Source organism: Thauera sp. (genome assembly GCF_035444905.1).
GTDB lineage: Bacteria > Pseudomonadota > Gammaproteobacteria > Burkholderiales > Rhodocyclaceae > Thauera.
In genome coordinates this window covers 1-56,379 of sequence record NZ_DAOMPS010000019.1, presented here as the reverse complement: position 1 = coordinate 56,379, position 56,379 = coordinate 1, and the positions used below count along the sequence as shown (strand labels likewise).

52 protein-coding genes (1 of these 52 only partly in view) are annotated in these 56,379 nt (G+C 68.5%); 38 read left to right on the top strand and 14 right to left on the bottom strand.

The genetic code is table 11. The features are described 5' to 3' along the window. Positions 1-414: the 5' end (the start) of a tetratricopeptide repeat protein gene (locus tag PLC66_RS10690; RefSeq protein ID WP_324540170.1), read on the bottom strand. The gene continues 915 nt to the left of window position 1, outside the view; only the first 414 of its 1,329 coding nucleotides appear in the window; it begins with the start codon at positions 412-414; its stop codon lies off the left edge, out of view. 185 nt (positions 415-599) lie between these two features. Here PLC66_RS10690 and PLC66_RS10685 point away from each other — a divergent pair, with 185 nt between their 5' ends. Together PLC66_RS10685 and PLC66_RS10680 are read left to right on the top strand one after the other, a co-directional pair. Continuing rightward, entirely contained in the window at positions 600-1,556 is a 957-nt protein-coding gene (locus PLC66_RS10685) for an AraC family transcriptional regulator (RefSeq protein ID WP_324540168.1), read from the top strand. 181 nt (positions 1,557-1,737) lie between these two features. After that, complete coding sequence (locus PLC66_RS10680; RefSeq protein WP_324540166.1) at positions 1,738-2,532, top strand: caspase family protein; 795 nt, start codon at positions 1,738-1,740, stop codon at positions 2,530-2,532. Positions 2,533-2,610: 78 nt separating this feature from the next. Here PLC66_RS10680 and PLC66_RS10675 read toward each other — a convergent pair whose 3' ends face one another. Both PLC66_RS10675 and PLC66_RS10670 read right to left on the bottom strand, forming a co-directional pair. Continuing rightward, positions 2,611-3,510 carry an LOG family protein gene (locus PLC66_RS10675; RefSeq protein WP_324540164.1) on the bottom strand — a complete coding sequence of 300 codons (900 nt, stop codon included), beginning with the start codon at positions 3,508-3,510 and terminating at the stop codon, positions 2,611-2,613. A 93-nt stretch (positions 3,511-3,603) separates the two neighbouring features. Further along, a complete protein-coding gene (locus tag PLC66_RS10670; protein ID WP_324540162.1) occupies positions 3,604-4,614 on the bottom strand; it encodes an extracellular catalytic domain type 1 short-chain-length polyhydroxyalkanoate depolymerase in 1,011 nt (336 codons plus the stop codon). A 361-nt stretch (positions 4,615-4,975) separates the two neighbouring features. On the opposite strand from PLC66_RS10670, the gene modA reads away from it, so the two are divergent. From modA to modC, 3 genes are all read left to right on the top strand, one after another. Further along, the gene (modA, locus tag PLC66_RS10665; RefSeq protein ID WP_324540160.1) at positions 4,976-5,776 is read left to right on the top strand and encodes a molybdate ABC transporter substrate-binding protein; all 801 of its coding nucleotides are present in this window, start codon (positions 4,976-4,978) and stop codon (positions 5,774-5,776) included. Between the two features lie 69 nt (positions 5,777-5,845). Continuing rightward, complete coding sequence (gene modB, locus PLC66_RS10660) at positions 5,846-6,535, top strand: molybdate ABC transporter permease subunit (protein WP_324540158.1); 690 nt, start codon at positions 5,846-5,848, stop codon at positions 6,533-6,535. Between the two features lies 1 nt (position 6,536). Then, positions 6,537-7,760, top strand: coding sequence for a molybdenum ABC transporter ATP-binding protein (gene modC / locus PLC66_RS10655; RefSeq protein WP_324540156.1), 1,224 nt, complete (start codon positions 6,537-6,539; stop codon positions 7,758-7,760). A gap of 7 nt (positions 7,761-7,767) precedes the next feature. Here the strand turns inward: modC and recD are convergent, their stop codons facing one another. Beyond that, positions 7,768-9,795, bottom strand: coding sequence for an exodeoxyribonuclease V subunit alpha (gene recD, locus PLC66_RS10650; RefSeq protein ID WP_324540154.1), 2,028 nt, complete (start codon positions 9,793-9,795; stop codon positions 7,768-7,770). Next, positions 9,792-13,781, bottom strand: a complete 3,990-nt coding sequence (locus PLC66_RS10645) for a UvrD-helicase domain-containing protein (protein ID WP_324540152.1) — start codon at positions 13,779-13,781, stop codon at positions 9,792-9,794. Before PLC66_RS10645 ends, recD begins: the two co-directional genes overlap by 4 nt. A 169-nt stretch (positions 13,782-13,950) precedes the next feature. Here PLC66_RS10645 and PLC66_RS10640 point away from each other — a divergent pair, with 169 nt between their 5' ends. From PLC66_RS10640 to PLC66_RS10605, 8 genes are all read left to right on the top strand, one after another. Next, complete coding sequence (locus PLC66_RS10640; protein WP_324540150.1) at positions 13,951-14,967, top strand: sulfate ABC transporter substrate-binding protein; 1,017 nt, start codon at positions 13,951-13,953, stop codon at positions 14,965-14,967. 16 nt (positions 14,968-14,983) lie between these two features. Then, a complete protein-coding gene (locus tag PLC66_RS10635) occupies positions 14,984-15,199 on the top strand; it encodes a TOBE domain-containing protein (protein ID WP_048709096.1) in 216 nt (71 codons plus the stop codon). A gap of 7 nt (positions 15,200-15,206) precedes the next feature. Then, positions 15,207-15,896: an RBBP9/YdeN family alpha/beta hydrolase gene (locus PLC66_RS10630; protein ID WP_324540146.1), complete on the top strand. Its 690-nt coding sequence runs from the start codon at positions 15,207-15,209 to the stop codon at positions 15,894-15,896. A 52-nt stretch (positions 15,897-15,948) separates the two neighbouring features. Further along, a complete protein-coding gene (locus PLC66_RS10625) occupies positions 15,949-16,458 on the top strand; it encodes a rhodanese-like domain-containing protein (protein ID WP_324540144.1) in 510 nt (169 codons plus the stop codon). A 23-nt stretch (positions 16,459-16,481) separates the two neighbouring features. Continuing rightward, positions 16,482-17,459, top strand: a complete 978-nt coding sequence (gene cysK / locus PLC66_RS10620; RefSeq protein ID WP_324540142.1) for a cysteine synthase A — start codon at positions 16,482-16,484, stop codon at positions 17,457-17,459. Then, positions 17,456-18,433 (top strand): serine O-acetyltransferase EpsC, encoded by a 978-nt coding sequence (gene epsC / locus PLC66_RS10615; RefSeq protein ID WP_324540140.1) that lies wholly within the window; start codon positions 17,456-17,458, stop codon positions 18,431-18,433. The genes cysK and epsC overlap by 4 nt, the downstream gene beginning before the upstream one ends. Positions 18,434-18,533: 100 nt before the next feature. Continuing rightward, positions 18,534-19,472, top strand: a complete 939-nt coding sequence (locus PLC66_RS10610; RefSeq protein WP_324540138.1) for a family 2A encapsulin nanocompartment shell protein — start codon at positions 18,534-18,536, stop codon at positions 19,470-19,472. Beyond that, positions 19,441-21,312: a family 2A encapsulin nanocompartment cargo protein cysteine desulfurase gene (locus PLC66_RS10605; RefSeq protein ID WP_324540136.1), complete on the top strand. Its 1,872-nt coding sequence runs from the start codon at positions 19,441-19,443 to the stop codon at positions 21,310-21,312. The genes PLC66_RS10610 and PLC66_RS10605 overlap by 32 nt, the downstream gene beginning before the upstream one ends. A 171-nt stretch (positions 21,313-21,483) precedes the next feature. On the opposite strand, the gene ydfG is transcribed toward PLC66_RS10605, so the two are convergent. Beyond that, positions 21,484-22,230, bottom strand: coding sequence for a bifunctional NADP-dependent 3-hydroxy acid dehydrogenase/3-hydroxypropionate dehydrogenase YdfG (gene ydfG / locus PLC66_RS10600; RefSeq protein ID WP_324540134.1), 747 nt, complete (start codon positions 22,228-22,230; stop codon positions 21,484-21,486). A gap of 220 nt (positions 22,231-22,450) precedes the next feature. On the opposite strand from ydfG, the gene PLC66_RS10595 reads away from it, so the two are divergent. From PLC66_RS10595 to PLC66_RS10510, 18 genes are all read left to right on the top strand, one after another. Continuing rightward, positions 22,451-22,909, top strand: coding sequence for a CoA-binding protein (locus PLC66_RS10595; RefSeq protein WP_002941308.1), 459 nt, complete (start codon positions 22,451-22,453; stop codon positions 22,907-22,909). A 23-nt stretch (positions 22,910-22,932) separates the two neighbouring features. Further along, positions 22,933-24,213 (top strand): O-acetylhomoserine aminocarboxypropyltransferase/cysteine synthase family protein, encoded by a 1,281-nt coding sequence (locus tag PLC66_RS10590; RefSeq protein WP_324540130.1) that lies wholly within the window; start codon positions 22,933-22,935, stop codon positions 24,211-24,213. Positions 24,214-24,396: 183 nt separating this feature from the next. Beyond that, positions 24,397-25,497: a sigma-54 interaction domain-containing protein gene (locus PLC66_RS10585; RefSeq protein ID WP_324540127.1), complete on the top strand. Its 1,101-nt coding sequence runs from the start codon at positions 24,397-24,399 to the stop codon at positions 25,495-25,497. Between the two features lie 60 nt (positions 25,498-25,557). Then, positions 25,558-26,766 carry an acyl-CoA dehydrogenase family protein gene (locus PLC66_RS10580; RefSeq protein WP_324540125.1) on the top strand — a complete coding sequence of 403 codons (1,209 nt, stop codon included), beginning with the start codon at positions 25,558-25,560 and terminating at the stop codon, positions 26,764-26,766. Between the two features lie 20 nt (positions 26,767-26,786). Beyond that, positions 26,787-28,064, top strand: a complete 1,278-nt coding sequence (locus PLC66_RS10575) for an acyl-CoA dehydrogenase family protein (RefSeq protein WP_324540123.1) — start codon at positions 26,787-26,789, stop codon at positions 28,062-28,064. A gap of 56 nt (positions 28,065-28,120) precedes the next feature. Further along, positions 28,121-29,506 carry an LLM class flavin-dependent oxidoreductase gene (locus tag PLC66_RS10570; RefSeq protein WP_324540121.1) on the top strand — a complete coding sequence of 462 codons (1,386 nt, stop codon included), beginning with the start codon at positions 28,121-28,123 and terminating at the stop codon, positions 29,504-29,506. Then, positions 29,503-30,798 carry an acyl-CoA dehydrogenase family protein gene (locus PLC66_RS10565; RefSeq protein ID WP_324540119.1) on the top strand — a complete coding sequence of 432 codons (1,296 nt, stop codon included), beginning with the start codon at positions 29,503-29,505 and terminating at the stop codon, positions 30,796-30,798. The genes PLC66_RS10570 and PLC66_RS10565 overlap by 4 nt, the downstream gene beginning before the upstream one ends. Before the next feature lie 87 nt (positions 30,799-30,885). Then, positions 30,886-31,338 (top strand): Xre family toxin-antitoxin system antitoxin, encoded by a 453-nt coding sequence (locus PLC66_RS10560; RefSeq protein WP_324540117.1) that lies wholly within the window; start codon positions 30,886-30,888, stop codon positions 31,336-31,338. After that, positions 31,338-31,814 carry an RES family NAD+ phosphorylase gene (locus PLC66_RS10555; protein WP_324540116.1) on the top strand — a complete coding sequence of 159 codons (477 nt, stop codon included), beginning with the start codon at positions 31,338-31,340 and terminating at the stop codon, positions 31,812-31,814. Before PLC66_RS10560 ends, PLC66_RS10555 begins: the two co-directional genes overlap by 1 nt. A 278-nt stretch (positions 31,815-32,092) precedes the next feature. Continuing rightward, positions 32,093-32,926 (top strand): MetQ/NlpA family ABC transporter substrate-binding protein, encoded by an 834-nt coding sequence (locus PLC66_RS10550; protein WP_324540115.1) that lies wholly within the window; start codon positions 32,093-32,095, stop codon positions 32,924-32,926. Positions 32,927-32,930: 4 nt separating this feature from the next. Then, entirely contained in the window at positions 32,931-34,010 is a 1,080-nt protein-coding gene (locus tag PLC66_RS10545; protein ID WP_324540114.1) for a methionine ABC transporter ATP-binding protein, read from the top strand. Next, complete coding sequence (locus tag PLC66_RS10540; RefSeq protein WP_324540112.1) at positions 33,991-34,647, top strand: methionine ABC transporter permease; 657 nt, start codon at positions 33,991-33,993, stop codon at positions 34,645-34,647. Before PLC66_RS10545 ends, PLC66_RS10540 begins: the two co-directional genes overlap by 20 nt. Before the next feature lie 352 nt (positions 34,648-34,999). Next, positions 35,000-35,584 (top strand): FMN reductase, encoded by a 585-nt coding sequence (msuE, locus tag PLC66_RS10535; RefSeq protein ID WP_324540110.1) that lies wholly within the window; start codon positions 35,000-35,002, stop codon positions 35,582-35,584. A 31-nt stretch (positions 35,585-35,615) separates the two neighbouring features. Beyond that, entirely contained in the window at positions 35,616-36,728 is a 1,113-nt protein-coding gene (gene sfnG / locus PLC66_RS10530; RefSeq protein ID WP_324540108.1) for a dimethylsulfone monooxygenase SfnG, read from the top strand. Between the two features lie 15 nt (positions 36,729-36,743). Then, positions 36,744-37,892 (top strand): FMNH2-dependent alkanesulfonate monooxygenase, encoded by a 1,149-nt coding sequence (gene ssuD / locus PLC66_RS10525; RefSeq protein ID WP_324540106.1) that lies wholly within the window; start codon positions 36,744-36,746, stop codon positions 37,890-37,892. Beyond that, the gene (locus PLC66_RS10520; RefSeq protein WP_324540104.1) at positions 37,889-38,746 is read left to right on the top strand and encodes an amidohydrolase family protein; all 858 of its coding nucleotides are present in this window, start codon (positions 37,889-37,891) and stop codon (positions 38,744-38,746) included. The genes ssuD and PLC66_RS10520 overlap by 4 nt, the downstream gene beginning before the upstream one ends. 121 nt (positions 38,747-38,867) lie before the next feature. After that, on the top strand, positions 38,868-40,211 hold the full coding sequence (gene chrA / locus PLC66_RS10515) for a chromate efflux transporter (RefSeq protein WP_324540102.1): 1,344 nt from the start codon (positions 38,868-38,870) through the stop codon (positions 40,209-40,211). A gap of 109 nt (positions 40,212-40,320) precedes the next feature. Beyond that, a complete protein-coding gene (locus tag PLC66_RS10510) occupies positions 40,321-41,169 on the top strand; it encodes an EAL domain-containing protein (protein ID WP_324540100.1) in 849 nt (282 codons plus the stop codon). A gap of 185 nt (positions 41,170-41,354) precedes the next feature. Here PLC66_RS10510 and PLC66_RS10505 read toward each other — a convergent pair whose 3' ends face one another. The 5 genes from PLC66_RS10505 to PLC66_RS10485 form a co-directional block, all read right to left on the bottom strand. Beyond that, on the bottom strand, positions 41,355-42,725 hold the full coding sequence (locus tag PLC66_RS10505; RefSeq protein WP_324540098.1) for an FAD/NAD(P)-binding protein: 1,371 nt from the start codon (positions 42,723-42,725) through the stop codon (positions 41,355-41,357). A gap of 45 nt (positions 42,726-42,770) precedes the next feature. Beyond that, positions 42,771-43,619: an EAL domain-containing protein gene (locus PLC66_RS10500; RefSeq protein ID WP_324540096.1), complete on the bottom strand. Its 849-nt coding sequence runs from the start codon at positions 43,617-43,619 to the stop codon at positions 42,771-42,773. Positions 43,620-43,660: 41 nt separating this feature from the next. Then, the gene (locus tag PLC66_RS10495) at positions 43,661-44,944 is read right to left on the bottom strand and encodes an NAD(P)/FAD-dependent oxidoreductase (RefSeq protein WP_324540094.1); all 1,284 of its coding nucleotides are present in this window, start codon (positions 44,942-44,944) and stop codon (positions 43,661-43,663) included. Between the two features lie 10 nt (positions 44,945-44,954). After that, the gene (locus tag PLC66_RS10490; protein WP_324540092.1) at positions 44,955-45,275 is read right to left on the bottom strand and encodes a c-type cytochrome; all 321 of its coding nucleotides are present in this window, start codon (positions 45,273-45,275) and stop codon (positions 44,955-44,957) included. A 120-nt stretch (positions 45,276-45,395) separates the two neighbouring features. Continuing rightward, entirely contained in the window at positions 45,396-45,656 is a 261-nt protein-coding gene (locus tag PLC66_RS10485) for a hypothetical protein (RefSeq protein ID WP_324540090.1), read from the bottom strand. A 181-nt stretch (positions 45,657-45,837) separates the two neighbouring features. Here PLC66_RS10485 and PLC66_RS10480 point away from each other — a divergent pair, with 181 nt between their 5' ends. The 6 genes from PLC66_RS10480 (at position 45,838) to PLC66_RS10455 (ending at position 51,526) form a co-directional block, all read left to right on the top strand. After that, positions 45,838-46,161: a type 2 periplasmic-binding domain-containing protein gene (locus PLC66_RS10480; RefSeq protein ID WP_324540088.1), complete on the top strand. Its 324-nt coding sequence runs from the start codon at positions 45,838-45,840 to the stop codon at positions 46,159-46,161. 194 nt (positions 46,162-46,355) lie between these two features. Beyond that, positions 46,356-47,543: an aliphatic sulfonate ABC transporter permease SsuC gene (gene ssuC / locus PLC66_RS10475; protein WP_324540086.1), complete on the top strand. Its 1,188-nt coding sequence runs from the start codon at positions 46,356-46,358 to the stop codon at positions 47,541-47,543. 219 nt (positions 47,544-47,762) lie between these two features. Next, on the top strand, positions 47,763-48,599 hold the full coding sequence (cysT, locus tag PLC66_RS10470; protein WP_324540084.1) for a sulfate ABC transporter permease subunit CysT: 837 nt from the start codon (positions 47,763-47,765) through the stop codon (positions 48,597-48,599). A gap of 1 nt (position 48,600) precedes the next feature. Further along, positions 48,601-49,509, top strand: coding sequence for a sulfate ABC transporter permease subunit CysW (cysW, locus tag PLC66_RS10465; RefSeq protein WP_324540082.1), 909 nt, complete (start codon positions 48,601-48,603; stop codon positions 49,507-49,509). Then, positions 49,506-50,600 (top strand): sulfate/molybdate ABC transporter ATP-binding protein, encoded by a 1,095-nt coding sequence (locus PLC66_RS10460; RefSeq protein WP_324540080.1) that lies wholly within the window; start codon positions 49,506-49,508, stop codon positions 50,598-50,600. Before cysW ends, PLC66_RS10460 begins: the two co-directional genes overlap by 4 nt. Beyond that, positions 50,597-51,526 (top strand): CysB family HTH-type transcriptional regulator, encoded by a 930-nt coding sequence (locus tag PLC66_RS10455; RefSeq protein WP_324540078.1) that lies wholly within the window; start codon positions 50,597-50,599, stop codon positions 51,524-51,526. The genes PLC66_RS10460 and PLC66_RS10455 overlap by 4 nt, the downstream gene beginning before the upstream one ends. A 94-nt stretch (positions 51,527-51,620) precedes the next feature. On the opposite strand, the gene PLC66_RS10450 is transcribed toward PLC66_RS10455, so the two are convergent. After that, positions 51,621-52,055, bottom strand: coding sequence for a hypothetical protein (locus tag PLC66_RS10450; RefSeq protein ID WP_324540076.1), 435 nt, complete (start codon positions 52,053-52,055; stop codon positions 51,621-51,623). Then, complete coding sequence (locus tag PLC66_RS10445) at positions 52,036-52,644, bottom strand: nucleotidyltransferase domain-containing protein (protein WP_324540074.1); 609 nt, start codon at positions 52,642-52,644, stop codon at positions 52,036-52,038. Before PLC66_RS10445 ends, PLC66_RS10450 begins: the two co-directional genes overlap by 20 nt. Positions 52,645-52,855: 211 nt before the next feature. Here PLC66_RS10445 and PLC66_RS10440 point away from each other — a divergent pair, with 211 nt between their 5' ends. Next, the gene (locus PLC66_RS10440) at positions 52,856-54,391 is read left to right on the top strand and encodes a cryptochrome/photolyase family protein (protein WP_324540072.1); all 1,536 of its coding nucleotides are present in this window, start codon (positions 52,856-52,858) and stop codon (positions 54,389-54,391) included. Positions 54,392-54,636: 245 nt separating this feature from the next. On the opposite strand, the gene PLC66_RS10435 is transcribed toward PLC66_RS10440, so the two are convergent. Next, positions 54,637-55,470 carry an alpha/beta hydrolase gene (locus tag PLC66_RS10435; protein WP_324540070.1) on the bottom strand — a complete coding sequence of 278 codons (834 nt, stop codon included), beginning with the start codon at positions 55,468-55,470 and terminating at the stop codon, positions 54,637-54,639. Between the last annotated feature and the right edge of the window lie 909 nt (positions 55,471-56,379).

Sequence of the window (56,379 nt, the reverse complement as noted above, 5' to 3'; positions counted from 1 at the left end):
GGCGTTGCCGACGTAGAAGTCGATCAGATGCCCGGCCTGCAGGGCGAGCAGGTCGAGCGGATCGGCCACGCTGACATCCTCGAGGAGGCGTCCGGCGCGCCGCCAGTGGCCGTCCAGCACCGCCGCCAGTGCCGCGACATGGCCGCGCTCGCGCGCGTTCGACGGCAGCGCCGCCGCGCTGGCATGACAGGCGCGGGCCACGGGGATGGCCTCGGGCTCGGTGCCGAGCAGGTGCAGCCAAGCCTTCAGCACGTGAGCCATGACGAAGTCCGGCCGTTCGCTCAGTGCCGCATCGACGCTGGCGACCGGATCCTCGATGTAGCAGTGGAACTGGCGCAGCGCGCGTGCATAGTGGGCCGCGCTGCGGGCGTCGGCGCCGGTGAGGGAAAGGCCGCGTTCATCGTGGATGTTCATGTGTCGTCTCCTTGGGGTCGGGGTGCGTCTGCGCGGCCCGCCGGCAACGAGGCTGGCGGTGCGTACGCGCAGTGCTAAGGTAAGTTCATGCCGAGGCGCGCACCATGTCCGCAACGCCGGAAGTCTTGACCGTGACGCCGGGCGGACACCAGAGCGCCATGAGGAGGACAAAGGGGGTAAGGACCTTGGATGCGCTGTCCCATGTGTTCGCAGCCGTCCGCCTGTCGGGCGGAGTGTTTCTCGATGCCGAGTTCACCGCGCCGTGGTGCGTGTCCTCGCAGGTCGGGCCCGAGGAGTTCCCGCAGGGCGTGATGCCGGCCCATCTCATCGCCTATCACTACGTGGTGGCCGGGCGCATGCATGTGCAGGTGGGCGATGCGGCGCCACTGAGCGTCGAGGCCGGTGAGATCGTGCTGCTGCCGCGCAACGACGCCCACCTGCTTTCGAGCGCGCCCGGCCTGCGACCGAGCACGATCGACGAGCACCTCGAACCGCCGATCGACGGTAGCCCGGCGATGCTGCGCATGGGCGGCGGCGGCGAGGCGACACGCATCGTGTGCGGGCTGCTCGGCTGCGACGCGCCCCATAACCCGCTTGTCGCCACCCTGCCCGCCATCCTCAAGCTGGCGATGCGGGACGGCACCGGTGGGGCCTGGATCGAGACCTCCTTCCGCCATGCGGCGGCCGAGTTCGCCGCCGGCGGCGTCGGCTCGGCGGCCGTGCTCGGCAAGCTCGCCGAGCTGCTGTTCGTCGAAGCGGTGCGCCGCTACCTCGACAAGCTGCCCGCCGACCAGGCCGGATGGCTCGCCGGCCTGCAGGACCGGGTGGTCGGTCGCGCGCTCGCGCTGCTGCACGCGCGCGTCGCCCACCCCTGGACCACCGAGGCGCTGGCGCAGGAGGTCGGCCTGTCACGCTCGGCCTTCGCCGAACGCTTCAGCGCCCTGGTGGGCACGCCGCCGATGCATTACCTGGCGAACTGGCGCCTGCAGCTGGCCGCGCTGCGCCTGCGCGACAGCCCGGCGTCGACGGCGCAGATCGCCTACGAGGTCGGCTATGAGTCCGAGGCGGCCTTCTGTCGCGCCTTCAAGCGCCATTTCGACACCACCCCGGCGGCGTGGCGCAGACGGCAGGGCGCTGGATAGGCTCGGCGCTGGATAGGCCGAGTGGTGCCCCGCGGCGCGAGGCGCGTGCGCCTTCTGTCGCGCGCTTGATGCATCTCCAGCTGGCAGCGGGTCGGGGCGACCACTATGCTCAAAGGGTCCGCCGGCGCGCTGCCCAAGCGGTGCTTTGCCCACCCATCCACGTTGCCTCGAGGAGAAAACCATGGCCAAACGCGCGCTCTGCATCGGCATCAACGACTACCCCGGCACCGACAGCGACCTGTCCGGCTGCGTGAATGACGCCCGCGACTGGAGCGCCATGCTGCAGGGGCGCGGCTTCGTGGTGCAGACCCTGTTCGACGCCCAGGCCACCCGCGCCGCCATGCATGCTGCCATCGAGTCCCTGGTCGGCGGAGCCAAGAATGGCGACACCATCGTGTTCACCTATTCCGGCCACGGCACCTGGGTCGAGGACGAGGACGGCGACGAGCCCGACGGCCGCGACGAAGGGCTGTGCCCCTACGACATCGGCACCGCCGGCCCGCTGCTCGATGACGACCTGCGCGCGCTGTTCGACCGCCGCGCCACCGGCGCGCGCCTGATCCTGATCGCCGACAGCTGCCACTCGGGCTCGGTGCATCGCGGCGACGACAGCGAGCTCGACGCCGGCGGCCCGCGGCCGCGCTTCATGCCGCCCGAGGTGTGGATGAAGGCCGCCGACCTGCCCCAGGCCCCGCGCGCCTCCTCGCTCACCCTGATCGGCGGCATGCGCCGCGCCGGCGGCGACCTGCTGCTGGCCGGTTGCCGCGACGAGGAGTTCAGCTGGGACACCAGCTTCGGCGGCCGCCCCAACGGCGCCTTCAGCTTCTATGCGCTGAAGACGCTGCGCGAGCAAAAGCCGAAGAACTACGAGCAGTGGCACGCGGCCATCCGCAAGTACCTGCCGTCGACCCGGCTGCCGCAGGAACCGCAGATCGCCGGCATGCGCACGGCGCGCAAGATGCCGATCTTCGACTGAGCGAGGCGCCAGCGCCGCCGCTCAGTGGCCCGGGCCGCGACGCCCTGGGCCAACGACGCCGCGCGGCGCGGCCGCGCCTCAGTTCCCCTTCACCTGGCGCGCGGTGAGCGTGGGGTTGTCGCCGCTGTAGGCCGCCTTGATGGCGTCCCAGGCCTCCTCGGCGGTCTCGGCGTAGTGGAACAGGTTCTTGTCCTCCGGGCTGATCACGCCGTGCTCGACCAGCACGTCGAAGTCGATCAGGCGCTGCCAGAAGTCGCGCCCGATGAGCACGATCGGGCGACGGCGGATCTTCCGCGTCTGCGTCAGCGTCAGCACCTCGAACAGCTCGTCGAGCGTGCCCAAGCCGCCGGGAAAGCTCACCAGCGCCACCGCCCGCATCAGGAAGTGCATCTTGCGGATCGCGAAGTAGTGGAACTGGAAGCACAGCTCGGGCGAGATGTAGGGATTGGGCGCCTCCTCGAAGGGCAGGAAGATGCTCATCCCCATGCTGCGCCCGCCGGCCTCGAAGGCACCGCGGTTGCCCGCCTCCATGATCCCCGGGCCGCCACCGGTGGCGACGATCACCGGCTCGCCCAGCGCCTCGGCCTCGCGCGTGACCAGTTCGCCGAAGCGGCGCGCTTCTTCGTACCAGCGCGCGTTCTTCACCATCTGCCGCGCGCGTCCGATGGCCGCCTCGTCGCCGCTCGCGACCGCATCCTCGAGCATGCGGGCGGCGACATCCGGCGCCTTGAAGCGCGCACTGCCGAACACCACCACGGTGGATTCCACCCCCTGTTCCTGCTGCACCAGCTCGGCCTTCAGCAGCTCGAGCTGCAGCCGCACCGGGCGCAGCTCGTCGCGCAGCAGGAACTCGGTGTCGGTGAAGGCCATGCGGAAGGAGCTGCCCGGCCCGTCGTAGGGCGAATGCGGCTGGGCAATGCGGGCCTCGTCCTCGGCAGAGGGGAAGTTGCGGGCACGGATGGGGGGTTTGTCGCTCATGGGGAATCCTTTTGTGCGGGTGCAACATGATGGCAGCCATTCGAGACGGTGGCGAGACCGCCGCGTCGGCCACAGGTGAATCCGCAAGCGCGATCAGGGCGAAACCGGCCCGCCCTCGCGCAAGCGTTCGGCAACGAAGCGCCAGATCAGGCGCGCGGCGTCCGGCCCGCGTGGGTCGCTGAAAACCTGGCCGCCATCGCCGCCACTCCACGCATGCCCCAGGCCCTCGACTTCGCACAGGCGCGCACGCAGCCGGCGCCCGCAGCGGTAGTCGCTGACCATCATCGCCAAACGCTGCCCGCGCTGCACGCGGCGCGGCGCGGCGGCACGCGCGCCGGCGGCCTTGGCCCAGTCCTCGACCGCGTCCTGGCCATTGCGCGCGGCCACCACATGGTCGTCCCGACCATGGATCACAAGCAGGGGCGGAAGATTCTCCGGCAAGGGCGCGCCGGCCTCGTGGCGCCGACCGCTCATCGCCGCCAGCGCGCCGGCAGCCGACTGGGCGCGCCCCGGCGGCACGCCGGCGTGCATGGCCACCGCACGAAAGCGCGTGGGATAGCGGACGGCGAGCAGGGCCGCCATGCTCGCGCCCGCCGAAAAGCCCGCCACCGCCACCGCCTCGGCATCGACCGGGTACAGCAGGCAGACCTGCTCGATCGCCTTCATCAGCGTGGCTGCTTCGGCGTCGGCGTGACGGCTGCGCGTGTCGTACCAGTTCCAGCAGCCCTGCGGATTGGCGCTGCGGTCCTGCTCGGGATAGAGCACCAGGAAGCGCTCGCGCGCGGCGATCGGGTTCATCCGCGTGCTCTGGCCGAACTGGCTCGCCGTCTGGCCGCAGCCATGCAGCATTACCAGCAGCGGCAGGCGCTCGGCCTTGCCCACACCCTGTGGACGAAACAGGTGAAAGCGCCGCAAGCCCGCCGGGCCGACGGCCTGACCGGCGATCCAGTCGCCCTTGCCCGCCGGCGGCGCGCGGTGATGGGCAACGGCCTTGGCCGACCGCCGCATCATGTCGCCAGCCGCACGTTGTCCGGCACGCAGCATCGAGCGCGTCACCTTCTCAAGGGCGCGCGTGAGCGCGGCGCTGTTGCGGCGGCGGCTCATGGTATGCGGTGGCTCATGGCGTTGTTCCTCAATGCGGTCAGGACCGTCACGTCGGGCGGAAGCGCGCCGCGTGGGTGGGGCGGACAGACGCAAGGGCGCAAGGGCACACTCGCCGCCGCTCAGTTCCACGCGCCCAGTATGACCTGAGACACCTGGATGGCAACCGCCACCGGCCAGGTCGAGCTCGCGCTGCACCGTGACGCGGCCAGGCCGCAGCGCGACGACCCAGCCGTCGAAAAGCTTGCGTGCGCTGACCTAAGGACTCCCCCAAGCTTGATGGCGAACAGCCACTATTTTTATATACTCGACCGCCTATCAAGTTGAAGACTTAGCAGGTGGCGGCGCGGCTGGCGACCTACGATTGACCCCGACCGAGGGCACGACCATGCAGCCGATCCGCCTTTTCCTGATGAGCCTGGCCTTGCTGTTGAGTGCCGGGATGGTGCATGCGGGAACGTTCACCATCGCCGCCGCATCCGATCTGCGCTTCGCGCTCGACGAGGTGATCACCGAGTACCGCAAGGCCCATCCGGATCACGAGGTCGCGGTGATCTACGGCTCGTCGGGCAAGATGAGCACGCAGATCATCAACGGCGCGCCCTTCGACATCTTCTTTTCCGCCGACATCTCGTTTCCGCAGCGCCTGCATGCCGAGGGATTTGCCGCCACCGAACCGGCGGTGTACGCGATCGGCCGCATCGTGATCTGGAGCAACACCCTGGACGCCTCCACGCTGACCCTTGCCGACCTGGCCACCGACCCGCGCATCCGCCGCCTTGCCATCGCCCAGCCCGCACATGCGCCCTACGGCCTGCGCGCGCAGGAGGCCCTGCAGGCCAGCGGCGTGTGGGAGGCGGTGCAGGGCAAGCTGGTGTTTGGCGAGAACATCGCGCATACCGCGCAGATGGTGGAATCGGGCGCCGCCGAAGCGGGCATCATCGCGCTGTCGCTGGCCCGGTTTCCGGAGCTGGCCAGGCACGGCCATCACCTGATCGACGATGCCCTGCACGAGCCGCTGACCCAGGGCTACATCGTCACCACCCGCGGCGCGCGCAAGGCGGGGGTAATGGACTTCGCCGCCTTCATGGAGACCGACCTCGCACATGCCATCATGGAGCGCTACGGCTTCGTGATGCCCGCGCGCCAGGACGCGCAACGCTGACGAAGCGCCGGACGCGATGCACGCAAACACGGCTGACCACCGCGCGCCCGTGACCTGACCGGACTCTCCATGCTCGGACTCGGACCCCAGGATTGGCAGGCAATCGAAGTCACCTTCAAGCTCTGCCTGTACACCACCCTCATCCTGCTCGTGATCGCCACGCCACTCGCCTGGTGGCTGGCGGCCGGGCGCTCCAATGTTCGCACCGCCGTGCAGGCACTGGTCGCCCTGCCGCTGGTGCTGCCGCCCACCGTGCTCGGTTTCTACCTGCTGGTCGCGCTCGGCCCGCGCGGTGTCGTGGGCAGCACGCTGGAGGACATCGGCCTGAGCCACCTGGCCTTCTCCTTCGAGGGCATCCTGGTGGCATCGGTGCTGTACTCGATGCCCTTCGCCGTGCAACCCCTGCACGAGGCCTTCAGCCAGTTGGGCCGCCGACCCATCGAGGTGGCCAGCGCCCTGGGCGCGAACGCGGTGGACCGCTTCCTGACCGTGGTCCTGCCGCTCACCCGCGGCGGCTTCGTGGTCGCTTTCACGCTCACCTTCGCCCACACGCTGGGCGAGTTCGGCGTGATCCTGATGCTGGGCGGCAGCATCCCGGGCGAGACCAAGGTGCTCTCGGTGCTGATCTACGACCACACCGAAGCGCTCAACTACGACGCCGCGCACCGCCTGTCGCTCGGCTTGCTGGTGTTCTCCTTCCTGACCCTGTTCGTGGTGTATGCCATCAACCGCAGGTTCCGCGTCGCCAGGGTGGGCTGAGATGAGCGACACCTCACCGGCCCCCGCCGCCATCCCTGCCATCACCCCCAACAGGGCACCGACCAAAGGCCCCGGCGCGCTGGCGGCGGCCACGCTGTCCGTGCGTGCCCGGCTGCAGCGCGCCGGGTTCGCGCTCGAGGTCGATGCCGCACTGCCGCTCGCCGGCGTCACTGCGCTGTTCGGGCGCTCGGGCTGCGGCAAGACCAGCCTGCTGCGCGTCATCGCCGGTCTCGACCGCGTCGCGGGCGCCGACGTGCGCTTCGGCGACGAGGTCTGGCAGCGCGGGCGCCACTTCGTGCCGCTGCACCGGCGCCGCATCGGGCTGGTGTTCCAGGAGCACAGCCTGCTCCCCCACCTGGGCGTGCGCGACAACCTGCTCTACGGCTACCGGCGCACCCCGCCCGCCGAACGCCGCCTGCACCTGCAGGAGGTGGTGGACATGCTGGGCATCGGCGAGCTGCTCGAGCGCAGCATCGACAAGCTCTCGGGCGGGCAGCGCCAGCGCGTGTCGCTGGGGCGCGCACTGCTCACCAGCCCGCGCCTGCTGCTGCTCGACGAGCCGCTTTCGGCACTGGACACCCAGACCAAGCGCGAGATCATGCCCTTCCTGTCGCGGCTGGCGGCGGAGGCCGGCGTACCGATCGTGATGGTCAGCCACGCGCCCGAGGAGGTCGAGCGCCTGGCCGACCGGGTGGTGTTCATGCGCGACGGCCGGATCGATTGCATCGAGACCCTGCGCCAGGCCCTCGCGCGCAGCGACTCGCCGCTGTTCGCCGACGCGGGCGCGGTGTCGGTACTCGAAGGCCTGCCCGGCGCAGTCGGCCCCCACGGCCTGCGCGCCTTCGGCACCGAGGGCGCGCGCCTGTGGCTGTCGGCGGGCGGCGCGGCAGTCGGCGAGGGGCAGGCTGGCGAAGCCTTCGCGACCCAGCCGCCGGCGGCCGAGACGGCTGCGTCGCCGCCGCGCAGACTGCAGCGCCTGCGCATCCTGGCGCGCGACGTCAGCCTGGCGCTCGACGACCCCACGCGCATCAGCATCCAGAACCACCTGCGCGTCACCATCGAACGCATCGAAACCCACACGCCGGGCCGGGTGCTGGTCACCTGCCGCCTGGCCGATGACCAGCTGCTGCTTGCCGAAGTCACGCCGTGGTCGGTCACGCAGCTCGGCCTCGCGCCGGGGCAGCAGGTCTATGCGCTGATCAAGTCGGTGGCGCTGCTCGGCTAAGCCTTGTTCAGCGGCCCTCCAGCCGTGCGCGCAGGCCGGAACTGCGCAGCGTCGGCCGCGCGCAGGCGTCGATGAACACCGCACCCGGTCCGGCCAGCGTGACCCGGCGTGCGGCGCGGGTGACGCCGGTATACAGCAGTTCGCGGCTGAGCACGCGGGCCGACTGCGCCGGCAGCACCATCAGCACCTCGTCGAACTCCGAGCCCTGGCTCTTGTGCACCGTAAGCGCGAAAGCGAGCGCGTGCTCGGGCAGGCGCAAGGGGGCGACGCGACGGTAGCCGCCATCGGCCTGGGGGAAATGCACCGTCAGCTCGCCGCTGCCGTCCGCCAGACAGAGGCCGACATCGCCGTTGTAGAGCCCGAGCAGGTAGTCGTTGCGCAGCACGATCAGCGGACGGCCGGCATACCAGGGCGAGGCGGCGCCGGCCTCGGGCGGCAGGCCGAGCGCTGCGCGCAGGCGGCGCTCGAGGTGGGCGTTGAGGGCCGCCAGGCCACGCCCGCCCGCATGCACGGCGACCAGCACGCGGAAGCGGTCGAAGGCGGCGAACACGGCGTCGAGCGCGTTGCCCGGCATGGGCCCGACACCCCGTCCACGCGCCTCGTGTCGCCCCCCCTGCCCCGCTGGGACGGCAGTCGACGCCAGCTCCCGCACGGCAGCGAAGTAGGCGGCGTAGCCGGCCTCGATCGCGGCCACGGTCTCGGCGGCGGGGCGCGCCTCGTCATCGTCGATCCAGCGTGCGTCGGCGTCCGCCGCGGCGCGCAGCCAGTCGAGCGCAGCCTCGCCACGGCCGGCGCGGATGTCGGCCGCAAGCCGGCCGATGCCGGAGTCGGCGCGAAAGCGGTGGCTCTCGCTAAGCCACACCACGCAGTCCTGCAGCGGCGCAGCGGGGACGCCCGCGTCATCCACGGGCCTGCCTGCCGATGCAGCCTGCACCGTACCTGCAGCCGCAGGTGCCCGATCGGCACGCGTGCCTGCTTCCTCTACCGCCACCCCATCCGCCGCCACCTCATCGGCCATCACCACCCCAAGCGCGGCGCAGCGCGCGCGCAGGCCGGCGCTGAACACCTGCTGCGCCGACAGGTCGGCGAACACCGCACCCGCCTCCACCGCGGCGAGCTGGTCCTTGTCGCCGAGCAGCACCAGGCGTGCGCCCGCAGGCAGGGCATCGACCAGGCGGGCGGCGAGGGCGAGGTCGAGCATCGAGGCCTCGTCCACCACCAGCACGTCGAGCGCAAGCGGATTGCCGGCGTGGTGGCGGAAGCGGCCAGGCTCGGGGGTGACGCCGAGCAGGCGGTGCACGGTGTAGGCCTCGCCCGGCAGCAGGGCGCGCAGGTGGGCCGGCAGCGCGGCCGCGCGCCGGCGCAAGGCCTCGAGCATGCGCGCCGCCGCCTTGCCGGTAGGCGCGGCGAGCGCGATGCGCAACGCCGGCTCGGCGTCGAGCAGGCAGGCCAGCAGGGCGGCGACGGTGGTGGTCTTGCCGGTGCCGGGGCCGCCGCTGACCACGGTGAGCCGGCTGCCGAGGGCAAGGGCCACCGCCAGCTTCTGCCGGTCGGGGCGGCCGTCGGCGCGCGGCGGGAACAGGCCATCGAGCAAGGCCCGGTCCACCGCCACGGCGGCCGCCGGCGCGGCGGCGCGCGCGCGCAGCGCGGCGGCGAGCGCGCGCTCCTGGTCGAAGTGGCGGCGCAGGTAGAGGCGGCCGTCGGCGTCGAGCACCAGCGGCTGCGCCGACGCCCCCCTGCACACCGCCTGCGCCGCGGCCACCACGCCGCTGTCGAGCAGTGCCGCGCGCAGGCTGGGCAGGTCGTCCACCGCGGCCGGCGGGGCATCGAGCGCCGCCAGCGGCACGCAGACATGGCCGGCGGCCGTGGCGCGGGCGAGCGCCAGCGCGGCGCATTGCAGCGGCGCCCGGCTCGCGGCCGGCGCGCCGAGGCTGGCCGCCCAGTCGAGCAGGTGGCGGGCGAAGCCTTCGGCGAGGTCGATCTCGGCCGGCGGCAGGCTGTCGAAGCGGAGGGCGGTGGATGCTGTCGTCGTCATGCCTCGATCGCCTCGGATGCGGCGGGCGCCGCGGCGACGAGCCGATCGAGGGCGAGGAGGTCGGCCTGCGCCGCGCGGTGGTAGAACACGCCGCAGGGCTGGCCGTCGAGCTGCCAGTGCGGGCGCACGCCGCGCACGAACAGATAGAGCACGCCGCCGAAGTGCCTCGCGTAGTCGTAGCCCGGCAGGCTGCGCTGCAGATGGCGGTGCAGCGCCAGGGTGTAGAGCAGGTGCTGCAGGTGGTAGCCATGGGCCTGCATCGCGGCCTCCAGGCGTGCGGGTGCGTAGTCCTGCGGCGTGTCGCCGAGGTGGTTGGACTTCCAGTCCAGCACCCAGTAGCGGCCCTCGTGCTCGAAGACGAGGTCGATGTAGCCCTTGAGGTAGCCGGCGAGGTCCTTGAAGTCCAGCCGTGGCGCGCGGTAACCGCGCGCGGCCAGCCAGGCGTTGAGCTGCGCCGCGCCAAGCCCGGGCGCGGGCAGGTGGAAGCCGAGTTCGACGCGGCGGCGGGCGGCGGTGACGCCATCCAGGCGCAGGCTCGCGCCCCCCGCCGGCGCCAGCAGCGGCGTGGCGAGCACGTCGTCGAGCATGCGCCGCAGGCGCTGCGGCTGGCGCGCAGCCTCGAGGGCGCGCTCGCGCTCACCCAGGGTCGCGGGCGGGCGTTGCGGGTGGGCCTGCAGCGCGGCGGCGATGGCCGCCTCCCAGCCCGCCGGGTCGCAGAAATCGATGGCCTCGAACAGCGCATGCAGGCAGTCGCCTGCCACCGGGCCGCGCGGGAAGCGCAGGATGTCATCGGCGGGGATGGGCTGGACGGTGCGCGCCGCGTGCGGAACGGCGTCCGGCGCGCCGGGCGGGCTCGGGTCGGCGGCCGACAGGGTGCCGGGGAAGGTCTCAGCAACGGCGTCGTCCGATGCGGCAAGGTCCGGATCCGCTTCTGCCTCGACGGCTTCCGCCCCGTCCGTCGCAGGCACGGCCAGCGCCCGGGCATCATGGTCGCGCGCCGCCAGCTCGTGCGCTGCGCCCGAGATCAGCGCGCTGAAGCTGCCGATGCGCCAGCCCGCGCCCACCTGCGGCGGACGCTGGGCGCGCGGGCGCTGGGCGGCGGCGGACTGCGCCGCGAGTGCCTCGGCCTCGCCGCTCGGCAGATCGTCCAGGCGCATCACCGGCCGGCCTTCGTGTTGCGCCGCGGCCACCAGCGCGCGCCACTGCGCGTCGATATCGGCCGGGCTCCGCTTGTGGGCGTCCCACTGCGCCGGGCTCATGCCGGCGCCCGCCGCCATCCAGTTGAGCAGGCTGCGCCCGCCCTCGCTGTGGCTCATCGACTTCCCTCTCACGGTGGCATAGCTGCCCACCACCAGGTAGCAGCGCTGCACGGCACGGGTGAGCGCGACGTAGATCAGGCGCAGGTCCTCGGCCTGGCGCTCGCGGCGCAGGCGGGTGGCGATCTCCTTGGCATCGGCGGGGTCGGCACGGTAGTCGAGCACCAGCTCGCCGTCGTCGTCATGCCAGGCGCGCATCGGCCCTTCGCTGCCATTGCGGCTGTAGCCGTCGAACAGGAAGGGACAGAAGACGATGCCGTACTCCAGGCCCTTGGCGCGATGCACCGTGACGATCTGCACCAGGTTGCGGTCCGACTCCAGGCGCAGCTGGGTGGCCTCGCCGCCGCGGACGTCGGCACGGCGGCTGGCGAGGCTGCGCAGCAACACCTCGGGCGAGGCCTGGTCGGCGGATTGTTGCAGCAGCTCGGCCAGGTGCATCAGGTTGGTGAGGCGGCGCTCGCCGTCGGCGCGCGCGAGCAGGCGGGCGGCGACGCCGGCATCGCTCATCCACTGCCGCAGCATCACGCCAAAACCCCGCGCCAGCCACAGCTCGCGCCAGCGCGCGAAGGCCTCCAGGCTCGCGAGCAGGGCCGCCTCGTCGGCCGCCAGGCGAGCGAGCGCGGCGGCGTCATGGCCCATCGCCGAGGTGGCGAGCGCGGCCAGCACGCGGCGTTCGCGGCCGGGCTCGGCGATCGCCAGCAGCACGCGCTCGAGCTCCTCGGCGTCCTCGGTGTGAAAGACGCTGGCCTGCGACAGCTCGACGCTGCCCACACCCACCTCGGCAAGTGCCTGGCGCATGCGCGCGCCCTGGCTGTGGCTGCGCACCAGCACGGCGATGTCGGCAGGCGCGAGCGGCCGCTCGCCGATACGGATGCGCCCTGCCGCGCCGGCCGCGATCAGACGCGCGATCTCGGCCGCGCTCGCACGCGCGGCGCGGCGCAAGGCCGCGGCACGTGCCAGGCGCACGCCGCCGCCCGCATCCGCAGCACCGTCCTCGCCGGCCTGCCCATCGCCCTCTTCAGCCTGTTCACCCTCGGCGGCGGCCGCCAGCGTCTCGTCGCGCGGGATGCGCCACAGCCGCAGCGGCGGCCCGGGGTCGCCCGGCGCTGCACCGCCCTCCCCGGCCTCGGTGTCGTCGATGAGCGGCGTGCGCGGCCGGCTGCCGGCGCCGACCTGTACGTAATCCAGCCCGGCCATCATGAACACCGCCGGATTGGCGCCGAACAGCTGGTTGCAGGCCTCGATCAGCGCCGGCGCCGAGCGCTGGTTGTGGGCCAGGGTGTAGCGTGCGTCGGCCCGCTCGCGCGCCATCAGATAGGTGAACAGGTCGGCGCTGCGGAAACTGTAGATCGCCTGCTTGGGGTCGCCGACCAGGAACAGGGTGCCGTGGCGGCCCTCGGCGCGGTAGATGCGGTCGAAGATGCCGAACTGCAGCGGATCGGTGTCCTGGAACTCGTCGATCAGCGCCACCGGGTAGCGCGCGTGTAGCGCCGCCGCGAGCCAGGGCTGGGCGCCGCCGTGCAGGGCCTGGTGGGCATTCCACAGGATGTCGTCGAAGGCGATCTGGCGCTCGTCGCGCTTGCGCCGGCGCAATTCCTGCACTCCCGACTCGATGCAGCGCCGCAGCAGGCCGGCGCGCAAGCCGTCGAGCAGGGCATCGGCCTCGGCGCGCGCGGCAAGCAGCTCGGCGGCGGCATCGAAGAAGGGGTGCGCAGGCGGCGCCAGGCCGCGCTTGAGCGCGTCCTTCTTGCTGCGCGCGAGCAAGGTGTCGGCGGCGAGCAGGGCGAGCTTGTGGTCCTTGGGCAGGGGCGCGGAGACGTCGTGCGCAGCCAGCCACTGCGCCCACTCGGCGCCCGCGCGTACCACCGCCTCGGCCCTGTAGCTGGTGGCGTTGAGGTGCTCGAGGCTCGCCAGCACACGCTCGACCGCGGCCCCGCGCGCGCCGGCCAGCGCGCGCGCCGCGGCCCAGGCCGCGTCCAGGCGCGCCTGCGCGGCGTCGACCGCGGCGGCCGACCCGGCGTCGTCAGGCGCGCATCCCGCCTCGTCCCACAGCACGCGGGCGAGCGGGCGCGCCATGTGGCGGCCGAGGGTGTCCGCCCAGGCATCGGGGTTGTCCCGCCGCGCCAGCAGGTGGGCGGCGAGCGCAGCCGGCAGCGCGCCGCCGGCGATCTCGCGCCGCCAGAAGTCGCGCACCACCTCCAGGCGCAGCGCGTCGTCGTCCTCGACCAGCTCCAGCGCATAGGGCAGGCCGGCGGCGAAGGGCGTGTCGGCGAGCGCGCGCTGGCAGAAGCCGTGGATGGTGAAGATCGCCGCCTCGTCGAAGACCTGCAGCGCATGGCGCAGGCGCGTGCGCATCTGCCCCGCGTCGAGGCCGCGCGCCTGCACCGTCTCGAGCAGGCGCGGCACGAAGGGGTCGCCCCCGGGGGCGCCACCGTCGAGCACGCGCAGGGTCTCGACGAGACGATCGCGGATGCGGCCCGACAGCTCGGCGGTGGCGGCCTTGGTGAAGGTGACCACCAGCAGCGACTCCACCTCCAGTCCGCGTTCGAGCAGCAGGCGCAGGTAGAGCCCGCAGATGTTCCAGGTCTTGCCGGTGCCGGCCGAGGCCTCGACCAGGCGGACGCCATCGAGCGGGCAGTGGAAGACGTCGAGTTCGGGGGCGGCGGACATGGCGGCGATGGTAACGGAGGGCGGCGCGGCGCGCAGCAGGCGCCGCTGTCAGCGCTGGGACAGCGGCACAGCGTGAAACGAATAAGCAATGCGTTTTTTCTTGGTTCAGGTCACCAGGCCGGACAGATAGATTTCGTTCATCACCGACACCCCAAGAAGGAGCAAGACCATGAAGTTCAGCCCGATCCGACGCAGCCTGCTCGCCCTGACACTCGCCGCCGGCCTCTCCAGTGGCCTCGTTGGCGGCGCCCAGGCGCAGACCACCCTGCTCAACGTGTCCTACGACCCGACACGTGAGCTCTACCAGGAATTCAACCCCGAGTTCGCCAAGCACTGGCAGGCGCAAACCGGCGAGACGGTGACGGTGCGCCAGTCGCACGGCGGCTCGGGCAAGCAGGCGCGTTCGGTCATCGACGGCCTCGACGCCGACGTGGTCACGCTGGCGCTGGCCTATGACATCGACGCCATCGTCGAACACGCGGGCAAGCTCGCGCCCGACTGGCAGAAGCGCCTGCCGCACAATGCCTCGCCCTACACCTCGACCATCGTCTTCCTGGTGCGCAAGGGCAATCCCAAGAACATCAAGGACTGGGACGACCTGATCAAGCCCGGTGTCGAGGTCATCACCCCGAACCCCAAGACCTCGGGCGGCGCGCGCTGGAACTACCTGGCGGCCTGGGGCTACGCGCAGCAGAAGTACGGCAGCGAGGACAAGGCGCGTGAATACGTCACCGAGCTGCTCAAGCACGTGCCGGTGCTCGACCCCGCGGCGCGCGGCGCCACCAACAGCTTCGTCCAGCGTGGCCTGGGCGACGTGCTGCTGGCCTGGGAGAACGAGGCCTTCCTGTCGATCAACGAGCTCGGGCCGGACAAGTTCGAAATCGTCGTGCCCTCGGTGTCGATCCTGGCCGAGCCGCCGGTCGCCGTGGTCGACTCGGTGGTCGACAAGCGCGGCACGCGCAAGGCCGCGGAAGCCTACCTCGAATACCTCTATTCGCCGGTCGGCCAGAAGCTCGCCGCCAAGCACTACTACCGCCCGGTCAAGCCCGAACTCGCCGACCCCGAGCACGTCGCCCGCTTCCCGAAGGTGAACTTCATCACCATCGAGGACCTGGGTGGCTGGCAGGCCGCGCAGAAGAAGCACTTCTCGGACGGCGGCACCTTCGACCAGATCTACGCCAAGTAAGGCAAGGAGCGCAGACATGGCCATCCAGGCAATCAACGTCCGCAACCAGTTTCGCGGGCGAGTGAAGGAAATCATCCGCGGCGACGTGGTCAGCGAAGTGGATGTGGAGACGTCATCGGGCATCGTCACCTCGGTGATCACCACGCGCTCGGTCGACGAGTTGGGTCTCAAGCCCGGCTCGGAGGTCGTGGCGCTGGTGAAATCGACCGAAGTGTCGATCGCGACGCTCTGAGGCGGCCGTGCGCCAGACGGTCCTGATCGTCCCCGGCTACCGCGGTAGCGGTGCCGGGCACTGGCAAACCTGGCTCGAAGGCGAATTGCCCGAAGCGCGCCGCGCCGAAGGCATCGACTGGGATACGCCGCTGCTGGCGCGCTGGGCGGGCGAAGTGCGCAGGGAGATCGACCAGGCAGCAGGCACGGTGTGGCTGGTGGCCCACAGCTTCGGCTGTCTGGCCAGCGTGGTGGCGGCAGCGGACCGTCCGCACAAGGTGGCCGGTCTGTTGCTGGTCGCGCCTGCCGATCCGGAGCGCTTCGAGTTGCTCGGCGTGCGCGAGGACCCCCGACGCACGCCCGGCGTCAGCGCCTTTCTGCCGCAGTCGGCCTTCAACTGTCCAAGCATTCTGGCCTTCAGCCGCAGTGACCCATGGCTCAAGCCACCGATTGCAAGGCAGTGGGCAGAGCGCTGGGGAAGCAAACTGGTCGATGTCGGCGATGCCGGCCATATCAATGCCGAATCAGGCCATGGCCCCTGGCCGCTTGCGCTCGAGCTCTTGCAGCAACTGCAGGACACGGCAGCCGACCTCCCGCTCGGGCTGATCGCGCCGCAGGGCGGCGGCCCGCTCCGAGGACGAAGCAGCGTGCTGGCCCGGCTCCGTCACCAGACGCGACGCTCCCTGAATGTCCGGGGAAGCCTCCCGCTGCGTCCCTGAGCCGGATCCCCAGAACCCCCGCTACACCGACACACAACAAGGAGGAGCCACCATGACAAACAGCGCAATCGCAGCCCACGTCGCCATCGATGCAGAAGCCACATTGACCCGGGATCGCCCCCCTCATCCCATCCTCGAGCGCGCCCGCTCACAAGCTCGCTCCGAGGGCCTGCCCTATGCAGGCGGCGTGACGCCCGCCGACGCGTGGACGCTCGTCTCGGAAGGTGAAGCGGTGCTGGTCGACGTGCGTAGCGGTGAGGAACGCAAGTTCGTCGGCCATGTGCCCAACTCCTTGTTCGTCCCTTGGGCAACGGGCACCGCGCTGACCCGCAACCCACGCTTCGTGCGCGACCTCGAGAACAAGGTCGGCAAGAACGCCACAGTGCTTTTGCTGTGCCGCAGTGGCAAGCGCTCCGCCGCCGCAGCCGAGGCGGCCACCAAAGCCGGCCTCAAGAATGTGTTCAACGTCTTCGAGGGTTTCGAAGGCGACCTGGACGACAAGCAGCGCCGCGGCACCTTCAACGGCTGGCGCCACGCCGGCCTGCCCTGGATACAGGACTAATGGAAAGAATCAGGAGTGGAATGATGTCGCATTGGTACGCAGACAACGCAGAGTCCATCGGTCGCACGCCCCTGGTGCGTCTGAACCGGATCATCGACGGCGCCCAGGCCACGGTGCTGGCGAAGATCGAGGGCCGTAACCCCGCCTATTCGGTCAAATGCCGCATTGGCGCGTCAATGGTCAAGGATGCCGAGGCGCGCGGTCTGCTCGGCCCGGGCAAGGAACTGGTCGAGCCGACCAGTGGCAACACCGGCATCGCGCTCGCGTTCGTCGCTGCGGCCAAGGGCATCCCGCTGACGCTGACGATGCCGGAAACGATGAGCGTCGAACGGCGCAAGCTGCTGGTCGCCTACGGCGCCAGGCTGGTGCTGACCGAAGGCGCGAAGGGCATGCCCGGCGCCATCGCCAAGGCCGAGGAGATCGCCGCCTCGGACCCGGACAAGTACGTGCTGTTGCAGCAGTTCAAGAACCCTGCGAACCCGGCGATCCATGAGACCACCACCGGCCCTGAAATCTGGAACGACACCGAGGGAGCAATCGACATCCTGGTCTCGGGCGTGGGCACCGGCGGAACGATCACCGGCGTGTCGCGCTTCATCAAGCACACCAAGGGCAAGGCCATCCACACGGTCGCGGTCGAACCCGCCGCCAGTCCGATCCTGACCCAGGCACGCAGTGGCGAACCCCTCAAACCGGGGCCGCACAAGATCCAGGGCATCGGCGCGGGCTTCGTGCCGCAGGTGCTGGACCTGTCGCTGGTCGATAGCGTCGAGCAGGTGAGCAACGAAGAGGCGGTCGACTACGCGCGCCGCCTCGCACGCGAGGAAGGCATCCTGGCCGGCATTTCCTGCGGCGCAGCCGCGGCCGTGGCCGCACGCCTGGCGCGGCAAGCCGAGCATGCCGGCAAGACGATCGTCGTCGTCCTGCCGGACTCGGGCGAGCGCTACCTCAGCTCGGTGCTGTTCGAGGGCCTGTTCGACGCCGCGGGGATTGCAGCATGAGACTCCCCGGCCACCCTCACGTCAGCGTCATTGCGCCAGCGGCCTGCGCCGAGGGCGGATGGGATCTCGAGCGCATCGTCGTCGAACTGCGCCAGGCACGCGAACGCTGGCGCGAGGCCCAGCAGCGCAAGCGCGAGTTCGGGGTGCGCGAGTTCCCCTCGCGTGATGCGCTGCAGGAGATCGCGTCGGCCCTGTGCAGCGGCCTCTTTCCGATGCGGCTCGGGCCGACCGACCTGTGCCAGGAAGGCGAGGACTTCTACGTCGGCCATACGCTCCACAGCGCGCTCAACGCGCTGCTACACCAGGTACGGCTCGAGCTGGCCTACCAGGCGCGGCACGATCACGGCGAGGCGCGCAGCATCGTCGCTCGCGCCGAAAGCATCGTGCACCGCTTTGCCGCCGACCTGCCGCGCCTGCGCGTGCTGCTCGACACCGACGTGCAGGCGGCCTTTGACGGCGACCCCGCCGCGCGCAGCGTGGATGAGGTGCTGCTGTGCTACCCGGGCGTGCTGGCGATCATCCACCACCGCCTGGCCCACACCCTCTACCGGCTCGGCGCCCCACTGGTCGCGCGCATCCTGTCCGAGATCGCACACTCCCAGACCGGCATCGACATCCATCCTGGCGCGCAGATCGGCGCCGCCTTCTTCATCGACCACGGCACCGGCGTGGTGATCGGCGAGACCGCGGTGATCGGCGAGCGCGTACGCCTGTACCAGGCGGTGACGCTCGGCGCACGCAGTTTTGCCAGCGAAGCCGATGGCACCCTGAGCAAGGGCGGTGCGCGCCACCCTGTCCTCGAGGACGACGTCGTCATCTACGCCGGCGCCACCGTGCTGGGTCGCATCACCATCGGCCGCGGGTCGAGCATCGGCGGCAACGTGTGGCTGACGCGCAGCGTGCCCCCAGGCAGCCATGTCACGCAGGCCGGCCTGCAGCATGGGCAGGTCGAGGGCAAGGTAGCCACCACCTAGCTTCGGCCCGGCGGTTCGCGCATGGAGCGCCGTCTTTCGCGCTCGACCCCCTTACCGATTTCTTTTCATCACGCCTGCTTTGCAGGATCAAGGAGTAACCATGGCCGCAGAAAACACAGTGCATCATGCGCTCGGCGATACCGCCGCCCGCCAGCTTGCCAATGCCACCAAGACCGTTCCCCAGCTGTCGACCATCTCGCCGCGCTGGCTGGTTCACTTCCTGCAGTGGCTACCGGTCGAGGCCGGCATCTATCGCCTGAACAAGGTCAAGAATCCGCAGGACGTCAGGGTGAGCTGCTCGCAGCGCGACGGCGAGGGCGACCTGCCGCAGATCTTCGTCGACTACGGGGAGCAGCCGCGCGAATACTTCCTGAACGCGGTCACGACCGTGCTCGACGTGCATACGCGCATCTCCGACCTCTACAGCAGCCCGCACGACCAGATCAAGGAACAACTCCGCCTGACGATCGAGACCGTCAAGGAGCGCCAGGAGTCGGAGCTGATCAACAATCCGGACTACGGCCTGCTCGCCAACGTCGCCGACGAGCAGCGCATTTCCACGCTGACCGGCGCGCCGACACCGGACGACCTCGACGACCTGCTGACCAAGGTCTGGAAAGAGCCCGCCTTCTTCCTGACCCACCCGCTGGGCATCGCCGCCTTCGGCCGCGAATGTACCCGCCGCGGTGTGCCGCCCCCCACCGTGTCGCTGTTCGGCTCGCAATTCCTGACCTGGCGCGGCATCCCGCTGGTACCGTCGGACAAGGTGCCGGTCGAGGACGGCAAGACCAAGATCCTGCTGCTGCGCGTCGGCGAGAAGCGCCAGGGCGTGACCGGCCTGTTCCAGCCGGGTGTCGCTGGCGAGCAGGGCCCGGGCCTGTCGGTGCGCTTCATGGGCATCAGCCGCAACGCCATCGCGTCCTACCTGGTTTCGCTCTACTGCTCGCTGGTCGTCCATACGGAAGACGCGCTGGCCGTTCTCGATGACGTTGAAGTGGGCAAGTACCATGACTATTCCGCTCTCGATACCTACAAGTGAGGGGGTCGCCGCGCTCGATGGCGGCGCACCTGCAGGTTTGCCCGACGTATCGGTGCTGGCACAGCTCGCCGGCGAGTTCTTCGCCGCGTTACCCAACGGCAGCCCCGACCTGCGACTCCCCTTCAGTGCGCCGCAGCCGGCGCAACCCAAGATTGCGCTGGGTAACCGGGCGCCCGCGCTGGCGCCGGCCATCGGCACACCCAACGCCGCCCCAGAGCCCGTTGTCGACCGTGCGCCTGCCGTCGGGCGCGCCGCAAACCCGGCCTACGGCGTGCCCGAAGCGCATGCCGCCGCACTGCCGAGCGTCAATTCGCCGCCCGCACCACAGCCTGTCGGCGGCTCACCGTCGCCGTACTATTTCCTCGGCGAGTCCAGCGCCTACCCGCCTGCCTCGCCGTCCGGCCACGATGCAGCCACGGCGGTACCGGAAGACCGCATCACGGCGAAATCCTACGGCCTGCCGGGAGATGGCGAGCTGCGTGCGCTGCTTCATGGACTGGACGCGGGCCAGCGTACCGCCACACCCGGGGCACCCGCCCCGTCTGCACCTGCGTTCTACTTTCTCGACCCGGCCGCGGAGCAGCCGGCACCGGCAGTGGCGCAGGGTGCGCACCCACCCTTCGACGTGCATGGAGTGCGGCGCGACTTTCCCATCCTGCAGGAACGGGTCAACGGCAAGCCGCTGATCTGGTTCGACAACGCTGCCACCACGCACAAGCCGCAGGCGGTGATCGACCGACTGGCCTACTTCTACCAGCACGAAAACTCCAACATCCACCGCGCCGCGCACGAACTGGCGGCGCGGGCGACCGATGCCTACGAAGGCGCGCGCGACAAGGTGGCGCGCTTCCTGGGGGCATCCTCGCCGGAGGAGATCATCTTCGTGCGCGGCGCCACCGAAGGCATCAACCTGATCGCCAAGACCTGGGGCTGGCAGAACGTCGGCGAGGGCGACGAGATCATCGTTTCCCACCTCGAGCACCACGCCAACATCGTGCCCTGGCAGCAACTCGCCGCCGCCAAGGGCGCGAGGCTGCGGGTGATTCCGGTCGATGACTCGGGCCAGGTGCTGCTCGACGAATACCGCAAACTGCTCAACGATCGCACGAAGATCGTCGCGGTGACGCAGGTCTCGAACGCGCTGGGCACGGTCGTACCTGTGAAGGAAATCGTCGCGATGGCGCATCGTGCCGGCGCCAAAGCGCTTGTCGATGGTGCGCAGTCGGTGTCGCACATGCGGGTGAACGTGCAGGACATCGATGCCGACTTCTTCGTGTTCTCGGGGCACAAGGTGTTCGCCCCGACCGGCATCGGCGCGGTGTACGGCAAGCGCGAGGTGCTGGAGGACATGCCGCCGTGGCAGGGGGGCGGCAACATGATCGCCGACGTCACGTTCGAGAAGACGATCTACCACGGTCCACCGACCCGCTTCGAGGCGGGCACCGGCAACATCGCCGACGCGGTCGGCCTCGGCGCGGCGATCGACTACGTCGAGCGCATCGGCTTGGAGAACATCGCGCGCTACGAGCACGACCTGCTCGTCTACGCGACGCGCGGACTACTGACGGTTCCCGGACTGAAGCTGATCGGCACGGCGCAGGACAAAGCCAGCGTACTGTCCTTCGTGCTCAACGGCTACACCACGGAGGAAGTGGGCAAGGCGCTCAACGAGGAGGGCATCGCGGTGCGCTCCGGCCACCACTGCGCCCAGCCCATCCTGCGGCGCTTCGGGGTCGAGGCCACGGTGCGGCCTTCACTGGCGTTCTACAACACCTGCGAGGAAGTCGACACGCTGGTGGCCGTGCTGCAGCGGCTGGTACGGGCGCGCACTGCGCGCTGAAACCTGTCAAACCCGGTTCGAAAGCCCGCTGCGCCCATTCGGCAAGGCGGGCTCTTTCGGCTTCACGATCGGGTGCAAGCGCAGCATATCGGCCGTCTTCGAGCTGAAAGTGCTGGCGATCAACATCTTCTCCAGCCGCGCGAGCCCCCGTCCGGCTGGCGTTCGCGAGCTTCAGCCCCGATGCACCGACAGGCCGGCAAAGGACTGCGCCACGGGCATGAGCTCGATGGTGTTGACGTTCACGTGGGCCGGCCGAGTCGCGATCCAGTAGACCGAGTCGGCGATGTCCTCGGCGGTCAGCGGCTGCATGTCCGCATACACCTTCGCCGCCTTGTCGTCATCGCCGTGGAAGCGCACATTGGAGAACTCGGTACCGCCGCACAGCCCGGGTTCGATATCGGTGACGCGGATGGCGGTGCCGAGCAGATCGGCGCGCAGATTGAGGCTGAACTGGCGCACGAAGGCCTTGGTCGCGCCATACACGCTGCCACCAGCATAGGGCCAGCGTCCGGCGGCGGAGCCGATGTTGAAGACATGGCCCCGGTTGCGCTCGACCATGCCCGGCAGCAGCGCACGCGTGACGTGCACGAGTCCGGCGCAGTTGGTGTCGATCATGGTCTGCCAATCCTCGAGCGAGGCCTTATGGGCAGGCTCCAGACCGAGTGCGAGCCCGGCGTTGTTCACCAGCACATCCACCTCGGCAAAGTCCGCAGGCAGCAGGGCGGGCACCGCGGCGACCGCATCGCGGTCGCGCACATCGAGCTCCAGCGGCAGCAGCGCATCTCCGAGTTCGGCGGCAAGCGCATCCAGGCGGTCCTTGCGTCGCGCCGTGGCGACGACGCGGTGGCCGCCCTTGACGAAGCTGCGGGCGATGGCGGCGCCGAAGCCGGCGGAAGCACCAGTAACGAAGATGATCATCAGCGAGGTCCTGAAGGGAATGACACGGGCTGCGCCACGGCCGGATCGCGAAACGGGCGCACGAGGGCCGGATGGTAGCCAAGCAGGATCCAATGCAGAAGACTCCGGCAGACGCCGTCTGCGAGGCGGCACGTCCGCAATCATCACCGCAGTGGGTATCATGCCGGCATCCATGCCCGCGGCGCCCGCGGGTGAGAACACTGACCTGAACGGTACGAACATGAGCGACATCCAGACCCTGCGCCGGGTCCTCCGTGAAACCAGGACCATCGCCGTGGTGGGCCTGTCGGCCGACTGGTTCCGGCCGTCCTACTTCGCCGCCAAGTACATGCAGGAACACGGCTACCGGATCATCCCGGTCAACCCGAAGTACGCCGAGATCCTCGGCGAGAAGTGCTATCCCGACCTGGCCTCGATCCCCGAGCCGGTGGACATGGTGGATGTGTTCCGCAAGTCCGCCGACGCGCTGCCGATTGCCGAACAGGCGATCGCCATCGGCGCGAAATCGCTGTGGCTGCAGATCGGCGTCATCAACGAGGAAGCGAAGCAGAAGGCCGAGGCCGCAGGCCTCACCGTGGTGATGGACCGCTGCGTGAAGATCGAATATGCCCGCCTGTTCGGCGGCCTGGGCTGGTTCGGCGTCAACACCAAGGTCATCTCCTCACGCCGCCCGCACTGACTGTCACCCTCCAGGACCCGACCATGGCAGACCGCAACTTCGGCTTCGACACCCTGTGCCTGCACGCAGGCCAGATCCCCGACGCGGCCACCGGCAGCCGCGCCGTGCCCATCTACCAGACCACCTCCTACGTCTTCGACAGCCCCGAGGAGGCGGCCAGCCTCTTCAACCTGCAGACCTTCGGCAACGTCTACTCGCGCATCTCCAACCCCACGGTGGCGGTGTTCGAGGAGCGCATGGCCGCGCTCGAGGGCGGCCGCGCCGCCCTGGCCACCGGCAGCGGCATGGCCTCGCAGATGATCGCGCTGCTCAACATCTGCGAGGCCGGCGACGAGCTCGTTGCCGCGCGCACGCTGTACGGCGGCACCCACACCCAGCTCGACGTCAATTTCCGCAAGCTGGGCATCGACACGGTGTTCGTCGACCCCGACACGCCGGAGAACTTCGCCCGCGCCATCACGCCGAAGACGAAGGCGATCTATGCCGAGACCCTGGGCAATCCCTCGCTCAACGTGCTCGACCTGGAAGCGGTGGCGCAGATCGCCAACGCCGCCGGCCTGCCGCTGTTCATCGACAACACCTTCGCCAGCCCCTATCTGTGCCGCCCCTTCGAGTGGGGCGCGGCCATCAGCGTGCATTCGGCGACCAAGTTCATCGGTGGCCACGGCACGACGATGGGCGGGGTGATCGTCGAGTCGGGCAAGTTTCCCTGGGACAACGGCCGCTTCCCGACCATGACCGAGCCCTCGCCGGGCTACCACGGCGTGCGCTTCTTCGAGACCTTCGGCGATTTCGGCTTCACCATGAAATGCCGCATGGAGGGCATGCGCACCTTCGGCCCGGTGCTGTCGCCGTTCAACGCCTTCCAGCTCCTGCAAGGCCTGGAAACCCTGCCGCTGCGCATGGACCGCCACTGCAGCAGCGCGCTCGCCGTGGCCCGCCACCTCGAGTCGCACCCCAAGGTCGCCTGGGTCAATTACCCCGGGCTGGAGAGCAGCCCCTACCACGCCCTGGCGCAGAAGTACCTGCCCCGCGGCGCTGGTGCGGTGCTCAGCTTCGGCATCAAGGGCGGTGCGGCCGCCGGGCAGAAGCTCATCGACTCGGTGGAGTTCCTGTCCCACCTGGCCAACATCGGCGACGCCAAGACCCTGGTCATCCACCCCGCCTCCACCACGCACCGCCAGCTCTCCGAGGCGCAGCAGGTGGCCGCCGGCGTGCCGCCCGACCTGATCCGCCTGTCGGTCGGCCTGGAGACGCTGGACGACATCCTGTGGGACATCGACCAGGCCTTGTCCAGGACCTGAGCCCTCCCGCCTCCATCTGTGCAACGCCCCCGGTCGCCGCCGGCACGTTCATCGTGTCGGCGGCGATTCCTTTTCGGAGACCCGGCCGCTTTGCCGATTTTCTGCATTCAAACTGAATTCTTCTTGGTTCGTGGCGGCCGCGCCGACTCCTAACATGGCGCCTCAGCACGAGAGAACACGAGAATGCCCGAAACGAACACCGCGAAACTGCTGACCTTGCCCAACGCCGGACAAGGTGCGCTGTCGATCCGCGCCAAGGCGCTGATCTTCCATGACGCCAAGTCGCTTCGCCTGTTGCGCCAGGTCGAACTGATCGCGCCCACCGAGGCCAACGTGCTGATCATCGGCGAGACCGGTACCGGCAAGGAGCTGGTAGCGCGCCACATCCACGCCCAGAGCGGGCGCAGCGGCCCCTTCGTGGCGGTCAATTGCGGCGCCTTCAGCGAGAACCTGGTCGAGGCCGAGCTGTTCGGCCACGAGGCCGGCGCCTTCACCGGCGCCCAGCAGGCGCGCGCCGGCTGGTTCGAGGCGGCGAACGGCGGCACGCTGTTCCTCGACGAGGTCGGCGACCTGCCGCTGGCGATGCAGGTCAAGCTGCTGCGCGTGCTGCAGGAGCGCCAGGTGGTGCGGCTGGGCTCGCGCAAGCCAATCCCGGTGGATGTGCGCCTGGTCGCGGCGACCAACGTCAACCTGGAGAAGGCGGTGCAGGCCGGGCATTTCAGGCTCGACCTCTACTACCGCCTCAACGTCGCCCCGGTGGAGCTGCCCGCGCTGCGCGAACGCCCGGGCGACATCCTGCCGCTGGTCGACTACTTCATCGACTACTACCGCCAGCGTCTCGACATCCCGGCGCCGCGCCTGAGCAAGGAGGCGGCCGCGGAGCTGGTCGCCTACCACTGGCCGGGCAACATCCGCGAACTGGAAAACGTCGTGCACTTCGCGCTGATCGTGTGCCAGGGCGGGGTCGTCAATCCGGGCGATCTGCGCCTGCCCGGTTTCGGGCTGGCGCGCCCGGTGTCGTCCGAAGCGATCGGCGGCGGCCATGCGGACGGCTTCGCCACGGTGCGCGCGGGCCTGCGCCAACTGCTGGACGAGGACACGCCCGACGTCTACGAGCGCATCGAGGAAGTGCTGTTCTCCACCGCCTTCGAGTACTGCCGCGAGAACCAGGTCCGCACCGCCAGGCAGCTCGGCATCTCGCGCAACATCCTGCGCACCCAGCTCAAGCGCTTCGGCCTGATCGGCGACAGCACCGCCGAGGCGCTGGCCGCGACCGACGTCTGAGCGCCCTCTCCTCCCCCTCCGCCCGAACCAATCCGCACGCTGGCAAAGGAAACATCCACCATGAGCCTGACCGACGCCCAAACCCTCGAACACAAGACCGAGACCCCGGAATCCCCGTCCGCCATCGCCGCGCGCCTGGCCGCTCGCTTCGCCGAAACCGCCGCCGCACGGGACCTTGCCGGCGGTACGCCGAAGGCCGAGCGCGACCAGTTGCGCGCGAGCGGTCTGCTCAAGCTGAGCATCCCGAAGGAATACGGTGGCCTCGGCACAAGCTGGGCCGAGACGCTGTCCGTCGTGCGCCAACTGGCGCGAGCCGACAGCTCGGTCGCCCACGTGTTCGCCTTCCACCACCTGCAGCTGGCCTCGGTGCGCCTGTTCGGCAGTCCGGAACAATGGCAGCCGTGGCTGCGAGACACCGTGAAGCACGGCTGGTTCTGGGGCAACGCGCTCAACCCGCTCGACAAGCGCACCGTCGCCACCCGCGTGGCGGGCGGACGCTCGTTCTCGGGGCGCAAGAGCTTCTGCTCCGGCGCACTCGACTCCGACATGCTGCTGGCCTCGGCCGTCGAGGACAGCGCCGACGGCAAGCTCATCATCGCCGCGCTGCCCACCCGCCGCGCCGGCATCACGCTGTTCGAGGACTGGGACAACATGGGCCAGCGCCAGACCGACAGTGGCAGCGCCCTATTCGAGCGCGTAGCCGTGGCCGAGGCCGAGATCCTGTCGAATCCCGGCCCGCTGTCCTCGCCCCACGCCTGCCTGCGCCCACTGCTCGCGCAGCTCATCTTCGTGAACATCTTCCTCGGCATCGCCGAAGGCGCGCTCGCCGAGGCGCGCCACTACACGCGCAATGAAGCGCGCCTGTGGTCGGCGTCGCCGGCCGCCCATGTCACCGAGGACCCCTATGTGCTCGCCCATTACGGCGAGTTCTGGGTCGCGCTCGAATTGACACGCAAGCTCGCCGACCACGCCGCGGCGGTGTTCGACGCCGCCTGGAACGAAGGCCTGGCGCTCACGGAGGCCGGCCGCGGCGAGGTCGCGCTCGCCGTCGCCACCGCCAAGGTCGCCGCCACCCGCGGCGGGCTCGACCTCACCAGCCGCATCTTCGAGGTCACCGGCGCGCGCTCCACCACCGCCGCGCTGCGCCTCGACCGCTTCTGGCGCAACCTGCGCGTGCATACCCTGCACGACCCGGTGGATTACAAGCTGCGCGAGCTCGGCGACTGGGCGCTGAACAGCCAGTATCCGAAGCCGTCGTTCTATTCCTGACACGCCGCGGAGCTCAATCCATGTCCATCGACGACCTGAGCCTGCGCAACACGCGCGACATCGAACTCGCCGCCTACGCAAACGACGTCGCCGCCGCCATCCGACCGACGGCGGCGCACTACGACCGGACGGGCGAATTCCCGTTCGAGCATTTCGAGATCCTGAAGCGTAAAGGCGCGCTCGGCCTGACCGTACCGAAGGAATACGGCGGCCAGGGGCTGTCGCTTTACGAAACCCTGCTGGTGCAGGAGCGCATCGCCGGTGCCAGCGGCGCGACCGCGCTCGCGCTCGGCTGGCACCTGATGACCTTATTCGGCCTCAATACCACGCGCGCCTGGGACCAGGCCGTGTTCGAGCGCGTGTGCCGCGATGCCGTCGAGCGCGGCGAGCTGATCAACGTCTTCGCCACCGAGCGTGACGCCGGCAACGTCGTACGCGGCTTCAAGCCCACCACCGTTGCCCGCCGCCACGGCGACGGCTATGTCATCTCGGGACGCAAGGCCTTCTCCACGCTGGCGCCGGCGGTGAACCATTTCACAGTGCTCGCCCACATCGAGGACGACGACCAGACCGCCGAGTTCCTAGTGCAAAAGTCCGAGCGCGTGCGCATCATCGACACCTGGGATGCGCTCGGCATGCGCAGCACCGGCAGCCACGACGTCGAGCTCGACGCGGTGGAGGTGCCGGCCGACGCCCTGCTGGTCCGTCTCGAGAAAGGCAAGCCGAGCCGCTTCATGGCCTGCAGCAGCGCCTACTCGCTGCAGTTGCCGGCAATCTACCTCGGCATCGCGGTGGCCGCGCGCGACTTCATCCTCGACTTTGCCGACAGCCGCTTCGCGCCCAGCCTCGGCGGCGTGATCCTGGATGCGCCGCAGGTACAGCACAAGATCGGCGAGATCGAGATCCTGGTGGGCACGTCGAAGGCGCTGCTCTACGGCCTGGCCGAGCGCTGGGACCGCCACGACGCGCTCAAGGACAGGCTCGGCAGCGAGGTGGCGATCACCAAGTACGCGGTGACCAACAACGCGATCCGCATCGTCGAGCTGGCGATGCAGATCGCCGGCGGCCACGCGCTGTCGCGCGACCTGCCGCTGGAGCGCTATTTCCGCGACGTGCAGTGCGGCCTGTACAACCCGCCGCATAACGACATGGTCATCGACCGCGTGGCGAAGGAGGCGATCGCGCGCCAGCGCGCAGACACGGCCGCCGGCGCTGCGATCCCGCGCGCATCCAAACCGCAAGGTCCCGACCCGACCGCGGCCCCATCCACCCGGCGTATCGGCGAAGCCGTGGCGTGATCAACGCCCGCCCGCTGCCCCTCGGCCACCGAACCCCCTCCGATAAAGGACACCCCATGACCGCCCTCGCCTTCAACGCCTTCGTCATGAACACCGCCTCCCACATCCAGCACGGACAGTGGCGGCGCGCCGATGCCAACCAGGTCAACTTCAACGACGTCGACCTGTGGGTCGATCTCGCCCGCACGCTCGAGCGCGGCCTGTTCGACGCCATCTTCTTCGCCGACGTGGTCGGCCTCTACGGCCCGCTCGGCGGCGACTACGAGGTCAATGCGCGCGAGGGGCTCCAGATTCCGAGCAACGACCCGTCGGTGCTGTTGTCGGCGCTGGCGGTGAACACCGAGCACCTCGGGCTTGCCTTCACCAGCTCGGTGCTGCAGGCGCATCCGTTCGATTTCGCACGCAAGGTATCGACGCTCGACCACATCTCGCGCGGCCGGGTGGCGTGGAACATCGTCACCACCCAGCTGGAGAACGCCGCGCGCAACTTCGGCCAGGAGCAGCTCACGCCTCACGACGAGCGCTACGCCTGGGCGGCGGAATACGTCGATGTCGTCTACAAGCTGTGGGAAGGCTCGTGGGACGAGGGCGCACTGCTGATCGACCGCGCGCGCGGCGTGTTCGCCGACCACAACAAGATCCACAAGATCCACCACGTCGGCCCGCGCTACCGGGTCGAAGGCCCGCACCTGAGCTCGCCCTCGCCGCAGCGCACGCCGCTGCTGTTCCAGGCCGGCTCGTCGGGCGCCGGGCGCCAGTTTGCCGCCGGCCATGCCGAAGGCCAGTTCATCGTCACGCCCAGCCCGGCGGTGGCCGCCGACCTCATCCGCGACACCCGCCGCCTGGCCGTGTCCGCCGGCCGCCGCGCCGAGGACATCAAGTTCTTCCAGGGCCTGAGCTTCATCATCGGCAGCACCGAGGCCGAGGTGCGACGCAAGGAAGCGGAATACGACGCGTACGCCAGCGTCGACGGCTTCCTCGCCCACCACAACTACGCAGTCGACCGCTACGGCAAGCCCTACCCTGCCGACACCCCGCTGTCGGCGATCAAGTCCGAAGCGAGCCAGAGCATCCTCGACTGGTACGCGAAGAGTTCGCCGGGCCGCGAGCCAACGGTGGCCGACCTCGGCCGGCTGGCCTCGCGCCGCGGCCGCGTCGCCGGCACGCCGGAGCAGATCGCCGACCAGCTCGAGTTGTGGCAGCAGGCCGGCGTCGATGGCATCAACGTCATCAACTGGCACCTGCCAGGCTCCTACGAGGAGTTCAACGAACACCTGCTGCCGGTGCTGCAGCAGCGCGGCCTGGCCAAGCGCGAATACCGCCCCGGCACCCTGCGCCAGAAGCTGTTCGGCAGCGACCGCATCAACGTACGCCACCCCGCCGCGCGCTATCGCGGCGCCTTCACCTCCAAGACCGAAACCCGCAATGTGGAGTTCGCATGAGCGCACGACAGTCCGGCCTGACCCACGCTTTCATCAGAACCCAGTCCGGCGCTGAACGGCCGGCCGCGCCGACGTCCGCCGCGCCCGCACCGACGTTCGAGGCCCTGGCTGCGCGCTTCCGCCCGATCTTCTCCCGTATCGCCGAACGCGCCGCCGAGCGCGAGCACGCGCGCGAGCTGGCCTTCGACGCGGTGGGCTGGCTGCGCGAGGCCCGCTTCGGCGCCCTGCGCGTGCCGGTGGAACACGGCGGTTTCGGCGCCTCGGTCGAGCAGTTCTTCGCGCTGCTGATCGAGCTCGCCGAGGCCGACTCGAACCTGCCCAACATCTTCCGCGCCCACTTCGGCCAGATCGAACGCCTCTACGCCGAGATCGACCCCGCCCTCCACGCTCCCTGGCTGCGACGCGCGGCCGCCGGCGAGCTCTTCGGCAACGCCACGACCGAGATCGGTGACGGCGCGCTCGGCAAGCCGGCAACACGGATCATGCGCCAGCACGGCGTGCTGCGCCTGAACGGCACCAAGTACTACAGCAGCGGCTCGCTGTACGCCGACTGGATCGCAGTGAGCGCGCAACTGCAGCGCGACGATGGCACCGAGCAGCCGGTGATCGCGCTGGTCCGCGCGGACGCCCCCGGTGTGGAACGCATCGACGACTGGAACGGCTTCGGCCAGCGCCTGACCGGCTCCGGCACCACCCGCCTCACCGACGTCGAGGTCGACCCCGCCTCGATCTGGCCTTGCGCGCGCAGCGGGCCGACCCCGATGACCGCCTTCTTCCAGCTCGTGCACCTGGCCACGCTCACCGGCATCGCCCGCGCCATCGAGCGCGATGCCTGCGCCTACGTACGCCCGCGCAAGCGCGTGTTCAGCCACGGCAGTGGCAGCGTCCCGCGCGAAGACCCGCTGATCCAGCAGGTCGTCGGCCAGCTCGCCAGCACCGCCTACCTGGCCGGCGCCACCGTGGGCGCCGTGGCGGCCAAGCTCGGCGACATCGACCGCCTGCGCCAGCGCGGCGAAGCCATCCCCGAAAGCCTGCTGGTGGATGTCGAGCTCGCCGCCGCCAAGGCCCAGGTCGGCCTGGTCGACACCGTGCTGACCGCCACCACCCGGCTGTTCGACGTCGGCGGCGCCTCGGCGGTGCAGGAGGACCGCCGCCTCGACCGCCACTGGCGCAACGCGCGCACGCTGGCTTCACACAACCCGGTGATCTTCAAGGCGCGCGTGGTGGGCGACCACGCGATCAACGGCACGGCGCCGGGGTTCTACTGGACGGTGGGGGCGGCGCCGGGCTGAACGGGCCGCCCTCCACCTCGCTGGACATGAACGCCAGATTTGCCTATAACTGACGCCATATGGCGCAAATCGTCAGCGAGGCAAGGCATGTCCACGATCAGTTTGAACAGCCCGGTGAACTCTGCCCTCACCCTGCTCGGCGGCGAACGCGTGCTGCATGCGCAGCCGCGGGTGATCACGGACTGGATTCCGCTGCTCCGGCGCGGACTCCCGTCCGCTTCGGTCGATGCCCTCGCCCGCCTCACGCGCACCACGCAGGCCGAACTCGCACAGGCGCTGGCCATCCCCGAACGCACGCTGGCTCGCCGCAAGCGCGAGGGCGTGCTGTCCACCGAAGAGTCGGCGAAATTGCTGCGCTTTGCCCGCGTGGTCGAGCGTGCCGAGGAAGTCTTCGAAGCCGCTGAACCCGCACTCGCCTGGCTCAAGGCCGACAACGCGGCGCTGGGGGGCGTAACACCCCTGTCGCTGCTCGACACCGACATCGGTGCCGACAGCGTGCTCGACACCCTGGGTCGCATCGAGCACGGCGTGTTTGCCTGATGCGCACGGTGTGGCGCATCACCACCGCCCGCTTCGCGGCCTCGGCATTCACGGGGGAAGGCGCGCGGCTGTATGGCGGGCGCTGGAATCCCAAGGGCCACGCCGTCATCTACACCGCCGAATCGCAATCGCTCGCGCTGCTCGAGATGCTGGTCCAGGACGAGCCGCTGCGCGCGCGCTACGTCCTGATCCCCGCGCAACTGCCGGCGGATCTGGCGGTCAGCCAGATCGAGGCCTCCGCCTTGCCAGCGGACTGGCGCAAGCTGGGCACGCGCGATGCTTTACAGGCGATCGGGAGCACCTGGCTGGCGGAAGGGACCAGCGCAGTCCTGGCGGTACCGAGCGCCGTCGTGCCCGCCGAACGCAACTACCTGCTCAACCCACGCCACCCGGACTTCGCCCGCGTCATCCTCGGCGAGCCGAAGGCGCTGGATGTGGATGTGCGCTTGCTGCGAAACCTGCGCGGCAACTCTTGACCCTTCCTGCAGCAAACAGCCGTGTTGCGGCTTGACCGCAGTCGAGCCACTCGCCGATCCATTGCGAGCGGCCTCATTCCCCCGCACACGCCCGCCCTGCTGCCGATGGTGCACTGCAACCACAAACCCGCTGAGATCCGAGCACCCTTCGCACCAGTTAACAATCTCAACCCATTGTTTTAGCTCAATTTTTATTCTGGCATCGCTCTTGCTGTGTGGGCTTCAGGTTGATCTGCACGCAGTCAGTCCTTTTACCGATCCCCAATCAGGAGCCCGCCATGAGCAAGAAAACCGCATTCCACCAGACCGCCACCCAGTGGCTGAAGACCTTCGCCGTCGCCGCCATCGCGACCTCGACCATCGGCCTCGCCCAGGCCGCCAACGACAAGCCGCTCAAGCTCGGCACCACCGCCGCCTTCGTGCCGGCGCTGGAGGTCGCGGTGCAGGAGGCCGCTGCGCAGGGCGTGAAGGTCGAGCTGGTCGAGTTCACCGACTGGAACACGCCCAACATCACCGTGGCCAAGGGCGACATCGACGCCAACTATTTCCAGCACATCCCCTTCCTCGAAAACGCCAACAAGGAGGGCGGCTTCAAGCTGGTGCCGGCCGCGATCGGCATCATCAACAACATCGGCCTGTACTCGAAGAAATACAACGCGCTGGCCGACCTGCCCGTCGGCGCCAAGGTGGCGATCGCCGGCGACGCGGTCAATAGCGCGCGCGGCCTGCAGTTGCTGGAGAAGGCCGGGCTGGTCAAGCTCAAGCCGGGTACCGGCTACAAGACCACCCAGGCCGACATCGTCGACAACCCGAAGAAGCTCAGGATCGTCGAGCTCGAGGCGGTGCAACTGGCGCGTGCGCTCGATGACTTCGACCTGGCGCAGGGCATGCCGCATTACCTGAAGCTGGCCGGCACGATCGACCCGGCCAAGGCGCTGATCTTCGACGGCCAGGACCAGAAGATCTACGCGCTGCAGTTCGTGACCCGCCCCGAGGGCAAGGATGACGAGCGCCTGAAGAAGTTCGTGCAGATCTACCAGACCTCGCCGAACGTCAGGGCGGCGCTCGACAAGCACTCGGGCAGGTTCTACACCGCGGCCTGGGAGCACTGACACCATGGACCGGCTTGCGACCCGCATCGAGCAATCGATCGCCCACATCCGGCTGGAGGCGATCGGCAAGACCTACGACACCGGCCGCGGCGCGGTCACCGCGCTGGAAGACATCGACCTCGACATCCAGCGCGGCGAGATCTTCGGCATCATCGGCCGCAGCGGCGCCGGCAAGTCCTCGCTGATCCGCACCCTGAACCGGCTCGAGGACCCGAGCAGCGGCAAGGTGGTGATCGACGGGCGCGACATCGCCGCGCTCGACGAGAACCAGCTCGTCGGCCTGCGCCGGCGCGTCGGCATGATCTTCCAGCACTTCAACCTGATGTCGGCGAAGACGGTGTGGCAGAACGTGGCCCTGCCGCTGAAGGTGGCGGGCGCCAAGCCGGCCGACATCGAGCGCCGCGTGGCCGAGCTGCTGGAGCTCGTCGGCCTGTCGGAGAAGCGCGACATGTACCCGGCGCAGCTCTCCGGGGGCCAGAAGCAGCGCGTGGGCATCGCCCGCGCCCTGGTGCACCAGCCCGAGATCCTGCTGTGCGATGAGGCCACCTCGGCGCTCGACCCCGAGAGCACGCAGGCCATCCTCGCGCTGCTGAAGGACATCAACCAGCGCCTGGGGCTCACCATCGTGCTGATCACCCACGAGATGGAAGTGATCCACGAGATCTGCCATCGCGTGGTGGTGCTGGAACGCGGCCGCGTGGTGGAGCACGGCCCGGTGTGGCAGGTGTTCGGCGATCCGCAGCACGCGGTCACCCGCAGCCTGCTCGGCACCGTGCATCACGACCTGCCGGACGACCTCAAGGGCCGGATCCATGCCGAGCGCGGCGCCGAGGCGCGCGCACTGCTGCTCGACCTGCACTTCACCGGCGCCAGCCGCCGCGACCCCGACCTGTTGTCGATCGCGAGCGTGCTGGGCGCCGGCACACGGCTCATGCATGGCGGCATCGACCGCATCCAGGGCCGCGCCCAGGGCCATCTGCTGGTGAGCGTGGATTCGGCCGAGCCGGCCGAAGCCATCATCCGCCGGGCACAGGGCCTGGCCGACAAGGTAGGAGGACTCGGTTATGTCGCCCTTGCTCATTGACCGCCTGCTCACCGGCGCGTGGGAGACCTTCGTCATGATCGGCGTTTCGTCGCTGATCACGCTGCTGCTCGGCATCCCCCTGGCGCTGATCCTGGTCGCCACCTCGCGCGACGGCATCTTCGAGGCGCGCTGGGCCAACAGCGTGCTGGGCAGCGTGGTGAACGTCATCCGCTCGATCCCGTTCCTGATCCTGATGGTGGCGCTGATTCCCATCACGCGCCTGATCGTGGGCACCAGTTACGGCGTGTGGGCCGCGATCGTGCCGCTCAGCGCAGCCGCAGTCCCCTTCTTCGCCCGCATCGCCGAGGTCAGCCTGCGCGAGGTGGACCGCGGCCTGGTCGAAGCGGCGCAGGCAATGGGCTGCAAGCGCTGGCACATCATCTGGCATGTGCTGTTGCCCGAGGCCCGGCCGGGCCTCGTCGCCGGCTTCACGATCACGGTGGTCAGCATGATCAACGCATCGGCGGTGGCCGGCGCGATCGGTGCCGGGGGTCTGGGCGACCTGGCCTATCGCTACGGCTATCAGCGCTTCGACACCGACGTGATGCTGACGGTGATCGTGCTGCTGGTGGTGCTGGTGACGGTCATCCAGTATGGGGGAGACCGGCTGGCGCTGAAGCTGAACAGGCGGGGCTGAAAGCCCGCGCCCAATGGGTCGGCGCCACCCCCGCCCCGCAAGGATCCAACAAACCGAAACGGCCACCGTCCATACGATGGCGGAAATGGTGTTCTGGCGCGACGTATCTCTACTGCGCCAGAACACCATTTTTATTAGCGCGATGCGCTGCTTATCGCGCCATTCCGGACTGACGGGCCCGTGTTGCGCAAGCAGCAGCCCGATGCGGCGTTTGCTGCGATGCCAGCAGCCGCATCGGCACGACATTCTCAAGCTACTGTTTTTCTAGCACTAAAAATCTGGCACGCCCCGTGCTAATGCTCATGCAAGTGCCACCCCTGGCACGCCCCACACAACCCGCAAAGGTGAAAGCATGAGCAAACCCATCAAAGTCGTGGCCGTTTCCGGCGGCCTGCAACGCCCCTCCCGCACCCTGACCGTCGTCGAAGCCCTGATCGACGCCCTGGGCGAGCAGGCCCAGATCGACGTGCGCCTGATCGAACTCGGCAGCATCGGCCCCAAGCTGGCCGGCGCGCTCTACCCCTCGCAACTACCCGATGACGTCAAAGCCGACATCGCCGCCATCGAATCCGCCGACTTCCTGGTGGTGGCCAGCCCGGTGTATCGCGCCTCCTTCACCGGCCTGTTCAAGCACCTGTTCGACTTCGTCGACCACAACGCGCTGATCGACGTGCCGGTGCTACTCGCCGCCACCGGCGGCAGCGACCGCCACGCCTTGGTCATCGATCACCAGTTCCGCCCGCTGTTCAGCTTCTTCCAGGCCCACACCCTGCCGATCGGCGTGTATGGCAGCGAGGCCGAGATCCAGGACTACCAGATCACCAGCCCCACGCTGCAGGCGCGTATCGACCTCGCCGCCGAGCGCGCGCGGCCCTTCCTGCGCCACCGCGCCCCCGTCGTCTCGAGCGTGCACAAGAACGCGCGCGCCGCCGCCTGACCCCCAAATCGACAGACAAGGAAACACACACATGAGCCGCGACAACATCAAATTCGCCTACTGGGTCCCCAACGTCAGTGGTGGCCTGGTCGTCAGCAAGATCGAGCAGCGCACGAGCTGGGACATCGACTACAACCGCAAGCTGGCGCAGATCGCCGAGAAGGCGGGGTTCGACTACGCGCTGTCGCAGATCCGCTTCACCGCGGGCTACGGCGCCGAATACCAGCACGAGTCGGTGTCATTCAGCCATGCGCTGCTGGCGGCGACCGAGAAGCTGCGCGTGATCGCGGCGGTGCTGCCCGGCCCCTGGCATCCGGCGGTGCTCGCGAAGCAGATTGCCACCATCGACCAGCTCACCGGCGGCCGGGTGGCGGTGAACGTGGTCTCGGGCTGGTTCCGCGGCGAATTCCACGGCATCGGCGAGCCCTGGCTGGAGCATGACGAGCGCTATCGCCGCTCGCAGGAATTCATCGAGGTGCTGAAGGGCATCTGGACCCAGGACAACTTCACCTACAAGGGCGACTTCTACCGCTTCCACGACTACACGCTGAAGCCCAAGCCCCTGCAGCAGCCGCACCCCGAGATCTTCCAGGGTGGCAGTTCGCGCGCCGCGCGCGACATGGCCGCACGCGTGTCCGACTGGTACTTCACCAACGGCAACACGGTCGAGGGGATCAAGGCCCAGGTGGATGACATCCGCGCCAAGGCGGCGGCCAACGGCCACACGGTGAAGGTCGGCGTCAATGCTTTCATCATCGCCCGCGACACCGAGGAGGAAGCGCAGGCGGTGCTGCAGGAGATCATCGACAAGGCCGATCCGGAAGCCGTCAATGCCTTTGGCGACGCGGTGAAGCAGGCCGGCAAGGCGAGCCCGGAAGGCGAAGGCAACTGGGCGAAATCCACCTTCCAGGACCTGGTGCAGTACAACGACGGCTTCAAGACCAACCTCATCGGCACGCCGCAGCAGATCGCCGAGCGCATCGTCGCGTTGAAGGCGGTGGGCGTGGATCTGGTGCTGGGCGGCTTCCTGCACTTCCAGGAAGAAGTGGCCTACTTCGGCGACAAGGTGCTGCCGCTGGTGCGCGAGCTCGAGGCGAAGACCGGCGCGGGACAGCCGGTGCGCGAACTGGCCGAAGCGGCCTGAGGGCGGGGAAAGAACATGAGCCTGGACATCTTCTGGTTCCTACCCACCTCGGGCGATACCCGCTACCTCGGCAAATCGAACTCGGGCCGGCCGGTCACCATCGAGTACATGCAGCAGATCGCGGTGACCGCCGACAACCTCGGCTACGACGGCATCCTGATCCCGACCGGCAGCGGCTGCCTCGACCCCTGGGTGGTGGCGGGCAGCGTGGCGCCGGTGACGCGCAAGCTCAAGCTGCTGGTGGCGCTACGCACCGCGCTGACCAAGCCGACGGCCGCCGCGCGCATGGCCGCAACGCTGGACCAGGCCACCCAGGGCAGGCTGCTGCTGAACGTGGTGGCAGGGGGCGACTCCGCGGAACTGGCCGGCGACGGCATCTTCCTCGACCACGACGCACGCTACGACGAGGCAAACGAGTTCCTCACCATCTGGCGCCGCCTGTTGCAAGGCGAAAGGGTCGACTTCGAGGGTGAGCACCACACCGTGAAGGGCGCGCAACTGCAGTTCCCGGCGGTGCAGGAGCCGCACCCGCCGCTGTATTTCGGTGGCTCGTCGAACGCGGCCCACGACCTGGCCGCCGAGCAGGTCGACGCCTACCTGACCTGGGGCGAACCGCCCGCGGCGGTGGCCGAGAAGATCGCCGACGTGCGTGCACGTGCCGCCAGGCGCGGCCGCAAGCTGCGCTTCGGCGTGCGCCTGCACGTGATCGTGCGCGAGACCAACGAGGAGGCGTGGGCCGAGGCCGACAAGCTGATCAGCCGCCTGGACGACGACACCATCGCCAAGGTGCAGGCGCGCTTCGCGTCCATGGACTCCGAAGGCCAGCGCCGCATGGCCGCGCTGCACGGCGGGCGGCGCGACAAGCTCGAGGTCAGCCCCAACCTGTGGGCGGGCGTCGGCCTGGTGCGTGGCGGTGCCGGCACGGCGCTGGTGGGCGATCCGCAAACCGTGGCGGCACGGCTGAAGGAGTATGCGGACCTGGGCGTCGACAGCTTCGTGCTGTCCGGCTACCCGCACCTGGAAGAGGCCTGGCGCTTCGCCGAGCTGGTGTTCCCGCTGCTGCCGGGCAAGGCGCCGGTGACGATCCAGGACCAGGTCATCACCGGCGGCCCGTTCGACGCGAGCACGGTGAAGAACGTGGCAGCGGTGAAGGAGGCGGCATGAACGTCATCGACATGCGTTGCCGGCCGGCCTTCCTGCACGATTTCTTCGGTGCCAGGCCTGGCACGCCCGAGTACGACACCGCGCGCTGGCTCAACCGGCGCGTAGGCACGCGCGGCAGCGACGAGCACTTCACCCGCTCGCACACGCAGGAAGGTTTCCTCGCCGAGGTGCGCGACGCGGGGCTGACGAAGGCGGTGGTGGTGGGGCGGCACACGCCCTCGCAGCACCTGCCGATCGAGCAGATTCACCGCATCACCCACGGTCATGACGAGTTGCTCGGCATCGCCGGCGTCGATCCGGTGATCCAGGGTCGCGCCGCGGTCGACGACGCCGAGCGCGCGATCCGCGAACTCGGGCTGGCGGGCATCGACATCGAGCCCGGCTTCGGCAGCCCCGCCCGCCACGTCGACGACCCGGCGTACTTCCCGATCTACGAGGTGTGCGCCCAACTGGGCGTGCCGGTGTTCCTGATGACCGGCCCGACCACGCCCGACCCGCGCTTCAACGACCCGTCGGCGCTGGCCAACGTCGCGCGCTCGTTTCCGCAACTGCCCATCGTCTGCTACCACGGCTGGTGGCCGAACGTGGCGCAGGCGATCGGCCTCGCCTTCCGCTACGAGAACATCCACCTCGTGCCCGACATGTACCTGTTCGTGGCCGGTAGCAAGGCCTACGTGGAAGCGGCGAACGGCTTCATGGCCGACCAGTTCCTGTTCGGCTCGTCCTACCCGTTCCGGCCGATCCGCCAGTCGATCGGCGATTTCCTCGAGCTGGGCCTGCGCGAGTCGGCGCTGGACAAGGCGCTGTACGGCAACGCGGCGCGGCTGTTTGGGCTTGGGCAAAATTCGAACTGATCAAAGTGCCTCGCGGTGCCCCCGCGCGGCACTCGGTCAGGGACAATCGTGATCCGCCATCAAGGCGCGCACTTGGCGGGCGCCCGCTTCGCGCACGCCCGCATCACGAGGACCACACAGCATGAATGCCGCCCCAGCGCCCCCACCACGCCCCGCCCACCCCTCGTTCCGAGAGGCCTTCTGGTACTGGCTGAAGCTCGGCTTCATCAGCTTCGGCGGGCCGGCCGGGCAGATCGCGATCATGCACCAGGAGTTGGTCGAGAAACGCCGATGGATCTCCGAGCACCGCTTCCTGCATGCGCTCAACTACTGCATGGTGCTGCCCGGCCCGGAAGCGCAGCAGCTTGCCATCTACATCGGCTGGCTGCTGCATCGCACCTGGGGCGGCATCGTCGCCGGCACCCTGTTCGTGCTGCCCTCGCTCTTCATCCTGGCCGCGCTGACCTACATCTACCTCGCCTTTGGCGATGTGAGCTTCGTGCAGGGCATCTTCAACGGCATCAAGCCGGCGGTGGTCGCCATCGTCGTATTTGCGGCGTGGCGCATCGGCTCACGGGCCTTGAAGAACCGGGTGCTATGGGCCATGGCCGCGGCGTCCTTCGTCGCCATCTTCGTCTTTCGCGTGCCCTTTCCCTACATCGTCGTCGGGGCGGGCCTTCTGGGCGCACTGGGCGGCAAGCTGGCGCCGGACAAGTTCCGGGTGGGCGGCGGCCACGGCGCCTCGGACAAGAACTATGGGCCCGCACTGATCGACGACGACACCCCGCCCCTGCCGCATGCGCGCTTTCGCTGGGCCTACCTGATCACCCTCGTGGCGGCGGCCGCCATCCTCTGGGGCGTGACGATGGCCGTGCTGGACGACCCGGTGTTGCGAACCATGGGGGAGTTCTTCACCAAGGCCGCGTTCGTCACCTTCGGCGGCGCCTACGCCGTCCTGCCCTACGTGTATCAGGGCGGGGTCGACACCTACGGCTGGCTCACCGGCACCCAGATGATCGACGGCCTGGCGCTCGGCGAAACGACGCCAGGGCCGCTGATCATGGTGGTGGCCTTCGTCGGCTTCGTCGGCGCCTGGACCAAGGAAATCTTCGGTCCCGACGCCCTGTTGCTGGCGGGCTTCGTGGGTGCATCGGTGGCCACCTTCTTCACCTTCCTGCCCAGCTTCGTCTTCATCCTGGCGGGGGCCCCGCTGGTGGAATCCACCCACGGCAAGCTGAGGTTCACCGCGCCCCTCACCGCCATCACCGCGGCCGTGGTAGGGGTGGTGCTCAACCTGGCGCTGTTCTTCGGCTGGCATGTAATCTTCCCGCGCGCCACCGAAGCGGCGCCGTTCTCGGGTGGCTTCGAATGGTTCTCCGCGCTGATCTCGATCGCAGCCTTCATCGCGCTGTGGAAGTACAAACAGGACGTCATGAAGGTGATCGGCGCGTGCGCCGCCATCGGCCTGGTTCAAGCCCTGGTGTAGCGCGACTGCATATCGATTGCATGATTTCTTGGTTTGCCGTTCCGTGCGGCGTGGCTATCGTAATGGCCCTGACGATCTGATTGCCGCCCCGCGAAACCTGGAGACTTCCGTGCCGCTCACCGAACTCGTGCACTACTTCAACAAGCGCAACCAGTTTGCGCGCGGCGGGGCGCAAGAAGAGGGACTCGAGTTCAGCGCGGGTCGCGTCCGCGCCCGCGTTGGCAACCGCCTCCTCGGCAGCGTGTTCCAGCCGCTGGTGGAGCGCGCCAGTGGGCGGGTCGTCGGCCACGAGGCGCATCTGCAGGTCCTCGCCGGCGAAGGCCTGGCGCTGCCCGCTCAAGCGGTCTTCCTCGACGCGCAGGATGATGCGGAGCTGGTCCACCTCGACCGCCTCGTCCGTACGCTTCATGCGCTGAACTTTCTGCTCCAGCGCGAACAGTCGGGCGGGTTTCTGGCCCTCAATGTGCATCCCCAGCTCATTCGCGCCGTTCCCGACCACCACGGCCAGGTTTTCGAGAGCGTGTTGTCGCGCTGCGGCCTGACACCCGACCGGGTGGTCCTCGAGATCACCGACGACGGCTTTACCGATCCCGCGCGCCTGGCTTGTGCGATCGCCGAGTACCAGGAACGAGGCTATCGCATCGCACTCGACAACTTCGGACGCCATTCGTCTGCCCTCGATCGGCTCGAGGTGCTGGCGCCCGATATTGTCAAACTCGATCGCAGCCTTGCCGGCCACGGCAGCCACCTCGCGCTCGCGCGACGCGTCGTCTCGGAGCTCGTGCCCGAAATCCGCCGCCTCTGCATGCTGATCACGAGTCAACACATCGAACATGCCGAGCAGCTTGAGCTGGCGAAGGATCTGGACATCGACTGGCTGCAGGGACATTTCCTCGGCCACCCCGACCAGGACTGCAAGCCGATCGTCAAGCCGCGTCGCCGGCGACTGGCGGCCTGAGCCGGAGCGCGCCATGCCGAGGGCAATCGACAGCGCAGTGATGATGCGCAGGATGTCGTGTCCTCGTCACGGTTGGTGAACGAGAGCGCCACGTCGCGAATGCCCTTGTTGCGTCCAACCACGCCAACGTGGATCACACGCATCTCGACGCGAGGATGGCTCTAATCGGCAGCCAGGTGAAGGGGCTAGCCTTCGGGTGCGAGCAGGTGGCGCGCGAGGGTCTGTGTGTGGCGCCGCAACTCCGGCACCGCGATCGCCTCCCAGTAGCGCGCGCGCAGCATGGGCCCGACGTAATGCAGTCCCGGGACCCCCTCGCCGTCCCGGTCGATCACGCGGTAGCGCTCGTCAAGCTCGAGGCCGATGCGCTGCGGATCTGCCCGCACATAGCCCTGGTCGCGCAATTGCGTGACCAGGGGTGAGACCGTAAGGCGGCTAATGTCGTAATCCGGGCCAGTGCAATTCACCACGACGGCGGCCTCCAGTTCGCGCACCGCGCCACCCGCGCGCGGCTGCACCCGGACCAGCACCCCCTGCCCCCCGGCCTGCATCTCCTGGACCTTTCCGGCAACGACTTCGGCCTGCCCGGATTGCAGCATTCCGCGCAGACGCCGGTAGGCGCTCGGCGCCAGACGATGTCGATGGATGTCCCACCACGGGCCGACGCGGGCGAGAAAGCGCCGCCGCTCCCGGTCTGGCAGCCGACGCCAGATCTCGGGCGTATGGGGGCGCAGTGCATTGATGACATCACGCCAGTTGTAGCCTTGTTGCTGGCGGATACGGATCTGGCGCCGGATAGCGCGCAGGTAGGCAAAGGTCGTCGGCGGCAAGCCGGCCAGGTAGCTGGGGAACGCCGTCGTTGCCGGCGCTTGCGGAAGGGTGCGATGCCCCTTCGGCAGCAGGCCGCGCCGGGACAGCAGGAACACCTTGCGCTCCTCATCCCGGCTGGTCAGGCGAAACAGCGCATCGATCGCGGTGTGCCCGGTGCCCAGCACCACCACCGGCTGGCCGGCGGGAATGTGATCCATGGCCGCGTAATCCCACGGGTTGCCGATATAGCGGCCCGAATCGGCGAGCGCATCCGCGAAGCGCAACGGCTGCGCGCCCAGGTGCCCGAGCGCCAGCACCACCTGACTGGCCACCAGCACCGCGCCATCGGCCAGCGCGACTTCCATTGCCGACGAGGCCTCGCTCCGCCGTATCGCCGCGGCCTGCGCCCGAAGCCGGGTGAACGGCGTCGGACTTGCGCGCGCGGCAAGGTGCAGCGTGTGCTCGAGGTAATCGCCAAACAAGCGCCGCGGAACGAACGATCCTTCGTTGAAGGCAGGGTCGATGTCGCGACAGTACTCAAGGAAATGTCCCGGCTCGTCGGCCAGTGCACTCATGTTGCCGGCGGGCACGTTGAGCAGCATGCTGTCGTCCCAGATGCGATACGCCAGGCCGCGTGCGACACGCGGATGCTGTTCGATCAAGGTGATACGCACCTGGTCCGGTGCCGCCTCACGCAGCAGATGCACGGCGGTCAGCGTACCGCTGAAGCCGCCCCCGACGATGACCACGTGCTGCGGGTGTGACGCACTCAATTCATGTCTCACGGTGACTTATCAGAAGGCGAAGCGATCGAGCACATAGCGCTCTGCACGCATGATCGCAGCACGCTGGGCCGGCAGACCATAAGCGTATCCCTGGACCAGCACGCCCGCGGGCAGGACACCGTCCAGCTTGGCCTCGAGGCGGGTGACGATGACGCTCGCGCGCTCGCGCAGGCTCACCAGCCAGGCCAGGCGGGCGCGCCAGTCATCGGCAAGGAACAAGCGAGCACTGTCGACCTTGACGAACTGGGCCGGCACCCGACTGGAGAGTGCCTGCCACTGCATCGGCGAGTCGACGTTGATCGCCACCTGAAAGCCGTTGTTGCGGTAGTTGCGTAACACGAAGGCCAACAGGTCGGGCTGAGTGCTCGCCTCGAGCGGCGTCTCGATGACGATGCGCTCGGGCGGCAGATCAAGTGCATCCACCACCTTGCGGAACGCCGCACCATGATCGCCGCTGACGGCGGCGAGCAGGCGGCCATGCACCTTGAGGAACAGCAGGCTGTCGCCTTCGACCGAGCTCAGGAAGTTGAGCGCATGGACGGTCCGCGCGACGCGATCGAGCGCGACCAAGCGATTATCGTCGGCGTTGGCCGAGAACAGCGTCCATGGCGACAGTGCGCGCTCGCCGCTGCCAAGGATGCGCAGGTACGCCCCATAGCCGATCGTGCTGCCGTCCGGCGGCAGCACGACCGGCTGGAAGACGCTCGACAGTTCGCAGCCGAACCAGTCGCCGACCACGCCACCATCGGCCAGGCGGCGCAGCTGCCGTCCGCCTTCGCGCTCGAGCGGCAAGCGGTCGAGGAATTCACGAGCTCGTCCTGCAAGGGTGCCGGATGCGTTTTCCACGTCCTTATCCATTTTCTTGTCTCCTCCTGCACGCGCCCTACCGGGCCCGTGCCTCAGGTCAAGGCATCGGCCCAGATGTTGCGTGCCCACGCCAGGGCAAACTTGCCCTCGAGATCATTGGCGACGGCCGACAGCCCGCCCGCCCCCTTGACCGGCAGTAGCGTGTTCTCCTGCGTGTCGAACTTGTGCACCGAGGCCACATGCACCACATCGCGATCGGAGACGAAGCTGTAGCAGGTTTTGGCGATGATCGGCGTCGGATTCGGTTCGAGTCCGGTGAGGCTGGCGATGACCGCATCCGCAGCCACCTTGGCGTGGTTGTTAGCCATGAAGCCGGACTTCGGCATGCCGGGCGCCGACGCGGTCGCGTCGCCGATCACATGCACGCCGGGCACCGCAGTCGACTCGAAAGTACGGAAATCGACCCCTGCCCAACGCCCGCCGACGTTGGCGAGCGGGGCGGCGATGCGCCCGCTGCGCTGCGGCGGGATGACGTTGAAGAGATCCGCGCGCACGCTCTCGAACTCGAGCCTGGCCTCTTTCGAGCGCACATCGAAATCCTGCAGCACGCTGTTTGCGCGGTATTCGATGATGCCCTTGTAGCGCTCTTCCCAGGCCTGAAGGAACAAGGCCTTCTTCGAGGTGATATCCGGGTTGCCGTCGAGGATCAGCACCTTGGCGCGCGGCTTGTGCTGCTTGAAGTAATGGGCGATGACGCTGGCGCGCTCGTACGGACCCGGCGGGCACCGATAGGGCGCCTTCGGGATCGAGATCGCGAACACGCCACCGTCGGGCAAGTCCTCGAGCCGCTTGCGCAACGCCACGGTCTGAGCGCCCGCCTTCCATGAATGCAGCACCTGCTGCTGGGCCTCGGCGTTGTTCAGGCCGGGAATCTGCTCGTAGAGGAAGTCGATGCCGGGCGCGACGATCAGCCGGTCCCAGGGCAGCGGGTCGCCCTTGGCAAGACGGACCTCGCGCTTGTCGACGTCGATGGCCACGGCTTCATCGCGCACCAGGCGCACGCCGTACTTGGCCAGCCCGTCATAGGCGAGGGTGATGTCCTCGATCTGCTTGACCCCCGCCAGCACCAGGTTGCTGATCGGGCAGGAAACGAAGTTTTGGTTGCGCTCGATGAGCGTGACCTCGAGGCGCGGCTCCCACTTCTTCAGATACTTGGCGGCGGTCGCGCCGCCAAAGCCGCCACCGATGACGACCACGCGCCCCGGCGACGCACGGCCGACGGCGGTCGCACATGCACCGACGCCCACTCCGGCACCCAGCGCAGCGGCCAGTCCGCCAGCGGCCTTGATGAAACCTCGACGATCGAGTGTGCTCATGTCCGCCTCCTCAGCGCTTGGATTGGGCGGCAAACCACTGTGCCAGCCGCTTCAGTTCATCGTCCGTATAGCCCTTGGCATGCTGGTGCATGACCGTCGCCGGGCGTACGTCGCGCTTGAACTCGATGAGCAGCGTGAAAAGCTCGTCCGCGCTGCGTCCCGCAAGGCTGGTCATGCCGGCCTGGGCATGACCGTCGGTGCCGTGGCAGGCCGCGCAGGCGGCGGCCCACACACGCACCTGGCGATGGCCGGGTTCGGCCTGCGCCGGAAAGGCGCAAACGAGCGTCGCAGCGGCCACAAGGGCCGCAAACGCGCGAGCAGGAATGGGCATGTCATGACTCCGGATGGGTTCGATGTGGCGGATGCTCGCCGATCCGCCGCCGAAACCGAACGAAGAAATTCTGCAGAGATATCCAGGCCCGCAGATTAGGCCCACGCGACCGCGACCCGCTCAGGACCGACGTCGCCGCCAGCGCGCAATTGCCAGCAGCAGCGCCGCCCCCAGGGCGGCGCCGGCCGCCAGTCCCGTCCAGCTGCTCACCGGCACCGGGTTGCGCACCACGATGTAGAGCAGCGCCGCGGGCAAGGCGATCGCGAAGGCGACGTTGCCGCCGTCGCGGGTGCGCACCAGCATCACACACACGGCATAGAGAAAGCGCATCAGCACGACCAACAGCAGCGCCAGCAGGAAATTGCCAAAGAAATCCGTCACCGCCCTCTCTCCCTGAACAAGCCGGCACGCGCGAACCGACTCACACTGCGGCCGCTCGCATTGTATTCGGCAAGCAACAACACAAGAACCTGCAAACGATTTCAGCATTCCCTCGATAAGCAAAGCGGATTCTCTTCGTTCGGGGCAAGCCGTCCGCATCGTGGCCGACGGCAGCGGGCTCGTGAACAACTACAACTTCTATATCGCGTCGCGCCCCTTCGTGGAAAAGTACCCGCAGGTACTCGCCTCGGCGCTCGAGGCGATCAACGAAACCGGCGAATGGGTAGCGCAGAACCAGAAAGAAGCGGCTGCCATCGTCGCCCCGCAGATCGGCCTGCCGGTCGAGATCGCCGAAGTGTCGGTGTCCCGCTACGGCTACGGTGTCAAGCCCCTCACCGAGGACGTGATCCAGCACCAGCAACAGATGGCCGACACCCTGGCCGATCTGAAACTGATCCCGAAGCGGCTCGACGTGGCTTCGGTCGTCTGGCGCCCGGCGCGCTGACCCGCTCGCGATGACAGGACAGACAATGAGCAGCGAAAGCCCCTTGAACACCCTTTGGTTCCTGCCGATGGCGGAGCGTGACGCGCAGCCACCGGCACACGATTCCGCCCACCCCCGGGGGCGGATTGCCCCCATCGGCGAGATCGTGGGGTATGCGCATCACCCCAAGCCTGCCCAAAGCTGGGGGCTGCGCAGTGTCGAATCCAGAACCCACTCTCGCTGCCCGCGGCCTGGCGCGCATCGGCCCTTGGCTGGTACCCGTGGCGATCCTCGCGGGCTGGCAGCTCGCCGCTCAACTCGGCTGGCTGTCGACCCGTATCCTGCCCGCGCCCTCCGCAGTGCTCGCCGCAGGCTGGTCGCTCGCCGCCTCGGGCGAACTGCTGACCCATATGCAGGCCAGCTTTGCCCGCGCCGCGATCGGCTTCGCCATCGGCGGCGGAATCGGCTTCTTCTTCGGCCTGATGAACGGATGCTACCGACTGGCGGAGAATCTGTTCGACACCACACTGCAGATGGTGCGTAACGTACCTCACCTCGCGCTCATCCCGCTGGTCATCCTGTGGTTTGGTATCGGCGAGGAGGGCAAGCTCTTCCTGGTCGCATTGGGCGTGTTCTTCCCGGTGTACCTGAACACCTTCCACGGCATCCGCTCGGTCGACGCCGCCCTGGTGGAGATGGGACGGTCCTACGGCCTGTCGGGCTGGTCGCTGTTCCGTCATGTGATCCTGCCCGGTGCCTTGCCAAACATCCTCGTCGGTGTGCGCTACTCACTCGGCTTCATGTGGCTGACGCTGATCGTGGCCGAAACGATTGCCGCCAGTTCGGGCATCGGCTACATGGCAATGAACGCGCGCGAGTTCCTGCAGACCGACGTCGTCGTGCTGGCCATCCTGCTCTATGCCGTGCTGGGCAAGGCAGCCGACGTCGCCGCACTGGCGGAGGTCGGCCTTGCCGACCGTGCAGGTGAATGGCCGTCTCGCCTGTCGGGCGGGCAGCGGCAGCGTGTCGCGCTTGCCCGGGCACTGGTCCACAAACCACGCCTGTTGCTGCTCGACGAGCCGCTTGGCGCACTCGACGCGCTCACCCGTATCGAGATGCATGCACTGATCGAGCGCCTCTGGCAGACGCAAGGCTTCACCGCACTGCTCGTCACCCACGACGTGTCGGAGGCGGTAGCCCTTGCCGATCGCGTGCTGCTGATCGAGGACGGCACGCTGGCACTCGATCAGCGCGTCGATCTCACGCGTCCGCGCGACCGCAGCAGCCCGCGCTTCACCAGGATGGAGGACGAAGTCCTGCGGCGTGTGTTGCAACACCCTCCCATCGAAGATAGGCCGCAAGCCCCGTCAGCGCCGTTCGGAGCGTGGCGCTGGGCTGCGTGATTAGCAGAAAATAGAATAAGCAACGCGGTTTTTATTATTTTTTTGCCCTGCAACATCTCGATAGACTCCGGCTCATTCCCCTCTGCCGGAGTCAAAAGTGCACAACAACACAGCCTCATCAGTACTTCGCCGCGCCCTTGCGGCCCTGATCCTCGGTAGCGTAGCCTCGTTCGCAGTAGCCGACGGCGGCATCTTCGACCAGATCGCGGTGAAACGCTGATGGCCGCAGCCCGAACCTTTCGCGTGCTGCCGGGCTTCAATCTCACGCTCGGCTACACGCTCGGCTACCTGTCGCTGATCGTGCTGATCCCGCTCGCCGCGGTGTTCCTGAAGACGGCCGAGCTGAGCTTCGCCGAATTCTGGGACGTCGTCACCTCGCCGCGGGTGGTGGCGTCCTACAAGCTGTCCTTCGGCATGTCGCTCGCGGCAGCGGCGATCAACGCGGTGTTCGGCCTGATGCTGGCGTGGGCGCTGGTGCGCTATTCCTTCCCCGGCAAGAAGCTGATCGATGCGCTGGTGGACCTACCCTTCGCGCTGCCCACCGCGGTGGCCGGCATCTCGCTGACCGCGTTGTACGCGAAGAACGGCTGGTTCGGCCAGTTCCTCGAGCCGCTCGGCATCCAGGTCGCGTTCAAGCCGCTGGGCGTACTGGTGGCGCTGGTGTTCATCGGCCTGCCCTTCGTGGTGCGCACGGTGCAGCCGATCCTCGAGGACCTGGACACCGAACTCGAGGAAGCCTCGGCGAGCCTCGGCGCGCAGCGCTGGCAGACCTTCCGCCACGTCATCATGCCGATCCTGTTCCCCGCGCTGCTGACCGGCTTCGCGCTCGCCTTCGCCCGTGCCGTCGGCGAGTACGGTTCGGTCATCTTCATCGCCGGCAACATCCCGATGGTGTCCGAGATCACCCCGCTGATGATCATCACCAAGCTCGAGCAGTACGACTACACCGGCGCCACGGCGATCGCCACCGTGATGCTGGTCCTGTCCTTCATCCTGCTGCTCGCCATCAACGGCCTGCAGGCATGGACCGCCAAACGCACCGGGAGGGACCGCTGACATGGCTGGCGCAACCACACTTCGCATCGGCGCGGGCGTCCACGCCGGCCAGACCCGCTTCGAGGCGCGCGCGGCAACGCGCGAAACGCCCTTGGTGAAATGGCTGATCCTGGGCACGGCGCTGAGTTTCTTCGCGATCTTCCTGCTGATGCCGCTGATCGCGGTCTTCGTCGAGGCCCTGCGCAAGGGCTTGGAGACCTATGTCAGCGCGCTGGTCGACCCGGACGCGCTGTCGGCCCTGCGCCTGACGCTGCTGGCCGCGGCGATCGCCGTGCCGCTGAACCTGGTGTTCGGCGTGTGCGCGGCGTGGGCGATCGCCAAGTTCGAGTTCCGCGGCAAGCACTTCCTGATCACCCTGATCGACCTGCCCTTCTCGGTGTCGCCGGTGATCGCCGGCCTGATCTACGTGCTCGTGTTCGGCGCCCAGGGCTGGTTCGGCCCATGGCTGTCCGAGCATGACATCAAGATCATCTTCGCCGTGCCGGGGATCGTGCTCGCCACCGTGTTCGTCACCTTCCCCTTCATCGCCCGCGAGCTGATCCCGCTGATGCAGGCGCAGGGCAAGGAGGAAGAGGAAGCGGCGATCGTGCTCGGCGCCAACGGCCTGCAGGCCTTCTGGTATGTGACCCTGCCCAACATCAAGTGGGGCCTGCTGTATGGCGTGATCCTGACCAACGCCCGCGCCATGGGCGAGTTCGGCGCGGTGTCGGTGGTGTCCGGTCATATCCGCGGCCTCACCAACACGCTGCCGCTGCATGTCGAGATCCTCTACAACGAATACCAGTTCGCGGCCGCCTTTGCGGTGGCCTCGCTGCTGGCCCTGCTGGCCCTGGTGACCCTCGCCCTCAAGACCTGGGTCGAGCATCGCGCCGCCGCAGCCCACCGCCTTTCACAGGACGACGCATCATGAGCATCCAGGTACGCAACATCGACAAGCGCTTCGGCAGCTTCGTCGCCCTCGACAACATCTCGCTCGACTTCCCCACCGGCCAGCTCGTCGCCCTGCTCGGTCCCTCGGGCTGCGGCAAGACCACCCTGCTGCGCATCATTGCAGGGCTGGAACAGGCCGACGCCGGCCAGGTGCTGCTCGACGGCGACGATGCCTCCGGCACCCATGTGTGCGACCGCCAGGTCGGCTTCGTGTTCCAGCATTACGCGCTGTTCCGCCACATGACGGTGTTCGACAACGTGGCCTTCGGCATGCGCATGAAGCCGCGCGGCAAGCGCCCGTCCGAGAAGCAGATCAAGGACAAGGTGCACGATCTGCTCAACCTGGTGCAGCTCGACTGGCTGGCCGACCGTTTCCCCTCGCAGCTCTCCGGTGGCCAGCGCCAGCGCATCGCGCTCGCCCGTGCGCTGGCGGTGGAGCCGCGCGTGCTGCTGCTCGACGAGCCCTTCGGCGCGCTCGATGCCAAGGTGCGCAAGGAGCTGCGGCGCTGGCTGCGCAAGCTGCACGACGAGCTGCATATCACCTCGGTCTTCGTCACCCACGACCAGGAGGAGGCGCTGGAAGTGGCCGACCGCGTGGTGCTGATGAACCAGGGCCGTGTCGAGCAGGTCGGCACGCCAGAGGAGGTCTATCGCCACCCGGCGACGCCCTTCGTGTATGGATTCCTCGGGTCGGTGAACTTCTTCCACGGCCGGGTCGAAGGCGAGGGGCTGCGCGTCGGCGACGAGCATCTGCAGCACGGTGTCGGCGCGCTCGACCAGGGCGCCGAGGTGGTGGCCTTCGCCCGCCCGCACGAACTCGAGATCGTGGTCGATGGCGGTGCCGGGCAAGGTATTGCCGCCCGCATCAGCCGCGTCCTCGCCTTCGGCGTGACCGCCCGCATCGAGCTCGACGGCGTCAACGGTGCAAGCGGCCAGCACTTCGAGGTCGAGCTCACCCGCGAGCGCGTCGCCGCGCTCGGCCTGCACGAGGGCCAGCACGTGCGCCTGCTGCCCTCCCGTCTCAGCGTCTTCGAACAACAGCACACGGCCGCAGCGGGAGCCGCACGATGAACTTCCAGCAGCTGCGCATCATCCGCGAGACGGTGAGGCGCGGGTTCAACCTGACCGAGGTGGCGAACGCCTTGTTCACCTCGCAGTCGGGCGTCTCCAAGCACATCAAGGACCTCGAGGACGAGCTTGGGGTCGAGCTGTTCACGCGCAAGGGCAAGCGCCTGCTCGGCCTCACCGAACCCGGCAAGGAGCTGGTGGTGATGGTCGAGCGCATGCTGCTCGACGCCGCCAACATCAAGCGCCTGGCCGAGCAATACAGCAACGCCGACCAGGGCCAGCTCACCGTCGTCACCACCCACACCCAGGCGCGCTACGCGCTGCCCAAGGTGGTGGCCGCCTTCAAGCAGGCCTTTCCCAAGGTGCACCTGAAGCTGCACCAGGGCAGCCCGGCCGAGATCGTGCAGATGCTGCTCGACGGCGAGGCCGACATCGGCGTCGCCACCGAGGCCCTGGCGGACGTGCCGGAGCTGGCCTCCTTCCCCTACTACGGCTGGCAGCATGCAGTGGTGGTGCCCGCCGGCCACCCTCTGGAGGCGGTGCAGCCGCTGACGCTCGAGGCCATCGCCCAGCACCCGGTCATCACCTATCACGAGGGTTTCACCGGCCGCACCCGCATCGACAAGACCTTCGCCGCCGCGGGACTGAAGCCGGCGGTGGTGATGTCCGCACTCGACGCCGACGTCATCAAGACCTATGTCGAGCTCGGCCTGGGCGTCGGCATCCTGGCCTCGATGGCCTTCAGCCCGGAGCGCGATCCCGGGCTGCGCATGCTCGACAGCAACGCGCTGTTCGCCGAGAACGTGACCCGCATCGCGGTGCGCCGCGGCCACTACCTGCGCGGCTTCGCCTACCGCTTCATCGAGCTGTGCGCGCCGGAATTGACCGAGGCGGTGGTGTCGCATGCGGTGGGAGAAGTGAGCAAGTAGCGCTCGGCGGAGAGCTCAGCTCCCGGAGTGCGGTCAAGATACCGGACGCTGACCGCGATACTGGATTCCGTGCCGCCGAGGAGGCCGATGGTTCTCATGGCGCTGAGCCCTTTCCCACAAGCTTGTCGACGGCGAGTTCCAGTTCTCCGGCAATTGCCAGAAGATCGGCCACCAGGCGGGGATCGACGTCGAAATACCCCTCATACTCGGCGAGGTTGCGCTTGTTGTGACAAAGATCGAGTACGCGCCACTTCGCGGCGGGAAAGCCCAATGTATGCGGCAGGGCCTGAAACACGAGGTAGCGGTTGTCGGATCGATAACCATGCCAGCGCAGCGCCGCCAATGCATACGCATGCGCGGCGTTGTAGGTGAGGTCGAACACGCTCTCGACGCTCAAGCTCGGGGTGCGTGCATCTGCGAGACGACGACGCGCCGACCGCAGCAGCCCCTCGATCTCGCTGCGACTGGGCGGTTCGGCCTTGAGGCCTCCCTTGCTGATGCGGGCGAGGTTATCGAGTGGGGAGGTCACCGCCGTCTCCAATCAGAAATATCTTTGCTTGCTCGAGCACGCGCAGCACGAAACTATTACCTTCCTGAAGTTTTGAGGCGAGATCGGCCGAGGTATAGAGCGTCGGGTTCACCCTGCGCCCTAGCTGGGCTTCGACCGCCGCCAGCACCTCGTAAAGATCGGTATAGCCAAGCTCATCCGAAACCAGAAAAAGGTCGACGTCGCTCGACGCCGTGTCGCTTCCCTTGGCGACCGAACCGTATATGAACGCGACCCGGATCTGCTCGGCGAAACCTTCGAGCGCGCCCTTGAGCACGTCAGCGAGGCCGAAGGTCTTGACCACAATGCTGCGCAACTCCTGGAAGATGGGCGCCTCCGGGTTGGCCTGATAATGCTTCTGGTTGCCGATCTGGGTCACCGTGACCAGTCCGCTCGACACGAGTTTTTCGAGCTCGCGCTGTAGTGCACCACGCCCGCTTGCGGTGAGTCGCAGCAACTCGTTCCCATAGAACGAGCGCGCCGGCTGACCGAACAACAGGCTGAGCAAGCGCTGTTGCAGGCCGGAAAAGAGGGCATTGCCGAGGGCTGTGGCGCTGTCTGTGATCCCCATGGCGGGGATTATAGTCCCCAAAAAGGGGATGCTAGCGACAAGATTTGCGTACGAAGCGGGAGGACAGACGACGCCAGAGGCCGCCCGCCGCCGGGAACCATGTAGCTCGTCACCCATCGCAGAAAACATCCGTTTCACGATGCTCAACCGGGGCCGGGAGCTCGCCCACTTCGCCCCCCACTGCCGCACCTCAACGCTCCCGCGCTGGCCCATGACAACCCTCCGCCTCATCCTCGGCGACCAGCTCAACGCCGCCCATTCCTGGTTCCGCAGCCCGCGCGCCGACGTGCTGCACGTGATGATGGAGGTGCGCAGCGAGACCGACACCGTGCGCCATCACGCGCAGAAGGTGCTGGCGATCTTCGCCGCGATGCGCGCCTTCGGCTCCGCGCTGCAGGCCGCCGGCCACCGGGTGCGCTACCTGAAGATCGGCGATGCCGACAACCGCCAGGCCTTCGCCGCCAACCTCGCCTCGGTAGCAGGCGAATGCGGCGCAACCCGCTTCGAGCGCATGGAGGCCGACGAATGGCGGATGGAACGGCTGCTGGACGAGGCCGCACAGGCGCTTGCCCTGCCGCATGAGGTGGTTGGCAGCGAGCACTTCCTAGCCGACCGCGCCGAACTCGCCCGGCGCTTCGCCGCCAAGGTGCCGCGCATGGAGTTCTTCTACCGCGACATGCGCCGCCGCCATCGCATCCTGCTCGACGCCGAGGACGCCCCAGTGGGCGGCGTGTGGAATTTCGACGCGCAGAACCGCCAGAAATGGCCCGGCGATCCGCCCGCGCCGGAATGGCCCTGGGCTGGCCACGACCTGACGGCGCTGTGGGACGAGATCCTTGCTGCCGGCGTGCAGACGATCGGCGCGCCGCACGCCGGGCGCGTGCGCTGGCCGCTGACCCGGCGCGAGGCGCGCGCCGGCCTCGCGCATTTCGTCGACCACGCCCTGCCCGGGTTCGGCCCCTACCAGGACGCGATGAGCACGCGCTCGACGACGCTGTTCCACTCCGGGCTGTCGTTCGCGCTCAACGTCAAGCTGCTGCATCCGCGCGAAGTCATTGATGCCGCGGTCTCAGCCTGGCAGGCGGGCAAGGTGGAGCTGGCGAGCTGCGAGGGCTTCGTGCGCCAGATCCTGGGCTGGCGCGAGTTCGTGCGCGGCGTGTACTGGGCGCGCATGCCGGGCTACGCGCAGGGCAACGCGCTCGACGCCCACCGTCCACTGCCGGCCTGGTACTGGAGCGGCGAAACGAAGATGAACTGCCTGCACCACGCGGTTTCGCAATCGCTCGATACCGCCTACGCCCACCACATCCAGCGCCTGATGATCACCGGCAACTTCGCCCTGCTCGCCGGCTGCGACCCGGACGAAGTCGACGCCTGGTACCTCGGCATCTACGCCGACGCCTTCGAGTGGGTGGAGATGCCCAACACCCGCGGCATGAGCCAGTTCGCCGACGGCGGCGTAATCGCCAGCAAGCCCTACGCCGGCGCGGCGAGCTACATCGGCAAGCAGTCCGACTACTGCAAGACCTGCGCCTACGACGCCAAGCGCCGCCACGGCGCCAGCGGCCGACCCGCCTGCCCCTTCAACAGCCTGTACTGGGACTTCCTGCTGCGCCACGAGGCGCGCTTCGCGCGCAACCCGCGCATGGCGATGCCCTACAAGGCGTGGACCAAGATGGACGAAGCCGAGCGCGCCGCCACGCTGGCGCAAGCGGCCCATTGGCTGGCGCGGCTCGATCATCTCTGAATCCCCCCGCGCACGAGATCGAGCGCCCGCAGCAGCCCCCCGGTTGCTGGCGTCATGGCGAATGCAAGGACCGCGCACCCGCATTTGCGGACAGCTGCCGTCATGATGCGAATCGCATCATTGCCAGCCCCAAAGTTGACGTCCGTGCAACAACGACCTACCCCGACCACAAGAGTCGGCCGTCGTCGGCGTTACCACAACGTCGGTGCGGCGCTCAGTCGAAACCCGTAGCGGAAAGTCCTGCGCTAATCGAGCAGGAAGTCCCGGATCAGTTCGAGCCGCGCCCGGCGCGTATCGCTGTCGCGGTCCATGAACGGATGAGCATAGTCGGCGCGCACCTCGGTGCGTGCGCCCTGCGTCGCCGCGCGCTCGACCATTTCGGCCGAATCGCCCACCGGCACCACGGTGTCCCGTTCGCCGGCGATCAGCAGCATGCGCGAGGCATCGTCGGGCAGGTTGACCACCGGATCGTACTGCTCCGGGCAGCCGAGACCGGAGACGCGGCTGGGTGCGGAATCGATCACGGCACGGTCGTATCCGGCGCCGGCGCCGATCACGTTGAGCATGACCACGCCGCCGAAGGAGATGCCGTACAGCAGGCGCTTGCCGCCGGTCGGCGCGACGAGTGCGTCGGCCATTTCGCGGTAGTCGCCGACGATCGCCTGCAGCCGCCGCCGGCCCTCCGAGGCGCCGTAGCCGCGGTAGTCGAAGATGTAGACGTCGAGCCCCGCCGCGGCGAAGCCGGTCAGGCTCGTGAGCAACTGGTCCGCGAGCATGGCGTTGCCCTGCGCGACCAGCAAGGTGCCGGCGGTAGCGCCGTCGGGCGCGGTGCTGCTGAGCTTGTAGCCGCGCAGCACGCGCCCGTCGCGGGTGCGGTAGGTGGTCGCCTTGGCGTTGGCAACGGCCTCTGCCCGACCGGGATCGGGCTTGCCGGCGAAGCGGCTCCAGATCATGAAGACGAAGGCTTCCTTGGGCCAGCCGCAAACGCTGACCTCGGGATCAGGCGAGCTCCCTGCCGATGCGCACCCGCCAAGCATCGCCGTCAGGCAGGCGGAAAGCCTGCGCCAGATGGGTCTCATCGAACGCGCTCCAGTCCGTGTCGCCCGTGCGCGGCGGAGAAGCGCAGCGCCTTCCGTCGCAGGGCACCGCCACGATAAGTCACGGCGTTCGCCAGCGTCCAGATCCATAGCCTGGGCAGCACCGCTCGCGAAGGCGACAAGCGCTCCCACATGGCAAACGCCGTTGAAATCCAGACGCTGCAGGACAGGTCCAGCGCAAGCACGGTAGTGCAGGCAGAAACCTCGGGGTCGGGTCTGGACTCGTTGCCGATCGAACTCTGCGTGGCGGGACGCTCCAGCTTGCAAGCCTCAACTGAGTTGCCGCGGTAGGCGGACTGCAGCCGGCCCGTTGCTGTTACGCAGCATTCTCCAAAGCGGTCCTTCGCCGAACCTCTCGTTTTGCAAGCCTTGACGCTCCGAAGCTGCCGTTGGTGACCTATCACTGCCGGCCATCACCTGCCGTTGGCGATCCCGTCAGAATTTCCCTCGTCGGATGGTCCTGGATGACCGGTTTACGGCGACCAACTCGGCGCTCTCGTTGGCTCCACCCGGCCATCACCGGCCGTTGGAGATCCGGCCAGGATTTCCCTCGCTGGATCGCCTTGGGTGACCGGTTTACGGCGGCCAACTCGAACCCCGCCTTGGCTCGACCCGGCCATTTGCTGCCACACATGGTAGTAGCAGAATCGTCATTCCAGCGACCGGTGAGCTCCGGAACCAGCCATAGAGCGAGCTGAGGCCAACGTGGCTCGTAAGTTGGCCGGCACTGCGCTCTTGAAGCCGATGCTCACCAGCTCTGCCGTCAGTGTCGGGCAAAAACCGCCGCGCTTCCGTCAAGCCCGACCAGGAGTGTCTCATAGGGTTGCGGGGTCGACGTCTCCATCCCCGGCGACCCCTGCGGCATGCCCGGCGTAGCCAGTCCGATGGCCT

Bases quoted from the DNA above. Each gene is read 5' to 3' on its own strand.
- PLC66_RS10680 (WP_324540166.1), top strand. From the start codon at position 1,738: ATGGCCAAACGCGCGCTCTGCATCGGCATCAACGACTACCCCGGCACC.
- PLC66_RS10675 (WP_324540164.1), bottom strand. From the start codon at position 3,510: ATGAGCGACAAACCCCCCATCCGTGCCCGCAACTTCCCCTCTGCCGAG.
- PLC66_RS10670 (WP_324540162.1), bottom strand. From the start codon at position 4,614: ATGAGCCGCCGCCGCAACAGCGCCGCGCTCACGCGCGCCCTTGAGAAG.
- modB (WP_324540158.1), top strand. From the start codon at position 5,846: ATGCTCGGACTCGGACCCCAGGATTGGCAGGCAATCGAAGTCACCTTC.
- modC (WP_324540156.1), top strand. From the start codon at position 6,537: ATGAGCGACACCTCACCGGCCCCCGCCGCCATCCCTGCCATCACCCCC.
- recD (WP_324540154.1), bottom strand. From the start codon at position 9,795: ATGACGACGACAGCATCCACCGCCCTCCGCTTCGACAGCCTGCCGCCG.
- PLC66_RS10645 (WP_324540152.1), bottom strand. From the start codon at position 13,781: ATGTCCGCCGCCCCCGAACTCGACGTCTTCCACTGCCCGCTCGATGGC.
- PLC66_RS10640 (WP_324540150.1), top strand. From the start codon at position 13,951: ATGAAGTTCAGCCCGATCCGACGCAGCCTGCTCGCCCTGACACTCGCC.
- PLC66_RS10635 (WP_048709096.1), top strand. From the start codon at position 14,984: ATGGCCATCCAGGCAATCAACGTCCGCAACCAGTTTCGCGGGCGAGTG.
- PLC66_RS10625 (WP_324540144.1), top strand. From the start codon at position 15,949: ATGACAAACAGCGCAATCGCAGCCCACGTCGCCATCGATGCAGAAGCC.
- cysK (WP_324540142.1), top strand. From the start codon at position 16,482: ATGTCGCATTGGTACGCAGACAACGCAGAGTCCATCGGTCGCACGCCC.
- epsC (WP_324540140.1), top strand. From the start codon at position 17,456: ATGAGACTCCCCGGCCACCCTCACGTCAGCGTCATTGCGCCAGCGGCC.
- PLC66_RS10610 (WP_324540138.1), top strand. From the start codon at position 18,534: ATGGCCGCAGAAAACACAGTGCATCATGCGCTCGGCGATACCGCCGCC.
- PLC66_RS10605 (WP_324540136.1), top strand. From the start codon at position 19,441: ATGACTATTCCGCTCTCGATACCTACAAGTGAGGGGGTCGCCGCGCTC.
- ydfG (WP_324540134.1), bottom strand. From the start codon at position 22,230: ATGATCATCTTCGTTACTGGTGCTTCCGCCGGCTTCGGCGCCGCCATC.
- PLC66_RS10595 (WP_002941308.1), top strand. From the start codon at position 22,451: ATGAGCGACATCCAGACCCTGCGCCGGGTCCTCCGTGAAACCAGGACC.
- PLC66_RS10590 (WP_324540130.1), top strand. From the start codon at position 22,933: ATGGCAGACCGCAACTTCGGCTTCGACACCCTGTGCCTGCACGCAGGC.
- PLC66_RS10585 (WP_324540127.1), top strand. From the start codon at position 24,397: ATGCCCGAAACGAACACCGCGAAACTGCTGACCTTGCCCAACGCCGGA.
- PLC66_RS10580 (WP_324540125.1), top strand. From the start codon at position 25,558: ATGAGCCTGACCGACGCCCAAACCCTCGAACACAAGACCGAGACCCCG.
- PLC66_RS10575 (WP_324540123.1), top strand. From the start codon at position 26,787: ATGTCCATCGACGACCTGAGCCTGCGCAACACGCGCGACATCGAACTC.
- PLC66_RS10570 (WP_324540121.1), top strand. From the start codon at position 28,121: ATGACCGCCCTCGCCTTCAACGCCTTCGTCATGAACACCGCCTCCCAC.
- PLC66_RS10565 (WP_324540119.1), top strand. From the start codon at position 29,503: ATGAGCGCACGACAGTCCGGCCTGACCCACGCTTTCATCAGAACCCAG.
- PLC66_RS10560 (WP_324540117.1), top strand. From the start codon at position 30,886: ATGTCCACGATCAGTTTGAACAGCCCGGTGAACTCTGCCCTCACCCTG.
- PLC66_RS10555 (WP_324540116.1), top strand. From the start codon at position 31,338: ATGCGCACGGTGTGGCGCATCACCACCGCCCGCTTCGCGGCCTCGGCA.
- PLC66_RS10550 (WP_324540115.1), top strand. From the start codon at position 32,093: ATGAGCAAGAAAACCGCATTCCACCAGACCGCCACCCAGTGGCTGAAG.
- PLC66_RS10545 (WP_324540114.1), top strand. From the start codon at position 32,931: ATGGACCGGCTTGCGACCCGCATCGAGCAATCGATCGCCCACATCCGG.
- PLC66_RS10540 (WP_324540112.1), top strand. From the start codon at position 33,991: ATGTCGCCCTTGCTCATTGACCGCCTGCTCACCGGCGCGTGGGAGACC.
- msuE (WP_324540110.1), top strand. From the start codon at position 35,000: ATGAGCAAACCCATCAAAGTCGTGGCCGTTTCCGGCGGCCTGCAACGC.
- sfnG (WP_324540108.1), top strand. From the start codon at position 35,616: ATGAGCCGCGACAACATCAAATTCGCCTACTGGGTCCCCAACGTCAGT.
- ssuD (WP_324540106.1), top strand. From the start codon at position 36,744: ATGAGCCTGGACATCTTCTGGTTCCTACCCACCTCGGGCGATACCCGC.
- PLC66_RS10520 (WP_324540104.1), top strand. From the start codon at position 37,889: ATGAACGTCATCGACATGCGTTGCCGGCCGGCCTTCCTGCACGATTTC.
- chrA (WP_324540102.1), top strand. From the start codon at position 38,868: ATGAATGCCGCCCCAGCGCCCCCACCACGCCCCGCCCACCCCTCGTTC.
- PLC66_RS10500 (WP_324540096.1), bottom strand. From the start codon at position 43,619: ATGGATAAGGACGTGGAAAACGCATCCGGCACCCTTGCAGGACGAGCT.
- PLC66_RS10495 (WP_324540094.1), bottom strand. From the start codon at position 44,944: ATGAGCACACTCGATCGTCGAGGTTTCATCAAGGCCGCTGGCGGACTG.
- PLC66_RS10490 (WP_324540092.1), bottom strand. From the start codon at position 45,275: ATGCCCATTCCTGCTCGCGCGTTTGCGGCCCTTGTGGCCGCTGCGACG.
- cysT (WP_324540084.1), top strand. From the start codon at position 47,763: ATGGCCGCAGCCCGAACCTTTCGCGTGCTGCCGGGCTTCAATCTCACG.
- cysW (WP_324540082.1), top strand. From the start codon at position 48,601: ATGGCTGGCGCAACCACACTTCGCATCGGCGCGGGCGTCCACGCCGGC.
- PLC66_RS10460 (WP_324540080.1), top strand. From the start codon at position 49,506: ATGAGCATCCAGGTACGCAACATCGACAAGCGCTTCGGCAGCTTCGTC.
- PLC66_RS10455 (WP_324540078.1), top strand. From the start codon at position 50,597: ATGAACTTCCAGCAGCTGCGCATCATCCGCGAGACGGTGAGGCGCGGG.
- PLC66_RS10445 (WP_324540074.1), bottom strand. From the start codon at position 52,644: ATGGGGATCACAGACAGCGCCACAGCCCTCGGCAATGCCCTCTTTTCC.
- PLC66_RS10440 (WP_324540072.1), top strand. From the start codon at position 52,856: ATGACAACCCTCCGCCTCATCCTCGGCGACCAGCTCAACGCCGCCCAT.
- PLC66_RS10435 (WP_324540070.1), bottom strand. From the start codon at position 55,470: ATGAGACCCATCTGGCGCAGGCTTTCCGCCTGCCTGACGGCGATGCTT.